This window comes from Kitasatospora sp. NPDC001095, assembly GCF_053598615.1.
On record NZ_JBSFKQ010000013.1, the window covers coordinates 1 to 54,927 of the forward strand.

Here is a 54,927-nt window from a genome sequence, read left to right on the forward strand (position 1 = left end):
CACACCCTCCCGGTCCGTGGTGTGGTCGTCCGCGAAACGACGGTCACCCGTCGCGTCCGGCACGTACTTCACACAGACAACGATCCTCAAGCTCATGAGCGGTTCTCCTGTCACGGGTGCACGGATGCACTGGATCCAATGGCCTCAGGCATGCCGAGGGTACTGAGTGCCAAGCCGGCCCGGGCGCGACCCGCGCACCGCAAGCGCCACCTGGACCGGCAGACCGGGTCGACTCCCGTCGACTGGCGTCAGAGGCTCCACGAAGAGGATACGGCACTCAGTACCCCTCGTAAAGGAACTCAGTACCCTTCCGGGGCCTCCCGGGGGCGGCCGGCGGCACGGCCCCGGCTAGCCTCGCAGGACGACGGCGGCCTCTCCGGTGTGGACGCGGAACGTCATCGATTCCTGGAGGTAGAGGCCGATCGTCTCGGCGTCGTGGGAGAGGTAGCCCACCGAGGCGTCCTGGCCGAGGAAGAGTTCGAAGTCCCCGCCGCGGGCGGAGAGCAGGTAGGCGCCCTCGATGGCCGGGGCCCAGATGATGTCGCCGTCCAGGAGGCGGGCGATGTGGTTGTGGACCGGGTAGCCGTGGTCGCTGGTCTCGTTGACGGCGGTGAAGGCGGCCGCGCCGAGCAGGAGCGAGTAGGGGCCGCCGACCCCGGCGAGGCGCAGGGCGGTCAGGGCGCGGCTGACGGCCTCCGGGTATTCGCGGACGTCGTCGGGGAGTTGGACCGGCGGGTTGGTGGAGGCGGCACGGATGCCGTCGATGCCGGCGGCTCGGTAGCCCTCGAAGACGGCTCGGTCCTCGGCCAGGGCGAGCTTGCGCGCCGCGTCCTTGACCGGCTGCCAGTCGGAGTCCCGGGAGCCGCGTTCGACGTCGTCCACGGCGTCGCGGCGGACGGTGAAGGGGACGCGCAGCTCGACCACCGGCTGGACGGCGCGGGCGCGGGCCTCGATGCCCTCCGTCGGGGGGTCGACGGCGGTCAGGTGGCCGGTGCCGACGGCGGCGAGGGTGGCGCCGTCGGGGCCGCTGAGGTCGACCACCCGGCGGCCGGCGATGTGGAGCTTGAAGGTCTGGCGGGCCTCCTCCTCGATCTCCTCCCACGCGGCGGCGGAGATCGGGGCGAGGTCCCGGTGGAGGTTGTTCATGGGCGCGGTCCTGTTCGGGTGGTCTGCTTGAGGCTGCCGATGCCGAGCGAGCCGTCCCCCGACGAGGGGGCGGGGGCCGGAGCGTCGGGGGCCGGAGCGCCGGCAGGCTCGGCCGGCGGCGCCGGCGGCGGGGAGTCAAGGAAGTCGGCGGTCGGGACGAAGAACAGCCCGCCGGTGACGGCCGTGGAGAAGTCGAGCAGCCGGTCGGTGGTGCCGGGCGGGTTGCCGACGAACATGTTGCGCAGCATCTCCTCGGTCACACCGGGGTCGGCCGCGTAACCGATGAAGTAGGTGCCGAACTCGCCGCCCCGGTCGAACGACCCGAAGGCCATGTTGAAGCGGACGATCTTCCGTTCCTCGCCGTCCGGGCCGGTGATCACGGTGAGCGCCACGTGTGAGTCGGCGGGCTTGACGTCGTCGGCCAGCTCGATGTCGGTGAGCTTGGTGCGGCCGACCGCGCCCTCCTGCTCCTCGACGCTCAGCGCGTTCCACTTGTCCAGGTCGTGCAGGTACTTCTGGACCATGACGTAGCTGCCGCCGGCGAAGTCGCGGTCCTCCTCGCCGACCAGCGCGGCGCTCACCGCGGCCCCGCCCTCCGGATTCTCGGTGCCGTCCACGAAGCCGAGCAGGTCCCGGTCGTCGAAGTAGCGGAAGCCCTGGACGGAGTCGGCCACGGCGGCCGCCCCGGCGAGCCGGTCGACGAGCTGCCCGGCCAGTTCGAAGCAGAGATCCATCCGGGCGGCCCGCAGGTGCAGCAGCAGGTCGCCGGGGGTGGCCGGGGCGCGGTGGCGGGGGCCGGCCACCTCCTGGAAGGGGTGCAGGCAGGCCGGGCGGGGGCCGGCGAAGAGGCGGTCCCAGAGCTCGGAGCCGATGCCGGTGACGCAGGTGAGGCCGCCCTCGGGCACCCGGAAGCCGACCGAACGGCGCAGACCGGCGAGGTCGGGCAGCAGCTCGCGGACGGCCTGCTCACCGCCGGGCGGGACGGTGAGGACCAGGAAGACGGCCGCGTCGGTCAGCGGGGAGAGCACGGACTGCGGGGTGGGCGGGGGTGGTGCGAGCAGCATGGACGGACTCCGGTCTCCGGGCCTGATCGTCCGTACGATTACACCCCGGAGCGGACATTTCGGCGCGGTCTGCGGCCCGGGAGGGTGCTTCCCGCGCGGGCGTGCCGCGCTGCCCGAACGGGCGCGCCGAGGGGCGGGTACGCCGAGGGGCGGGTACGCCGAGGGGCGGGCGCGTTTCCTCCTCGCACGCCCGCCCCTCCTTCGGCCTCGATCGCCCCTCGTTCGACCCTCCGGCCCGGGTTCACACCCGCAGCGCCGCCAGCTGCTCGGCGAACGGCACCACCTGCTCGGGCAGGTCCGGCGCCGCCGGGCCGCGCCCGGCCAGCAGGGCCGCCAGCTCGCCGGCCGCCCGGTCGATCCGCCGCGGCAGGCCGTCGGTGAGCCCGTCCCCCGCCGCGCCCCAGTCGTCGGTGGCCGCGTAGACGGAGGTCGGCAGCACCACCGCGCGCAGGTAGCTGAACAGCGGGCGGACGGCGTGCTCCAGGGCGAGCGAGTGCCGGGGCGTGCCACCGGTGGCGGCGATCAGCACCGGCTTGCCGGTGAGCGCGTCGTTGTCGATCACGTCGAAGAAGGACTTGAACAGGCCGCTGTACGAAGCGGTGAAGATCGGCGTCACCGCGATCAGGGCGTCCGACTCCGTCACCGCCTCGATCGCCGCGCGCAGCCCGGCGCCGGGGAAGCCGGTGACGAAGTTGTTGGCGATCTCCACCGCCAGGTCCCGCAGTTCGACCACGGTGACGTCCACCTCGCGCCCCTCCTGGGCGAGTCGGCGCACGGTCGAGTCGGTGAGCCGGTCGGCCAGCAGCCGCGTCGAGGACGGCTTGCTCAGTCCGGCACTCACCACCACCAGCTTGAACGCGGTCACTTGGCCACCTCCGTCTTCTCGTTCTCCTGCGCGTCCCGGGCCGCGACCAGCGCGGCGTGGGTCGGCCCGTCCGGCACCCCGGCCGGGCGGCCCTTGGCGAACTCCTCCCGCAGCACCGGCACGACCTCCTCGCCGAGCAGGTCCAGCTGCTCGAGCACGGTCTTCAGCGGCAGGCCGGCGTGGTCCATCAGGAACAGCTGGCGCTGGTAGTCGCCGAAGGTCTCGCGGAAGGTCAGGGTCTTCTCGATGACCTCCTGGGGGCTGCCCACGGTCAGCGGGGTCTGCTCGGTGAACTCCTCCAGCGAGGGCCCGTGGCCGTACACCGGCGCGTTGTCGAAGTACGGACGGAACTCGCGCACCGCGTCCTGGGAGTTCTTCCGCATGAACACCTGCCCGCCGAGGCCGACGACCGCCTGCTCGGGCGTGCCGTGACCGTAGTGGGCGTAGCGCTCGCGGTAGAGGTTGATCAGCTTCTGGAAGTGCTCCTTGGGCCAGAAGATGTTGTTCGCGAAGAAGCCGTCACCGTAGTAGGCGGCCTGCTCGGCGATCTCGGGGCTGCGGATCGAGCCGTGCCAGACGAACGGCGCGACGCCGTCCAGCGGGCGCGGGGTGGAGGTGAAGCCCTGCAGCGGGCTGCGGAAGCGGCCCTGCCAGTCCACCACGTCCTCGCGCCACAGCTGGTGCAGCAGCGCGTAGTTCTCGATCGCGAGCGGGATGCCCTGGCGGATGTCCTGGCCGAACCACGGGTAGACCGGGCCGGTGTTGCCGCGGCCCATCATGACGTCCACCCTGCCCTCGGCCAGGTGCTGGAGCATCGCGAAGTCCTCGGCGATCTTCACCGGGTCGTTGGTGGTGATCAGCGTGGTCGAGGTGGAGAGGATGATGCGGTCGGTCTGCGCGGCGATGTAGCCGAGCATGGTGGTCGGGGAGGACGGGACGAACGGCGGGTTGTGGTGCTCGCCGGTCGCGAAGACGTCCAGGCCGACCTCCTCGGCCTTGCGGGCGATGGCCACCATCGCCTTGATCCGCTCGTGCTCCGTCGGGGTGCGGCCGGTGGTGGGGTCGGTCGTCACGTCGCCGACGGAGAAGATTCCGAACTGCATGCTGATCACCACATCCCAGGTAGTAAAACTTTCAACCACCTTAGCACCGGAGGGTGCGCGGCTATTCCCGCCGACTCCCGCCGACAATGGAAGACGGGGATCCCTCCGGAAGGGCGGCGGACGATGGGTCCGTACATCGCGGTGAGCGCGCTGAGCCACGAGGGCCTGGTGCGGGAGCACAACGAGGACAGCCTCACGGTCGGGCCGTGGACGCTCTGCGCCACCGTGACCACCAACCCGCAGACCCTGCTCTTCCCGCTCGGCCCGCCCTGTGTGGTCGCCGTCGCCGACGGCCTGGGCGGGCACCCGGGCGGCGAGGTGGCCAGCGCCCTGGTCGCCCGCCGGCTCGCCGCCGACGGGGGCGCGCTGGACGACGAGGAGGCCGTCCGCGAGGAGCTCCAGGCCTGCAACCGGGCCGTCTACGCGGCCGCCGCCGAGGAGCCGGGGCTCGCCGCGATGGGCACCACCGTCGCCGGGCTGGTGCTGCTGCCCGGGCAGGCGCTGGCCTTCAACGTCGGCGACAGCCGGGTCTACCGGATCTCCGGGGAGGGGCTGCACCGGGTGAGCGTGGACGACAGCCCCCCGCTGCCGCCCGGACGGCGCACCACCTCGGCGGTCACCCAGACGCTGGGCGGCTCGCTCGGCCTCACCTACGTCGAACCGCACGTCCGGGCCGCGCCGCTGGCCGCCGGGGACCGGTACCTGGTGTGCAGCGACGGCCTGACCGACCCGGTGCCCGACGAGGAGCTGGCCGCGCTGCTGGCGCGGTCCTCCGAGGGGGCGGACCGCTCGGACGGCAAGGCGGCGTTCGAGCTGTGGAAGGCGGCCATCGAGGCCGGCGGGCCGGACAACATCACTCTGGCGCTGGTGCGGGTCGGTGCGTAGCCACCGGGTCGGGACACGGACCCGCCCCGGGCGGGGCGCCGTAGCGCTCCGCCCGGGGCGGTCACCTGTCCAGTTGCCGTTGCCGGCTCAGAATTCGCTCGTGACGCTCACCCCGCTGAAGCCCTGCTGGGCGTAGAGGCCGAAGTAGACGTAGCCGGCCGGCGGGTCCGTGACGGTCAGCGTCTCGGAGTTGTCCGGGTTGGTCGACCGCGCGGTGTTCGCGTCGGTGTAGGCCCAGCCGGCCGGGTTGTAGTAGAGGTCGCCGTTGCCGGTGCCCCCGCTGGTGGTGATCTTCACCTGCTTGGTGCCGGCGGGCACCAGCAGGTAGAAGTGCGCGTAGTTGCCGGTGGTCGCCGCGACGTTGCTGCGGGTGCAGTTGGCCGCCAGCTGCCGGGTGTCGGCGCCGGTGCACTCCGGCAGCTGCGGCTGGCCCGGGGTGCCGGTGGCGCAGGCGCCGGCGGCGCACTTGGTGAGCCAGCTGTCGAAGTCGGCGTCGTAGCGGGTGCCGATGGTGGTCTTCAGGATGGTGCGGGCACCGTCCCAGTCACCGGCGCGGTACTTGGCGAGCACCGCGTCCACGTCGGAGCGGTGCTGCTCCAGCATGTAGCGCACGGCCAGGTAGCCCCAGCGGTAGACCCGGTCCTGGTCGCCGTAGGCGGTGTCGAAGAGGTCGCTCAGCTTGTACGTGTGCCGGCCGGCCGCCGCGATGGCGCCGTCATTGGTGACCTTGCGGTAGGAGTAGGAGACGTACTCGGCGAAGCCCTCCACCCACCAGATGGTCGGGGTGGTCATGCCGGCGTTGAAGTCGCCGTACATGTCGAACCGGCCGTCGAGGTAGTGGGTGTACTCGTGGTTGAGGTTCCAGATCTCGAAGGACGGGCGGGCCCACTCGGCCTCGTAGCACAGGAAGCGCGGCTGGTTGCCGGCCTTGGCCGGGTCACCCTCGAGGTACATGCCGCCGTTGTTGGTGTCGATGCCGTAGATCGCGGCGGCGAGCACCTGGTAGTCGAGCGAGGAGTGGAAGACCACGACCTCGATCGTGCCGTTGTTGTCGTCCTTGACCGGGCCGCTGTCCTTGGCCACCGCGTGGAAGAACGCGTCCTGGCCGGTCAGGCTGGTGCAGGCGGTGGCCAGCTGGGTGGCGTCCAGCGCCTGGGCGATCAGCTTGATGCTCGGGCTGCAGGTGGACGTCACGGTGAGCACGCCGGCCTTGAGCTGGTCGGCCTTGTTGCAGGTGCCGTAGTACGAGCAGTTGCCGCTGTCGTAGTAGTCGACGGCCTCGGCGACCGCGGCCCACTGGTACACGGTGCGGCCCCTGGGCTCCGACGCGGCGACCAGCCCCTTGGCGAGCGGGCGGACCTTGGCCTGGAGGGCCGTGTCCTTCAGGAAGCGGGTCAGCTCCTTGGTCGCGTTGTAGACCAGCACGCCGTAGGTGTCGCCGAGCAGGGCGTTGTTGCGGGTCGCGAAGTCGGAGAGCGTGTCGAGCACGCTCGGGTCCGCCTCCACGGCCGCGTCGAAGCCGGGCACCTGGTGGCCGCGGAAGAGCACGGTGAACACCGGGTTGACGGCCCACGCCATGCCGGCCGGGTTCCAGGTGTCGGCCTTGTAGTCGCCCAGCAGCCGCTTGACGACCGGCAGGTAGCGGATGTTCTCCTGCGCGCTGTCGATCAGGGTGACGGCCTCGCCCAGGATGGGCGCGTTGCCCGCCACGACGTCGCGCGAGTGCGCGCTGTTGAAGAAGGCGTCCAGCCCGGACTGGATCGCGGTCTTGAGACCGGCGCCGTACTCGCCGACGTCCTGCTTGTGGTACCACTGCACGAAGTAGCCGGCGCGCAGGTAGAGCACCAGCTGCTCGACGGAAGTGCTGTTGTCGCCGGGGTAGGCGGCCGCCGCGTCGCGCAGCGCGTAGGCCACCGTGCTCATCTGCTCCTCGCGGAACGCGCCGCGCGCGTCGCCGCCGGTGAGCTGGAAGAGGCTGTTGATGCACTGGATGTCGGCGGCCTTGATGTGCTGGACCAGGTCACTGCCGGTCCGGCCGGTGAAGTCGCCGATGGTACAGGCCTGTTGGGCCGCCGCACCGAGGCTGAGGGCCTTGGCGGCCGGCCGGACCTCGGCCGGGCGGGTGTCGACCGGGAGCGGGGCGCGCTGGTCGACCGAGGCCAACTGCTGCCCGCTGTCGGCTCGTTCGGCGGATCCGGTGGCGGGCTGCGGGGCCGGCCCGGCGGGGACGGGCGCGGGCTTTCCGCTCGGGACGGGGGCGGCGGGGGCGGCCTGGGACTGCGGGGCGAACAGGCCGATCGCCATGAACAGGGACAGCAGGAGCGTCATCAGTCGTGCCGGCTGCGGGATTCGCAGCAGCCGTGAAGGACTCACGTGGGGGCCTCCGGGCCGTCGTCGACCGCGAGTTGGGGCGCGGTCGATGGGGTGGTCGAGGACCGTTGGCGACGGTGCCGCGTGGGGGCGGCTCCGTCGGGCGCGGTGGGGGATGTGACATGTACCATGGCACATCTCACATGGCCTTGGGAACCCGGGGCGTTGTGCACGGTTTGCGGGAAATTCAGGAAGGACCGGTGATGACGGTCCGTCAAACGGGCCGCCCCGGCCGGGCGCCGTAGCGCTCCACCCGGGGCGGTCACCTGTCCAGTTGCCGGTTCGGCTCAGAGTTCGCTCGTGACGCTCACCCCGCTGAAGCCCTGCTGGGCGTAGAGGCTGAAGAAGACGTAGCCGGCCTGCGGGTTGTCGACGGTCAGCGTCTCGGAGTTGTCCGGGCCGGCCGAGCGGGTGACGTAGGAGTTGGTGTACGCCCAGCTGCCCGGGTTGTAGTAGAGGTCGCCGTTGCCGGTGCCGCCCTTGCTGGTGATCTTCACCTGCTTGGTGCCGGCGGGGACCAGCAGGTAGAAGTGCGCGTAGTTGCCGGTGGTCGCCGCGACGTTGGTGCGCACGCAGTTGGCGTCCAGCTTCCGCACGTCACCGTCCGCGCACTCCGGCAGCTGCGGCTGGCCCGGGGTGCCGGTGGCGCAGGCGCCGGCGGCGCACTTGGTGAGCCAGCTGTCGAAGTCGGCGTCGTAGCGGGTGCCGATGGTGGTCTTCAGGGTGGTGCGGGCACCGTCCCAATCCCCCGCCCGGTACTTGGCGAGCACCGCGTCCATGTCGGAGCGGTGCTGCTCCAGCATGTAGCGCACGGCCAGGTAGCCCCAGCGGTAGACCCGGTCCTGGTCGCTCTTGGCGTAGACGGTGTCGAACAGCTCGCTCAGCTTGTACGTGTGCCGCGGGGCCACCGCGATGGCGCCGTCGTTGACGACCTTGCGGTAGGAGTAGGAGACGAACTCCGCGAAGCCCTCCACCCACCAGTCGATCGGCTGGACCTGGCCGGCGTCGTAGTCGCCGTACACGTTGAACCGGCCGTCGAGGTAGTGGGTGTACTCGTGGTTGAGGTTCCAGATCTCGAAGGACGGGCGGGCCCACTCTGCCTCGTAGCACAGGAAGCGCGGCTGGTTGCCGACCGTCGCCGGGTCGCCCTCCAGGTACATCCCGCCGTTGTTGGTGTTGATGTCGTAGATGACCGCGGCGAGCACCTGGTAGTCGAGCGAGGAGTGGAAGACCACGACCTCGATCGTGCCGTTGTTGTCGTCCTTGACCGGGCCGCTGTCCTTGGCCACCGCGTGGAAGAACGCGTCCTGGCCGTTCAGGCTGGCGCAGGCGGCGGCCAGCTGGGTCGCGTCCAGTGCCTGGGCCAGGATGTTGATGCTCGGGCTGCAGGTGTGCTTCACCGTCAGGTTGGCGGCCTTGAACTTCGCCGGGTCCTCACAGGTGCCGTAGTACGAGCAGTTGGCCTTGTCCCACCAGTTCACGGCGAGCGCCACCGAGCCGCGCTGGTACATGGTGGGGCCGCTCGGGGCGGACTGCTGGGCCAGGGTCCGCGCGTACGGGCGCAGCCTGGGCAGCAGCTCCGGGTACTGCATGAAGCGGGTGAGCTCGTTGGTCGCCTCGTAGACCGTCCGGCCGTAGGCGCCGCCGTGCAGGCCCTGGTTGCGGGAGATGAAGGTGTACAGGGCGTCCAGCACGGTCGGGTCGGCCTTGACGGCCGGCAGGAAGTCGGCCTGCCAGTGCCCGGCGAAGAGCTGGGTGAGCACCGGGGTCACCGCGTTGACCATGCCGGTCGGGTTCCAGGTGGCGCTGTCGTAGTCGGTCAGCAGGCGCTTGGCGACCGGCAGGTAGCGGGCGCTGTCCTTGATGGCGTCGATCAGCGTGACCGCCCGGGCCAGCGGGCCGGCGTTGTCCGCCGTGATGTCCCGCGTACGGGGGCTGGCGAAGAAGGCGTCCAGCGCGGCGCGGGAGGCGTCCTTCAGGCCGTTGCCGTAGGGGCCCACCACGTCGGGGTTGTAGAAGTGCACGTAGTAGCCGGCCTGCAGGTAGAGCATCAGCTGCGAGATCGACGCGCTGTTGTCGCCCTGGTAGCTGTTCGCGGCGTCGCGCACCGCGTTCGCCACGGTGGTCATCTGCGACTCACGGAAGGCGTTGGCGGCGTCGCCGCGGCCGATCTTGAACAGCGAGTTGACGCACTGGAGGTCGACGGACTTGATCTGCTGGATCAGCGCGCTGCCGGTCCTGCCGGTGAAGTCGCCGACGTTGCAGGGAGTTTCGGCCGCCGCACCGAGGCCGAGGGCCTTGGCCTGCGGCTGCTCGGCCGTGGGCAGGCCGGTGAGCGGAGCCGTCGGCGACTGGGGTACCAGGTCCTCCGGGCTGAGCCGCTTGCGGCCGTCCGGCTTGGCCGGGTCGGTGTCGGTACGGCTGTCGCCGATCGCGGGCGGCGGCGCCAGGTGGGCGGGCGCCGTGCCGGCGGGCACGCCGGTGGGGGTCGCCCCGCCGGGAGCGGGGCTGGTGGGCGCGGCCTGGGACTGCGGGGCGAACAGGCCGATCGCCAGGAACAGGGACAGGACGAACGTCAACAGTCTTGCGAACTGCGGGACTCGCAGTAAGCGTTGGCCATTCACGTGGGGGCCTCCGGGCCGTCGACGGCCGCGATGGGGCGCGGCCTGCGGTGGAGCGAGGACCGTCCTCGGCGGCACCGCGTGGGGCGGTTCCGTCAAGGAAGTGGGGATGTGACATGTACCATTGCACACATCACACAACATTGTGAAGGCCTTTACCCGCGGTCTACTCATCCGAAATGACGGAAAGGGCATGGCGACGGTTCGTCGCCATGCCCTTTCCGCAAGGAGAACGATCGGCTACTTGCGCAGCAGCAGGATCACGCCCGCCGTCACCAGGCCGACCACGACGGCGGCCGCGCCGTACACCAGGCGGTGCGCCCGCAGCACCGGAAGGAAGCGGTCCACCGCGTAGCGGCCGGGGCCGGTCAGGGCGAGCGCGGCCGCGGTGGCCGTCAGCAGCAGCTCGTACTCGCTGCCCTTCGGGGCGAAGAAGCCGCCGCCCCAGGTGACGGCCAGTGCGTTGACCATCGTGCCGACGATCGCGGCACCGGCCAGCGGGGTCAACAGGCCGACGGCGAGGGCGAGTCCGCCCAGCGTCTCGGTGAGGCCGGCCACCACGGCCATGGCGTGGCCGGCCGGGTAGCCGCTCATGGTGAAGAACTGACCGGTGCCGTCGAGGCCACCGCCGCCGAACCAGCCGAACAGCTTCTGGCTGCCGTGCGCGGCCATGGTCAGGCCGAGGGCGAGGCGCAGGAGCAGGAGTCCGGCGTCATAGGCGTGCGGGGAGGTCGTCGCGGGCCCTGCGGTGTCCCGGGCCGGGCTGACGGCAGTGGTGGCGGCGGTCGTGCTCGGGCTGCTGCTCGGCATGCGCGTCTCCATCGGTGTCGATCGGGGTGCGGTCGTCGTCCGGCAGGCCGGACGCGGCTACGGAGTGTGGTGGTGCGGCAGGCGGGGTCGTCACCCGGCGCCATTGTTCAAATTTGAACCGCCGCTCGTTCGACCGTACCCCGAAGTTCGAATTTGAACAACTGACGTTCCGTCGACGACTCGCGGCGCCCGTCCGGGCCAGGGAGGGTGGAGGCATGGCCCAGCACAGGCAGCACCGACGGGGAGCCCGGACCGGCACCCCCTACCCCGAGGCGCTGGACGCCTTCGGCGAACGCGTCCGGCTGACCGCCCCCGACCAGTGGGACTCCCCCACCCCCTGCAGCGACTGGTCCGTCCGCGACCTGGTCAACCACCTCACCTGCGAGCAGCTCTGGGTGCCCGAGCTGCTGATGGGCGCCACCATCGGCGAGGTCGGCGGACGCTTCGACGGCGACGTGCTCGGCGACGACCCGCTCACCTCCTGGACCGAGGCCGCCGAGGCCGCCAAGGAGGCCTGGGCCGTCCCGGGCGCCACCGGGCTGACCGTCCACCTCTCCTTCGGCGACACCTCGGGGCAGTACTACCTGGACCAGCTCACCACCGACCTGGTGATCCACTCCTGGGACCTCGCCGAGGGCATCGGGCGGCTCACCCGGCTCCCGGACGAGCTCGTCGAGTTCGCGCTCGGCGAGTTCGCCGGATACGGGGACCTCTCCGGCAGCGGGCTCTTCGACCCGCCGCTGCCGGTGCCCGAGGACGCCGGCCCGCAGACCCGGCTGCTCGCCCTCACCGGGCGGCGGGACGGAGGGTGACCGGGGTGCCGGCGGGTGAGCGGGCACCTCTCCGGATGGGGACGGGGACGGAGGGTGACCGGGGACGCCTCCGGGCGGGCGGCCCGGCGCCGGATACTGGAAGGCGGCGGGGGAAGTCTTCCGTGCGAGAGGCGGGCGAGCCATGAGCCGCAGGCCTGACATCCTCGGCGAGTTCACCGCCGACCACCGGGCGGTCATCGAGCTGCTCGACCGGATCGAGGCCGCACCGGCCGGCGACCCCGGGCGCGGCGAGCTGCTGGCCCGGCTGACCGACCTGCTGTTCACCCACTGCGCCGCCGAGGAGGAACACCTCTTCCCGGCGGTGCAGCACGACGTGCCCGACGGTGGGGAACTGGTCTTCCGCAGCATCCACGACCACCTGGCGATCGGGCAGTACCTCGCCGACCTCCAGGGCCTCGAACCGGACGACCCGGCCTTCGACACCCTGCTGCGCGGCCTCGCCGAAACCCTGCGGCGCCACCTGCGCGGCGAGGAGAAGCGGCTCTTCCCCGCCGCCCGCAAGGCCCTGCCCGCCGCCGCCCGCACCGCGCTGGGCGACCGACTGCGGGCGGAGCGGGCCGAGCTGGACGCGCCCTGAGCGCTCCGGACCGGCCGGTTCTCCGAACCGGTCGGTTCGCCGGCCCGGTCGGTCCTCGAGGCCGATCAGTCCTTGGGGCCGATCACCGCGAACCGCGCGCCCTCGCGGTCCCGCAGCCGGGCCACCCGCCCGTACGGGGAGTCGAAGGCCGGCCCGATCACCCCTCCGCCCAGCTCCACGGCCCGGGCCAGCGCCCGGTCGGTGTCCGGGACGGCGAAGGACACCTCCCAGTGCGGCGGCATCCCGGCCGGGCCGCCCGCCTGCTCCTTGGCCAGCGCGGCGACGCTGTGGCCCTCGGCCCGCAGCACCACCCGGTCGTGCTCCCAGCGGACGTCGAAGCGCTCCGGGTCGCGACCGTCCCAGCGGAACACCTCGCCGTAGAACAGCGCCGCCGCGAACGGGTCCGGGGTGCGCAGCTCGATCCAGACCGGCGCGCCGAACAGGTCCAGCTTCCGGGCCCGGCCCAGCGGGCCCTCCCAGATACCGAACACCGCACCCGCCGGGTCCGCCGCGAAGGCCACCCGTCCGGCGTCGAAGGCCAGCGGCCCGACCGCCAGCGTCGCGCCGCGTTCACGCACCGCGTCGGCGGCGGCGTCGGCGCTCTCCGTCCCGAAGTAGCTGGTCCACGCGAGCGGGATCGCCCCGGCGCCGCCGACTCCCAGCCCGGCCACCGCCTCCCCGCCGACCACCGCGTGCACGTACGGCCCGAAGCGGTCCGGCCCGGGCTCGAACTCCCAGCCCAGCAACGGCCCGTAGAACTCCTCGGCGTCCTCCAGGCTCCGGGCCGTCAGGCTCACCCAGCACGGCACGGCCACCACACAGCGCACCCTGGCGACCTTCTCACCGCTGCCCATCGCGAACCTCCTCCGCCCACCCGACCGCCGGGCCCCTCCCGGCTCCGACGGCCCACCGGCCGCCCGGGACGCCCACAGCCTAGGCCGCCACCGGCACCGCCCCGGGGAAGCCATGCCCGGGATCAGCGCACCCGGTTCTTCAGGGCTTCGGTCTCCAGGGAGATGCCCACGGGGTCGGGGAGGCGGACGGTCCTGCCGAACGGGAGGGTCTGGACGGTCCCGCTGCCGTCGGGCTCGCTGTGGACGATGACCCCGGCGGAGTCCCGGTCGATCAGGAGGCAGATCGAAATCCCGGCCTCGGCGCAGGGTGGCGCGGTTCAAACGTGATGCAGGTCACAATACCGGAGGAAATTCCGGGGACGAATTCCCCGTTTCGGAGTACGTTGGCAGAAGCGGGGAGAAGTTCCCCGGTACCTTGATCAGGAGCAGTCGTCGTGACCACCACCGCCGAGTCGGCCCGTCCCGCGGGGAGCGCGCGCACGCCCAAGTTGCGTGCGGACGCGAGCCGGAACCGGGAGCGGATCGTGCTGGCGGCCCGGGACGCGTTCGTCGAGCACGGTGCCGATGCGGCACTGGACGAGATCGCGAAGCGGGCGGGGGTCGGCAACGCCACGCTGTACCGGAACTTCCCGGACCGGGTGGCGCTGATCCACGAGGTGGCGGTGCTCGTCAAGAACCGCGTCCTGGCCCTCGCCGAGACGGCGATGGCGGAGGCGGACGCCCCTGACGGCGACGGCCCGTTCGACGCCCTCCAGCGGTTCGCGCACGCGTCCGTCGAGGAGAAGGTCGGCGGCCTCTGCGCCCTGTTCAGCAACCACGTCGACCCGTACGACCCGGAGCTGGCCGACATCCGCAAGCGCCTGCAGGCCGCCGTGGGCGGGCTGATGGAGCGCGCCCGGGTGGCGGGCGAGCTGCGGCCGGACGTCGAGAACGGTGACCTGTTCATCGCGCTGAGCCAGCTGACCCGCCCGCTGCCGAACACCTCCTGCCGTCTCTACGACGAGTTCGTCCACCGGCACCTGCAGATCTTCCTGGACGGCCTGCGCGCGCCGGCCGCCTCGGTCCTGCCCGGCCGGGCCGCGACCTTCGAGGACTTCCAGCCCGAGAACTGACCGACCACCAGTACCGACCACCAGTGCCGACCGCCGGCACCGACCGCCCGGCCGCGCCCTGACGCGCGCCCCGGCGCCCTCTCCCACCGCACCCCTTCCCGTACGGCAACGTGCCGTTCCCGTACGGCGCCCGCACCGTGAAGTGAGTACCCCATGCCTCAAACCGACGCCCGACCGGCGACGCTGCCCGATCCCCGGCGCTGGAAGACGCTGATATTCATCGGCCTCGCCCAGCTGATGGTCGTCCTCGACGCGACCATCGTGAACATCGCCCTGCCGTCCGCGCAGCACGACCTGGGCATCTCCGACGGCAACCGCCAGTGGGTGATCACCGCCTACGCGCTGGCCTTCGGCGGCCTGCTGCTGTTCGGCGGCCGGATCGCGGACCTCTGGGGCCGCAAGCGGACCTTCATCGTCGGCCTGACCGGCTTCGCCCTGGCCTCCGCGCTCGGCGGCGCCGCGGCCAACACGGCGATGCTGCTCGGCGCCCGCGCGCTCCAGGGCGTGTTCGGCGCGCTGCTCGCGCCGGCCGCGCTGTCGCTGCTCGCGGTGACCTTCACCGAGGCCAGGGAGCGTGCCAAGGCCTTCGGCATCTACGGCGCGATCGCCGGTGGCGGCGGCGCCATCGGTCTGATCCTCGGCGGCCTGCTCACCGAGTACATGAACTGGCGCTGGACCTTCTTCGTCAACATCCCGTTCGCCATCGTGGCCGCCGCGGGCGCCGTGCTGGTGATCCGCGAGCCCGCCGAGGGCCGTAACCGCAACAAGCTGGACGTCCCCGGCGTGCTGCTGGTGACCGCGGGCCTGGTCTCGCTGGTCTACGCCTTCACCCGCGCCGAGTCCGACGGCTGGTCGGCCGGCAGCACCGTGGGCCTGTTCGTCGCGGCCGCCGTGCTGCTGACCGCCTTCGTGCTGGTGGAGCGCCGGGTCAAGGCCCCGCTGCTGCCGCTGCGCGTGGTCCTCGACCGCAACCGCGGCGGGGTGTACCTGTCGCTGGGCATGGCCGTGATCGGCATGTTCGGCCTGTTCCTCTTCCTGACCTACTACCTGCAGATCGTGCTCGGTTACAGCCCGGTGCTGACCGGCGTGGCCTTCCTGCCGATGGTGGCGGGCATGATCACCGGCTCGACCCAGATCGGCGCCCGGCTGATGACCAGGGTCCCGGCCCGCTACCTGATGGCGCCCGGCTTCCTGGTCGCCTCGGTCGGCATGTTCCTGCTGGCCCACATCGGCCTGGACACCTCCTACCCGGCGGTGATCCTGCCCGGCCTGGTCCTGATGGGCCTCGGCATGGGCACCGCGTTCATGCCGGCGATGAGCCTGGCCACGCACGGCGTCCAGCCGCGCGACGCGGGTGTGGCCTCGGCCATGGTCAACACCTCGCAGCAGGTCGGCGGTGCCATCGGCACCGCGCTGCTGAACACCATCGCGGCCAGCGCGACCACCACCTGGCTGGCCTCGCACGCCTCCGGCGCGGTCGCCTCGCCGGAGGCCGCCAAGGTGCTGCAGTTCCAGGGCATGGTGCACGGCTTCTCCACCGCGATCTGGGTGTCCTTCGGGATCCTGGTGGCGGCCGCCGCCGTCGCCTTCACCTTCGTCAACGCCGGCCGGCCGGGTGCCGCGGCGGGCTCGGGCGCGGGCGCGGGCTCGGCGAAGGAGAACGAGGTACCGGTGCTGGTGCACTGACGCCGGGAGCCCGTCCCTGACGACGGGCTCCGGGGTCGACTCGGGTGCGTACGCGGCCCGCCGGGTGTCTTCCACGACACCGGGCGGGCCGCTCGCCGTTTCCGGAGGACGTTTCCGGAGGACGTTCCCGAGGGGAGAAAGCTCGCCGTTGCCGGGGCGGGGAGAGGAAGCGGAGGGAGGAAGGGGGCACCCCGGGTAGAAGTGGGGATCCCTCCCCGATTATGGTGACCCCCAGTACGAATCGGGGACCTTTCCCCGTTTCCTTCGGACCGAGGTGCGTACACATGACCCGGAATCAGAGCCCTGGGCGGGGGCAGCGGGCCGCCGACTGGGCGGACGGCCGGCTGGGGATCTACTCCCTGGCCAGGGCGAACCTGCGGAAGATCTTCCCGGACCACTGGTCCTTCATGCTGGGCGAGATCTGCCTCTACACCTTCCTGATCATCATCCTGACCGGCGTCTGGCTGACGCTGTTCTTCAAGCCCAGCATGGGCGAGGTGGTCTACGCCGGCTCCTACGTGCCACTCAAGGGCGTCCCGATGTCGGAGGCCTACGCCTCCACGGTGGACATCAGCTTCGAGGTGCGCGGCGGCCTGCTGATCCGGCAGATCCACCACTGGGCCGCGATCGTCTTCGTCGCCGCCATGTTCGTCCACATGATGCGGGTGTTCTTCACCGGCGCGTTCCGCAAGCCGCGCGAGGTCAACTGGGTCTTCGGCTTCCTGCTGCTCTTCCTCGGCATGCTGGACGGCTTCTTCGGCTACTCGCTGCCCGACGACCTGCTCTCCGGCACCGGCATCCGGTTCATCGAGGGCTCGATCCTCGCCGTCCCACTGGTCGGCACGTACGTCCAGATGTTCCTGTTCGGCGGGGAGTTCCCCGGCCACGACATCGTGCCGCGGTTCTTCACCATCCACGTGCTGCTGATCCCGGGCATCATGCTCGGCCTGCTGGTGGCACACCTGATCCTGGTCTTCTATCACAAGCACACCCAGTGGGCGGGCCCCGGCAGGACCGAGAAGAACGTCGTCGGCATGCCGCTGATGCCGGTCTACACGGCCAAGGCCGGCGGGTTCTTCTTCCTGGTCTTCGGCATCGTCGCGCTGGTGTCGGCGATCGCGACCGTCAACCCGATCTGGGCGTACGGCCCGTACCGTCCGGACCAGGTCTCCACCGACGCCCAACCGGACTGGTACATGGGGTTCGCCGAGGGACTGATCCGGATCATGCCCGGCTGGGAGATCGGGCTGTGGGGGCACACCCTCAATCTCGGGGTGCTCATCCCGTTCGCGCTGTTCCCCCTCGTCCTGGGCGCCATCGCGGTGTACCCCTTCGTGGAGAGCCGGCTGACCGACGACGACCGGGAACACCACCTGCTCGACCGGCCGCGCAACGCACCCGTCCGCACCGCCCTCGGCGCCGCCTGGATCAGCGTCTACCTGGTGGCGCTGATGGCCGGCGGCAACGACCTCATTGCCACCCACCTGCACCTGTCGCTCAACACCATCACGTACGCCGCCCGCGTCGGCTTCTTCGTCGTCCCCGTCGTGGTCTTCGTCGTCACCAAGCGCTGGTGCCTCGGCCTCCAGCGGCGGGACCGTGACAAGGTGCTCCACGGGCGCGAGACCGGCGTCATCAAGCGCCTGCCGCACGGCGAGTTCACCGAGGCGCACGCCCCGCTCCCGCAGCGGGAACTGCACCGGCTCACGGCGCACGAACAGCCCCGCCCCCTCGTCCTGCCCGCCGCGGTGGACGAGAATGGAGTGGCCCGCCCGGCGGGGGTGCTCACCCGCACCCGGACCCGGCTCTCCCGCGGCTTCTACGGCGAGGGCGGCCGGATCCCCAAGCCCACCGCCGAGGAGTACCGCGAGATCAGCGAGGGCCACGGACACTGACCCGCGCCCCCGACGGCACAGGGAGGACAGGTGCACCACCGAACCGACCGGCTCGCCGACAGCAGGTACCTCCTGCTCACCACCTTCGGCGAGGACGGAAGCCGGATGGACTCGCAGCTCTGGGTGGTGCCGGACGGCACGGCCCTCGGGGTCTGGACGCCGGCCCACTCCGGCGAGGCCGAACGGATCCGCCGCCACCCCCGGGTGCTGATCGGCCCCTGCGACGCCCACGGGCGTCCCACCGGCCGCCGGGTCCCGGCCCGGGCACGGCTCTGCGATGCCGACGACACCGCGCGCTACCGCACCTCGCTGATCAACAAGTACGGCCTGTCGGCGCTGATCGCGCTGGCCCGCAGCCGGCTCCGGGTGGGATTGGCCGGGACGGTCGGCATCCGGATCACGCTGAACGAACTGGAACAGCGACTGGTCGGTCCGGAGTGGCAGCCGCCGGCCACCTACTGCGTCAACTGACGGACTGGCGAACGCTGTTGAGTGCCGGGGCCCCGGGAAGGCGGCCCCGGCACTCGGCGCTTCCGGGGCCGTTGCGCCCGGGGCCACCGCTTCCGGGGCCGTTCACGGCGGCGGGCGTTCGCGACAGCGGCCGGGAGGCCGCGGGAGAGGTCAGGACAGCGGGTGGGTCGGGACCGGGCTGACCTCCTGGATCTCGCTGTGGGCCTTGGTGAGCAGTTGCGAGGCGAGTTCGTTGAGCGCGCGGGCCCCCGCGATCTCCTCCCCGACTCTCAGCTGTTCCGGATCGGAGGGGTGGCGGCTGCTGTAGCCGTGGGCGCGCAGTTCGCTCCCGTCGCTGAGCCGCAGCATCGCGGCCGCGCTGGTCCGCGGCCCCTCTTCGCGGAACTCCATCTCGATGTGCCAACCGACCAGAGTCTTCATGGCGGATCACCTCCATCGGTTACTCCTCCAGGGTGCGCCGCACCCATCGTGAACACCAGGCCAGCCGGTCGGGCGACACCTCAGGGGCGAGTTGAACGCGTTCAAGTCCGCCGCGTAGAGTCGGTGGCGAAAGCTATTTGAACGCGTTCAAGGGGGTGTGCCCACGATGGGGAAGGGCACCACGGAACTGGTCGACCTGCTGATCCTGCTCGGCATGGGCGCCGTCGTCCCGCTCGGCCTCGCCCTGGTCGACGAGCCCGGCCTCGCCCGGGTCCGCCGGCTGTGGCCGCTCGCCGCGGTACCCGGCGCGCTCTCGCTCTGGCTGCCCCGCGGCGGCCTCGCCACCGGCTTCGCCGCGCTCTACGCGCTCGGCACCCTGGCCATCGCCCTGCACGCGCCGCTGCGGCTGGCCCGCACCCGGTCGCTCGCGCCCGCCGAGGTCGCGGTGCTCACCGCGCTCGCCGCGCCCTCGGTCGCCGGGACCGCCCTGCTCGCCGAACGCTCCGGCTACCCGTTGTTCGGCTTCGAACCGCACATCCTGGCGCTCACCGTCCCGCACTTCCACTACGCCGGGTTCACCGCCGCCCTGGTCGCCGGACTGGTCTGCCGCGCCGCCCGTCCGGGATCGGCCGCGGCCCGCTGCGCGGCGCTCAGCGTCCCGGCGGGCACCCTGCTGGTGCTGGCCGGGTACTTCCTCGGCGACTGGTGGCAGTTCGCCGGGGCCGCCGTCCTGACCACCGGCATGTGGCTGGTCGGCCTGGTCACCTGGCGCGAGCTCCGGCCCCACGGCGGCGATCCGGTCACCGCCCGGCTGCTCGCCGCCTCCTCGGCCGTCCTCGCGCTCACCATGCTGCTCGCCCTGTGGTGGGCACTCGGCCGGGCCGCCGGACTCCCCCACCCCACCCTGACCTGGATGGCCGCCACCCACGGCGTCGGCAACGCACTCGGCTTCGCGCTCTGCGCCCTGCTCGCCTGGCGCCGGATCGCCGCCCGACGGACCACCGCCGGACCATTGACCGCCTCGACGGAGACCGCCCGATGAACGACTACAGCTACCCCGAACAGGGCGCCAGCCGTACCGGCGAACTGCCCGCCGGCTACAACCACCTGCGGCACAGCGCGCTCGTCGGCCACGGCCGCCCCGCCCTGGAAGCCGCCGGCGCCGCCCTGCTCGACTGGCGGATGCACCGGCTCGCGGGCGTCCTGATCGACGCGGCGGCCGACCGGGCCGCCCCCGGCGTCGCCGTACGCTGCGGCCTCGGCCTCGGCCCGCTGCGGGCCAGTGCCCCCAACCGCGTCCTGGCCACCGTCGACGGCCCGGACCGGTACGGCTTCACCTACGGCACCAGGGCCGGACACCTGGCCCGGGGCGAGGAGACCTTCCTGGTCGAACTGGCCCCGGACGGCGCGGTCAGGTTCTCCGTCACCGCCTTCAGCCGACCCGTCGCCTGGTACGCGCGCCTCGCAGGCCCGCTGCTGCCGCTCACCCAGCGCGCCTTCGCCCGACACTGCGGCCGCGTCCTGACCCGGATCGCGGCACAGGCCACCGGTTGAGCGACGGTGGCGGCTGGTCGGACGGAACCGCTGCAGCGGGCGGCCGCCGGGCGCCCGGGGGCGGTGGGTGAGCGGATGGGTGGAGTGGGGCGGGGCGTAAAAGTGCTGGTCGGGGTGGGGTTCCGTTCGGGATGATCGGCGGATGATGTCGATGCGACCGGTGCTGACGTTCTTCTCCCCCGAGGGCTTCACGCTGTGGCCGACGGGCGCGCCCGGGCGGCACGGGGACCTCACGTTGAGCGGGCGGATGACGTCGGCGGAGGTGGGTGCGGCGGTGTGGCTACTGGCCGACCGCAACGACGTCGCGCCCGATCCCGAGCAGGCCGGGGAGCGCGTCGCCCTGCCCGCGGATCCGCTGGGCGCCTTCCTGCACGGGCTGCTGACCGAGCCGCACCCGTACGCTCCCGGTGGCCTGGTGGTGACGGACTCCGCGACCGGCGCCGTGTTCGAGCCGGGCTGCTGCAACGGGCTGGAGGACTGGCGCGAGTGGCTGGACGTCACGGACGGCCCCGGCACCGCGTGGTTCGGCCACGACCCCGACGCCCGGGCCGAGTGTGTCGGCCGGGTCGTCCGGCTGATCCAGGACGCCGAGGGCGGCGGGGGCCCGGTGATCGAGCTGCCGGTGGACGAGCTGCGCCGGCTGCTCGCCGGGGCCGAGCGGGACCTGCGCGCGTTCCTCGCGCTCGCGGCGGACTGGGCCGAGCGGCAGGTGCCCGGGTACGCCGCCGCCGTCACCGGCGCGCTCGCCCGCGCCCTGGACCTGGACCTCGACCTCGACCTCGACCTGGAGCCACCGTCATGACCAGCTTCCACACCCGCCGGGCCCTGGTGCACGACGCCTCGCTCCCGCCGTACCGGCGGCACAGCGCGCTGCGCACCTGCCTGATCCTCTTCGCCCCGTACGGCCTGCGGGCGACGTACCACCACCTCACCGTCAGCGCCCGGATGCCGCGATTCCTGGAGGCCGACCCGGAGTCGCTGGTCCGCGCCGTGGACGAGCTGCACGAGGCACGCGAGCTGTGGCGGGCCCGGGCCGAGGAGTACGCGGAGCGGCGCCGGGCGGAGAAGCGGGCCGGGCGGCGGCAGCCGGCGGACACGCCCTGGTGGAACCGGCCCTGGCGGAACTCGCCGGACGCGGCCTGGCAGCACGACCCGTTCCTGCATCCGCCGTTGCGGCTGCCCGACTACGTCCGGCGGCAGAACGCGCTGCTGGACGGCGTCGTGCTGCCGGGCTGCCCGGCCTGTGGCGAGGAGGGCCCGGCGGTGTCCGTGTCGACCGGCCACGGCCACGCCGGGCTGTGCCGTTGCTGCGCCTGGTTGCTGACGCCCTGCGGCTGCGGGCGGTGGCACAGCTTCGAGCCGGCGCTGCGGGTCGGCTGGAGCCGGACCTGGCAGCGGGAGCACATGACCGGCACCGGCGAGCCGAACCCGCACTGGCCCGGTGTCCGGGGGACGGCCCGGGTGGAGCGGCTGGAGTCGTACACGGTCGACTGGGAGGCAGGCGTGGTGCGCCGGGATGGCGACCGGTAGCGCACCGCCGTCCTGGGCCGGGACCTCGAAGTGGTCGATGCCCCCGGGCTGGAGCGCCGCGCCGCCGGTGGGGCGGACGGTGCCGTCCCCGGCCCCGTAGCCGCCCGCCGGGACGGCCGGCGCCGGGACGGCCGCCTCCTGGACGGCCCGGATTCGCCTCCCGGAATACCCCGCGGACCGGGACCGTTGTGGCGGGCACATGGCCTGAACGGGCCTGGATCGCCACCCTCCGGAAGGGAAGGAATCGCGAGATGAGCAGCACGGTCGAGCTGACCAAGGAGAACTTCGACGACATCGTCCCGGGCGCGGAGGGCAAGGACTTCGTCTTCATCGACTTCTGGGCCGGGTGGTGCGGGCCGTGCCGCCAGTTCGCCCCGGTGTACGAGAAGGCGGCCGAGCGCCACCCGGACCTCGTCTTCGCCAAGGTGGACACCGAGGCGCAGCAGGAGCTGGCCGCCGCGTTCGAGATCCAGTCGATCCCGACGCTGGCGATCATCCGCGAGGGCGTGCTCGTCTTCTCGCAGCCCGGAGCGCTGCCGGAGGCGGTGTTCGAGGACCTGATCGGTCAGGCCCGCAACCTGGACATGGCCGAGGTGAAGCGCAAGGTCGCCCAGGAGCAGGCGGCCGGCGGCCAGGCCTGATCCGGACGTCCGAGGGCCCGGGGAGCGTCGTCTCCCCGGGCCCTCGCCGTGTCCTCACCCTGCATTCGCCGTGCCCGGCCGCGGCTTCCGGGCCGGCGGCGGCTTCCGCGCCGGCCGCGGCGGCTCAGGTCGGCTCGGCGCCCCAGGCGGTGAGCCGGGCCGCGAGCGCCCGCACCTCGGCGCGCAGCGCGGCCGGCTCCCGGACGGTGAACGGCCACCCCAGGCCGGCCAGCAGCACCGCGACGCCGTCCAGGTTCTGGGCCCGGGCCCGCAGCAGCACCCGGTCCCCGGCGAGTTCGGTGAGCGTGCCGACGGCGGGCGGCAGCCGGCGGCGGGCCTCGGCGAGGGTGGTCTCCAGCTCCACCTCCACCCGGTGCCGCCAGGGCGCCCCGGCCAGTGACTCCACGACCCGCTGGACCGGGTCGAAGTCCTCCGGCGGCTCGAACCCGGCCTCGCCCTGCTCGACCCGGGTGATCCGGTCCAGCCGGAAGGTGCGCGGCTCGCCGCTGCGGTGGTCGAGCCCGGTGGTGTACCAGCGCCCGGAGTGGAAGACCAGTCCGTACGGGTCGAACTCGCGCTCGCTGGGGCGGTCCTCGCGGTCCCGGTAGGCGAGCCGCACCCGGCGTCGGCGGCGGGCCGCCTCGGCCAGGGTGAAGAGCGCGGCGGCGGCCGGGCCGGGGCCGGTCGCGGGGACGGCGGTGAGGCCGAGGGTCTCCTCGACGGCGGCGACGCGTTCGCGCAGCGGCGGCGGCAGCACCCGCTGGATCTTGGCGAGGGCGGTCTCGGCGGCCCCCTCCCCCACCGACAGTCCCGAGCTGCGGCCGGCCAGCAGGCCGAGGACGACGGAGGCGGCCTCGTCCGGGTCGAGCATCAGCGGCGGCAGCCGGTAGCCGGGGCGCAGCCGGTAGCCGCCGTAGCGGCCGCGGTCGGCCTGGACGGGGATGCCCAGTTCGGCCAGCCGGGCGGCGTAGCGGCGGACGGTCCGCTCGTCCACGTCGAGCCGGGCGGCCAGTTCGGCCCCGGTCAGACCGGGGCGGTCCTGGAGCAGTTCCAGCAGGGCGAGGACGCGGCTGACCGGGTGCTCCACCGTGTGCTCCTTCCTGTTCCACGCCGTCTTCGGGCCGCCTCCGGGCCGCGTCCGGGCCACCTTCGGGCCGTCCGGGCTCGGCACCCGGCCCGACCCGGAGGAAATCCGGGCGACTTCTGTCCTGATCCGATCCTAGAGTCGGCGGTGGAGGAGGCCCACCGCGGCGACGCCCTCCCGCGCCCCGCCGCGCCCAGCGGGCCCTCCCGCGGCCCGTCGACGCCTCCCCCGGACGTCCCACCGACGAAGGAGTGATCCACCATGAGCACGTTCGTACTGGTCCCCGGATTCTGGATCGGCGCCTGGGCCTGGGACGAGGTGGCCGCGCCGCTGCGTGCGGCCGGGCACCGCGTGTACGCCGTCAGCCTGCCCGGAGTGGGCGAACGCGCCACCGAGGAAGGCGAGTTCGGACTGGAGGACCACATCGCCGACCTTGCCGCGCTGGTGGTCCGGGAGGACCTGTCGGACGTCGTGCTGGTCGCGCACAGCGGCGCCGCCGCCCCGGTGGGCGGGGTCGCGGACCGGATGCCTGAGCGGATCCGCCGGGTGGTCTACCTGGACAGCGGCCCGCTGGCCGACGGCACTTCGGTGTACGACCTCTGGCAGCCCGACTACCAGCGGACGGCCGAGGCCTCGGTGGTCGACGGCCGACTCCCGATGCCCTCCTGGGAGTACCTGTCCGAGCAGGGCACGAGCGTGGTCGGACTGGACGAGGCCGCCCTGGCACGCATCCGCGCCCGCTCCACCCCGCACCCGGTCGGGGCCTTCCGGGGCCGGTTGCGGCTGACCGGCGCCGGGGCCGCGCTGCCGCAGGCGCTGGTCTCCTGCTCCTTCCCGCTCGCCCAGGTGCACGAGCTGATCGCCGCCGGGCACCCGTTCTTCGCCGGGATGTCCGGGCCGAACTGGGAGCTGCGCGAACTGCCCACCGGGCACTGGCCGATGTTCTCCCGCCCGGCCGACACGGCGGCGGTGCTGGCGGAGCTCGCCGCGCTCTGAGCCCGCCTGCCCCGCGCCGGCCCGTACCGGTCCGTCGTGGTCCGTAGTGGTCCGTGCCGGCCCGTGGTGATCCGTGGCGGCCCGTCCCCGCCGGTTCGTCCGCCCCGGGGCTCCGGACTGTCCCGTCCGCGCCCAACGGCGTGCCCCACGGCGCCCTCGGCGTGTCCGTCCGTCGCGCAACCGCGCGCGGACGGGCAGGATGGGGCCCACGCCGTACCCGAGCGAAGAGCGAGCACCCGTGCGCGAGCAGCCCAGCCGTACCGAACCGCCGGACGCCGTGCCGGAGTTCCGGCCGGGTGGCGGCCCGGGGCCGGCCGCTCCGCTCACCCCGACGGCGCGCGACGGGCACGACGAGTGGCCGCGGCGCGCGGCCCGGGTCAGGCTCGGGTACGGAACCGTAGGCGGCCGCGGCACGCTCCCCGGTGCGGTCGCCCCGACCGGCGACCGGCACGGCGGCCGGCGCGCCCGGTCGCTCGACACCTGTGAGCACACGGCCGTCACCCCCGCGCGACGGGCCGGGGTGGCCATCGAGACGACGGAGGACAGGGCATGACCAGCACCGCCGAGGAGTACGACGTCATCGTCCTGGGGGCCGGCCCCACCGGCGAGAACGTGGCCGACCGGACCGTCGCCGCCGGGCTGCGCACCGTGATCGTGGAGGCCGAGCTGGTCGGCGGCGAGTGCTCGTACTGGGCGTGCATGCCCAGCAAGGCGCTGCTGCGGCCGGTGGCCGCGCTGGCCGACGCCCGCGCGGTGGCCGGCTCCCGGGAGGCGGTCGGCGACCGGCGGCTGGATCCGGCCGCGGTGCTGGCCCGGCGCAACTCCTTCGCCTCCGACTGGAAGGACGACGGCCAGGTGAGCTGGCTGCGGGACACCGGCATCGAGCTGGTCCGCGGCCACGGCCGACTGGCCGGGCCGCGGACGGTGACGGTGGAGGCCGAGGACGGCGGCGAGCGGGTGCTCACCGCCCGGCACGCCGTCGTGGTGTGCACCGGCAGCCGCCCGGTGCTGCCCGCGCACGTGCCGGGGCTCGCCGAGGCCCACCCGTGGACCAACCGGGAGGCCACCGGCTCGCAGACCGTCCCCGGGCGTCTGGCCGTGGTCGGCGGCGGGGTGGTCGGGGTGGAGATGGCCGCCGCCTGGCGGGCGCTCGGCTCCGAGGTGGTGCTGCTGGTGCGCGGTGACGCGCTGCTGCCGCGGATGGAGCCGTTCGCGGGCGAGCTGGTCGCGGACGGCCTGCGGGCCGCCGGGGTGGACGTGCGTTTCGGCACCGAGGTCACCGCGCTGGAGCGGGCGGACGGCTCCGGGCCGGTGACCCTCACCCTCGGCGGGGGCGGGACGCTGACCGCCGACGAGGTGCTGTACGCGACCGGTCGGGCCCCGCGCACCGCCGACATCGGGCTGGAGCAGGTCGGTCTGAAGCCGGGCGACTGGCTGGAGGTGGACGACAGCTGCACGGTGCTCGGGGTGGACGGCGAGTGGCTCTACGCCGCCGGGGACGTCAACCACCGGGCGCTGCTCACCCACCAGGGCAAGTACCAGGCCCGGATCACCGGCGCGGCGATCGGCGCCCGTGCCCAGGGGCGCCCGCTGGACACCTCGCGTTGGGGCGCGCACGCGGCGTCCGCGGACCTCGCGGGCGCTCCCCAGGTGGTGTTCACCCAGCCCGAGGTCGCCGCCGTCGGCCTGACCGCGGCCGCCGCCGAGGCGGCGGGGCTGCGGGTGAAGACCGTCGACCACGAGATCGGCTCCGTCGCCGGGGCCTCGCTCTACGGCGACGGCTACCGCGGCCGGGCCCGGGTGGTCTTCGACCTGGACCGCGAGGTGATCGTCGGCGCCTGCCTGGTCGGCGCCGGGGTGGCAGAGCTGCTGCACTCGGCGACCGTCGCGGTGGTCGGTGAGGTGCCGATCCACCGGCTCTGGCACGCGGTGCCCTCGTACCCGACGATCAGCGAGGTCTGGCTGCGGCTGCTGGAGGACTGCCGGGGGTAGCGGCGCGCGGCCCCCGAACGAGCGCCCCGAACGAGCCCCTGGACGAACGCCCGAGGGAGCCCGCGCGGGAGCCTCCCGAACGAGCCCCGGACGAGCCCTGGACGAGCCTCTCGGACGGCCGGTGTTTCCCGTCGGCCTCCCGGGTGACCGGCGCGGCGAGGTGTGGGCACCGGTGGACGGCGGGACACTGGCACTTGGGGGCCGTCCGGGGGGCGTACTCGTGACCAGGTGGTGTGAGGCATGACCGAGGTGCTGTTGGCCGTCGGAACCGAGAAGGGCCTCTTTCTCGGCCGCAGCCGCGACCGGCTTACGTGGGAGTTCAGCGGGCCGCACTTCCCGATGAACGCGATCTACTCCGTTTCCATCGACCGGCGCGACGGCCGGACCAGACTGCTGGTCGGGGCCGACAGCAGTCACTGGGGCCCGTCGGTCTGGCGCTCTGACGACCTCGGCGCCAGCTGGTCCGAGCCGCCGCAGCCGGCCATCCGCTTCCCGGAGTCCACCGGCGCCTCGCTCACCCGGGTCTGGCAGCTCCAGCCCGCCGGAACGGAGGCCCCCGGCGTCGTCTACGCGGGCACCGAGCCGGCCGCGCTGTTCCGCTCCACCGACGGCGGCGAGACCTTCGCACTGGTCGAACAGCTCTGGAACCACCCGCAGCGGCCGCAGTGGGGCGCCGGGTACGGCGGCCAGGGCCTGCACACCATCCTGACCGACCCGCGCGACCCGCAGCGGCTGCTGGTCGCCGTCTCCAGCGGCGGCGTCTACCGCAGCAAGGACGGCGGCGACAGCTGGCAGCCCTCCAACACCGGCCTGCGCGCCGAGTTCTTCCCGGAGGAGCGCCAGTACCCCGAGTTCGGCCAGTGCGTGCACAAGATCGCCCCGGACCCCGTCCACCCGGACCGGCTCTACCTCCAGAACCACGGCGGCGTCTACCGCAGCGACGACTGGGGCGACAGCTGGCACTCGATCGTGGACGGGCTGCCCGCCGAGTTCGGCTTCGCCGTGGCCGCCCACCCGCGCCGGGCCGACACCGCCTACCTCTTCCCGCTCGGCGGCTCGGACGACCGCATCCCGCCCGGCCGCCGCTGCCGGGTCTTCCGCACCACCGACGGCGGCACCAGCTGGGAACAGCTCGCCCAGGGCCTGCCCGGCGAGGACCACTACGGCATCGTGCTGCGCGACGCCCTGCGCACCGACGACGCCGACCCGGCGGGCATCTACTTCGGCAACCGGACCGGCGACGTGTACGGCAGCCGGGACGAGGGCGAGAGCTGGTCGCTGCTGCTCTCCCACCTGCCGGACGTGCTCTGCCTCCGGGCCGCGGTGGTGGCCTGAGTGATCTGAGGGGTCCGAGTGGCCCGAGGCCGTCCGCGGCGGCGGCCCGAGGCGGCGGCCCGAGGCGGCGGCCCGAGGCGGCGGCCCGAGGCGGCGGCCCGAGGCGGCGGCCCGAGGCGGCGGCCCGAGGCGGCGGCCGGAGGCGGCGGCCGGAGGCGGCGGCCGGAGGCGGCGGCCCGAAGCGGCAGTTCGAGGCGGCGGCCGGAAATAACCGGTTGCCGGACGGCGAGGCCTCGGTGAGCATGGGCCGCCGACGAACGACCGTGCGAATGTGGGGTGGGCCATGGCCGAGGACTGGGTGGTCAGGCGGGGTGCCGACGGCGAGCCGGTGCTGCGGTACCAGCTGGACGAGCGGGAGGGACGGCCCTGGGCCGACCTGCTGGAGGTCCTGGACGAGTCGGCGGACGCCGCCGGGTTCATCCGGGCCGAGCTGCCCGGCTGGGTGGTCTCCGGCCCTCCCGGGCTCGGCCGGGAGCTGGCGGCGCAGGGCGCGCGGGTGCTGCGGCACGCCCACACCCTCCGCCGCGACCTGCGCGCCGATCCCCCACCCGCCGACTGGGCGGAGACGCCGCTGCGCGAGGGCCTGCGGCCGGTGCCCTGCGACCGCGCACCCGAGGAGCTGTACGAGGCCTGGCGGGCCGCCTTCCCCGCCGGGCACGTCGACCACTACCCGGGCGAGCGGGCCCAGGTGCTCGCCGAGCGGCTCGGCCCGCTGCTGGCCGGGAAGACCATCGGCCCGGTGCTGCCCTCCAGCGTGCTCGCGGTGGACGCCGAGGACCGCGTCGTCGCCGGGCTGACCCTCACCGACCGCGACGGCCGGCCCTGGGTCGCCGATGTCTTCCGCCACCCGGAGCGCGGCTACCGCGGCCTCGGTGCCGACCTGCTGCGCCGCGCCATCGGGGACGCCGCCGCGCGCGGGCTCGCCGACGTGACCCTGGTGGTGTCCGAGGGCAATCCGGCCCGCCGGCTCTACGAGTCGCTGGGCTTCCTGCTGCAGGAGACCTCCCTGACGGTCGTCGTACCGGACGCCGACACCGCCCGGTAACGGCCCCCGGACTCCGCCCACCACCCGGAGCCCACCACCCGGGACTCGCCACCCGGGGCTCGCCGCCCGGAGCTCGCCCACACCCCCGCGTCTCAGGGCCGGGCGAGTTCCAGGACGGCTATCCCGCCCAGCACGGTGAACGCCGCCGCCAGCCGCAGCCGGCCGAGGCGCTCGCGGAACACCACGGTGGCGATCAGCGCGGCGATCACGATGCTGGTCTCGCGCAGCGCCGCGATCGTCGCGAGGTCTCCCCGGGACTGCGCCCACACCACCAGGCACCCGTCGGGGTGGCCGGGGAGCCCGGCCGGGCACCCGCACGGGGATCCGACCCGAGGCTCGGCAAAACGGGCTGGTCGGAGGGGCTGTGTAGGCTCAACGGTCATGGCGAGGGTGACGCGGGACGATGTGGCGCGGGTGGCGGGGACGTCCACGGCGGTCGTGAGCTATGTGATCAACGACGGGCCGCGGCCGGTGGCGCCGGCGACCCGGGCGCGGGTGCTCGCCGCCGTCGAGGAACTCGGCTACCGGCCGAACCGGGTCGCCCAGGCGATGGCCCGGCGACGGACCGACCTGCTCGGGATGGTCGTCCCGGACGCCCGCCAGCCGTTCTTCGCCGGGCTCGCGCACGCCGTCGAGCAGGCCGCCGCCGAGCACGGCCGGCTGCTGCTGATCGGCAACTCCGACTACGCCGACGAGCGCGAGGCGCACTACATCCGCGCCTTCCTCGGGATGCAGGTCGACGGCCTGATCCTGGTCACCCAGGACCCGGCCACCTCCGGGCTGACCGGCTTCGACGTGGCCGACGGCACCCCCGTGGTGCTGCTGCACCACCGGGCGGAGAGCCCCGACGGCGTCGCCGTGGTCGCGGACGACGAGGGCGGCGCCCGCGAGGTGGTCCGCCATCTGCTCGGGCACGGGCACGCCGGGGTGCACTGCTTCGGCGGCACCCTCGCGCTCAGCCCGCACGACCCGGTCACCGGGCGGACGGCCGGCTGGGTCGCCGCGCTGCGGGAGGCCGGGCTGCCCACCGAGGGGCGGCTCACCCCGGCGCCGTTCGACCGGGTCCGGGCGCACGCCGAGGCGCTCACCCTGCTCGCCCGGCCCGACCGGCCGTCCGCCGTGTTCTGCGCGACGGACGACCAGGCGATCGGCCTGCTGCGGGCCGCCGACGACCTCGGCATCCGGGTGCCGGAGGACCTCGCGGTGGCCGGCTTCGACGACATCGCCGAGGCGGTGATCGCCGGGCCGGCGCTGACCACCGTCACCACGGCGCAGGACGAGATGGCCCGCGCCGCGCTGGAACTCGTCCTCGGCGGGCCGGAGCGCCGCGCCCTGGGCGCCCGCACCTTCCCGGCCCGGCTGGTGGTCCGGCGCTCCTGCGGCTGCCCGCCGGCCGAGGCGCGGGACTGACGCCCGGGTCGGCATGGGGCTGGCGCCGGCGTCGGCATGGGGCTGGCGCCCGGGTCGGTATGGGGCTGGCGCCGGCGTCGGCATGGGGCTGGCGCCCGGGTCGGTATGGGGCTGACGCCCGGGCCCGATGGGGCGGCTCAGCCTTCGATCAGCTCGTCCGCGAGCAGGTCCATCAGCAGGTTGTCGTGCCAGGTGCCGTCCGGGCCGCGCTCGTACTGGCGCATGGTGCCGACGGTGCGGAAGCCGACCTTGGCGTAGCAGTGGATCGCGGCGAGGTTGTCCGCGGCCGGGTCGATCACCAGCCGGTGGTAGTGGTGGTCGTGCACCAGGTGCCGGGCCATCGCCCGCACGGCGTCGGTGCCCAGGCCCAGGCCGTGCACCGTCGGGTCGAGGTAGAGGTCCATCCCGGCGTGCCGGTACTCGTCGTCGTTGTTGGCGTACCACTGGATGGCGCCGACCACCTTGCCGCCGAGGTCGATCGCGAAGGTCTCGGTGCCGGGCGACTCCAGGTCGTTGGCGACCTCGCCGAGCAGGTCGTCGCCGCCCCGCCAGCGGGCGAACACCTCGGGCGTGCCGCGGATGGCCGCCAGTGCCGGGATGTCGTCGCCGGTGGCAGGGCGGAGCGTGACCAAGGCGCCGTGCAGAATCGTCCCCATATGGGGCATGTTGGCATGGAAACCCGGCTCCGGCGAGTGGTTTCGGACCCCCGTCCGGCCCCTTCCGGCGGGCGGCCGCGGAGCGGGGAGGCAGGCCGCTGGGCGGGCGTCAGACGGAGGGGCGGGCGTCAGACTGAAGGGTGCGGGTCGCCGAGGGGGCCGAGCCAGACGGCGGTGACGGCATTGACGTAGCGGGCGCCGCAGTGGTCGTCGGGGACGACGAGCTGCGGGCCGGTGGCGTCCAGCGGGGCGCCGTCCATGCTGGTGGCGAGCAGGATCTCCTGGTCGCCGAAGTCCGGGTCGATCTCGGCCCAGGAGACCACCGCCCGGTGACCGTCGGCGCCGGCCACGGAGAGCAGGAAGCGCAGCCGCTGCTTGCGGCCGGAGAAGTCGATCCGGGGCCGGGCGGCACGCAGCACGTCCAGCAGACGCGGGCCCTCGTAGCCGTGGCGCCGCTCGCCCGCGGTCAGGCAGTCGAAGCCGACCTCGACCCGACGGGCGGGGAGGGCGCGCAGCTGCGCGACCGTGAGTTCGGCGGGGCGGTCGAGGTGGCCGTGGAGTCGGACGGTGGGTCTCGCCGGGGTCATGGGTGCTCCCTCCTCGCGGACCACGGCACTGTGGCCCGCGAGGAGGACTACCCGAGGCGACAGGTAGGCATTCGCAGCTGCCAGGACAAAAGAACTATGTCTCCGCAGTTGCGATGACAGACACCCTGCTCGGCTGGATTCTGCGGTCAGACGCCCTCGAACCGCAGTGCCCGGCGGACGTAGCCCGCGTTGCCCGAGGCGCAGCCGATCAGGACCACGTCCTGCCCGTCCAGGCACTCGAACACGGTCCAGTTCTTCTCGATGGTCTTCGGGTCGCCGTCGCGCCGCTTCCGGACCTCGACCAGCACGAGGTCGCTCGGCAGGTAGCGGGCCCGCACGGTGGCCGCGCGGAGCGGCGAGATCGCGAGCGCGCCGACCGAGGCCTGCAGGAACTCCGCCGTCGGGCGGCAGTAGGGCCGGGCACCGGTGACGCAGCCCTCGAAGAACACCACCCGCCCCTCGGCGAAGGCGTCGCGCTCCTTGCGCTCCTCCACCTTCGACTCGCCGACCGTCGCCCCCAGGATCTCGACGACCGCACCCAGAATGTCCACAAGCATCCGTGTCTCCCCTCCACCGCTCGCACGTGCAGGCCATTCGACCACGGACCGCCCGGACGGCACAGCGGTGCACCCCTTCCCGGCCCGCCTCCCAGCCCGTCGCGCGGCCCGTCCCGCGGCCCGTCTCCCGAGCGCGGACGGGGAGGAGCCGGAAGGATTTCCCCCACGGCGGTGTCGATCCGGCGCCGGCCCGTTCGACGCAGGGGTGAGAGGCGGGGAGAGGCCCCGCCCGCTCGACCGAGGAGTCACCATGCCGCGCTTCATGGCGCTGATCCGCATCGACGAGAACGCCCGCGGCGGCTGGGAGCCGGACCCGGGCTTCGAGCAGCGAATGAGAGCACTGTTCGAAGAGATCACCAGGGCCGGTGTGATGCTGGAGACCGCCGGCCTCACCCCGACCTCCCAGGGCACCCGGCTGACCTGGAGCGACGGGAAGGTCAGCTGCACCGACGGGCCGTTCACCGAGACCAAGGAGGTCGTCGGCGGCTACGCCATCCTCCAGTGCAAGGACCACGCCGAGGCCCTGGAGTGGACCCGACGGTTCCTCCAGAGCCACCCCGCGCACTGGCCGGTGGAAGCCGAGGTCCGGCAGATCGACGAGATGCCGGAGCCGCCGAAGTAGCACCTGCGTCGACGCTTGCCTCCCTCCACACCGGCTGCTCTGATGGGTGGCCGTGACGGAGAGGGCAGTTACCCCCAGGACCACGACGGCGGCTGTCGAGACGGTGTTCCGGATCGAGTCCGCGCGGATCATCGCCAGGGTCGCCCGGATCGTCCGGGACGTCGGCATCGCCGAGGAGCTGGCGCAGGACGCGCTGGTGGCCGCGCTGGAGCGGTGGCCCCGGGAGGGCGTACCGGACAACCCGGGCGCCTGGCTGACGGCCACCGCCAAGCACCGGGCGATCGACCTGGTGCGCCGCCGGGAGGTCTACGCCCGCAAGCTCGCCGAGGTGGGGCGGTCCGCGGGGGACGTGCCGCCCCCGGAGCCGGCCGCCCCGGACGACATCGACGACGACCTGCTGCGGCTGATCTTCACCGCCTGCCACCCGGTGCTGTCCGCGGACGCGCGGATCGCGCTCACCCTCCGGCTGCTCGGCGGGCTGGCCACCCCGGAGATCGCCCGCGCCTTCCTGGTGCCCGAGCCGACGGTGGCGCAGCGGATCGTCCGGGCGAAGCGGGCGCTGGCGAAGGCGGGCGTGCCGTTCGAGGTGCCGTACGGGGAGGACCGGACGCGGCGGCTCTCCTCGGTGCTGGAGGTCATCTACCTGATCTTCAACGAGGGCTACTCGGCGACCGCGGGGGACGACCTGCTCCGCCCCCGGCTGTGCGAGGACGCGCTGCGGCTGGCCCGGGTGCTGGCCGTGCTGATGCCGGCCGAGCCGGAGGTGCACGGGCTGGCCGCACTGCTGGAGTTCCAGGCCTCGCGCACGATCGCCCGGACCGGGCCGGACGGGCGGCCGGTGCTGCTCGCCGAGCAGAACCGGGCCCGCTGGGACGGGCTGCTGATCCGGCGCGGCTTCGACGCCCTGGAACAGGCGGGCACCGGGCCGTACTCGGTGCAGGCCGCGATCGCCGCCTGCCACGCCCGGGCGCGACGCTACGCGGACACCGACTGGGGGACGATCGCCGCACTGTACGAACGACTGCTGGCGCTGTCGCCGTCCCCGGTGGTGGCGCTGAACCGGGCGGTGGCGGTCTCGATGGCGCGGGGCCCGGCTGCGGCGCTGGAGCTGGTGGACGGGCTGGCGGCGGAGCCGGCGCTGCGCGGCTACCACCTGCTGCCGAGCGTGCGGGGCGACCTGCTGGCCCGGCTGGGGCGGGCGGCGGAGGCCCGGGAGGAGTTCGAGCGGGCGGCGGGGCTGACCCGCAACGAGCGGGAGCGGGAGCTGCTGCTGGAGCGGGCGGCGGCGCTCGGCGGGGGGCAGGGTGGCGAGGGGCGGGGTGGCGAGGGCAAGGGGGCCTCCGCCGGCTCCGGCCGGGAGGACTCCCCCGACTCCGGCTCCGACTCCGGCTAGGAGTCCTCCTCCAGCCGCAGTCGTGCGCTGACCGCGCCGAGGCCCTCGGCGAGCACCGCGAGCTGCTCGCGAGTGAGCACGTCGATCAGCAGCTCGCGCACCAGGGCGACGTGCCCGGGTGCGGCCTGGCGCAGCATCTCCCGGCCCTGGTCGGTGAGTTCGGCGATGACGCCGCGCACGTCGCTGGGGCAGGAGCGGCGGGCGACCAGGCCCGCCCGCTCCAGCTGGGTGACCTGGTAGGTCAGCCCGCTCTTGGAGGTGACCAGCTTGTCGGCGAGTTCGGTCATCCGCAGCGAGTCGCCGGGGGCGGCGGACAGGTGCACCAGGATCTCGTACTGCTGGTGGGAGAGGCCGGAGTCCTCCTTGAGCTGGCGTTCCAGCCGCCGGTTCAGCAGGTTGCTCGCAGTGACGAAGCCCCGCCAGGCGGCCGCCTCGTCCCGGTCCAGCCAGCGGGGTTCGTTCAGTGAGGACATGGGGTGAAGCCTACTCCTGTTGTTCAAATTCGAACGAAGGTGTACCGTCGATCGGAGTAAACGTTCAAATTTGAACTACCTGACCCGAACTGCCAGACCCGCCCACCGGTCGAAACGGTCCCGAGGAGGACGCCATGAGCACCGCGGCCCCCGAGCGCATGCCCGCCCTGTACCTGTCGCACGGCGCCCCGCCGCTGGCCGACGACCCGGTCTGGCCGGGCGAGCTGGCCGCCTGGTCCGCCGACCTGCCCCGGCCCAAGGCCGTCCTGATGGTCTCCGCCCACTGGGAGGAGGCCCCGCTCGCCCTCGGCGCCGTCACCACCGTCCCGCTGGTCTACGACTTCTGGGGCTTCCCCGAGCACTACTACCGGGTCCAGTACGCCGCCCCCGGCGCACCGGAGCTCGCCGAGCGCGTGCGCAAGCTGTTGCGCGCCCCCGGCACGCTCGTCCAGGACATCCCCGACCGCGGACTCGACCACGGCGCGTACGTCCCGCTGGTGGAGATGTACCCGGACGCCGACGTCCCGGTGCTCCAGGTCTCGCTGCCCACCCTCGACCCGCAGCGGCTGATGGAGATCGGCCGCAAGCTCGCCCCGCTGCGCGACGAGGGCGTACTGATCGTCGGCAGCGGCTTCTTCACCCACAACCTGCGGGCGCTCAGCAGGGACGGACGGGTCACCTCGGTGATGGCCGAGTTCGACGACTGGGGCCGGCGCGCCCTGGCGGCCCAGGACCTGGACGCGCTGCTCGACTTCGAGCACAAGGCCCCGGCCGGACGCCTGGCCCACCCGCGCACCGAGCACTTCGCCCCGCTGTTCGTCACCCTCGGCGCCGGCGAGGCCGACCTGGACAGCCAGCGCAGCGTCATCGACGGGTTCTGGATGGGCCTGGCCAAGCGCTCGATCCAGCTGGGCTGAGCCGCCCGGCCGGGCGGTCAGGCGTCGCCGGTGGCGACCCGCTCGGCCTGGCTGCGCTCGACGCACAATTCGTTGCCCTCCGGGTCGGACAGGGTGACCCACCCCTTGCCGTCCGGCCGGCGGTGGTCCTCCAGGACGGTGGCGCCCAGGGCCACCAGGCGCTCCACCTCCTCGTCCCGGCCGCGGTCCTGCGGCTGGAGGTCGAGGTGGACCCGGTTCTTCACCGACTTGCCCTCGGGCACCCGGATGAAGAGCAGCGAGGCGCCGGCGGACTCCACCACGGCCATCTCGTCACCGGGCTTGTCGTCCGCGCCCAGGGTGCCTTCCAGCGCCTCGACCCAGAAGCCGGCCAGGGCGTACGGGTCGGCGCAGTCGATCGTCACATGTCGTACCAAAGAAGCCATGCGCCTACTCTGAAGTGCGCCGAGCGGATCCGTCCAGCCAATTCCGGGAGTGCCGGTGGCCGTCCAGCGGGTACGGCGGGAAGGCCGGGACGATCTCCGTGAAGGCGTAGCCGCTCTTCTCCGCGACCCGGCAGGAGGCGTGGTTGTCGCCCTCGTGCAGCAGGTCGATCCGGCGCAGACCGTCGGCGGCGAAGGTGGCGAAGGCCCAGGCGGTGAGGGCCTCCACCGCGCGCGGCGCCACCCCCCGGCCGCGGGCCGGGCCGGCCGTCCAGTACCCCACCTCGGCCCTCTCCCCGCCCGGGGTGCCGCGCTTGAGCACGACGTTGCCGACCAGCTCGCCGGCGTCCAGGACGGCGAAGGAGTACCGGGTCCCGGCCGCCCGGCCCTCGTGCTGGAGCCGCAGCCAGTGCGCGGCCTGCTCGGCGTCGTTCACCGGGGTGCGGGTGAAGCGGCGCAGGGTCTCGTCGCGGTAGGCCTCGACCAGGGCGGGCGCGTCGGCGTCCTCGAAGGGCCGCAGCACCAGGCCGTCGGCCGAAATGGCCGCGGTGGCGGTCACTTGAGGCCCTCCCAGCCCCAGCGAGGCGTCGGGCCGGTGGTCGTTCATGATGTGCTCCCCGTGGGTGGACCGTGCGTTGCGGCCTTCCTAGCAGTCGGCGGGCGCGGACGCAGGCACTGCGGCCCGCTGTCCGCGCCGGGCGCAGCAAGCGGAGGGTCGGGCTCCAGCTGACTGGCCCGGCGGCGGGCCGCGGCCGCTGCTGGACTGCCGGGGCGGGGACGTGCCGGCGAACCGGCCGTCCGGGCGGGTGCTGGGGATCGCCCGGGAGCGGCTGGCGGCGGCACTGGCGGCGGCCGCGGCACCCCGGGCGAGGCGGGGCGGGTGGGGGTGGGGGTGGGGGCGGGTGCGGGCGGGGATACGGGCACGGGCACAACCGTGGGCACGGGTGCGGTACCCACGGACGGGTGACACCCCCGATCGGGGGTGTGCAGGGCGCGGGCCGGGGAGGACAGTGGGCCCCATGCAGATTCCACTCTCCGTGATGGACTTCCTCGACCGGGCCGAGCTGGTCTACGGCGACCGGGTCGGCATCGTCGACGAGCCGGTGCAGCCGGCCGAATCCTGGGGCGAGCTGAGCTACCGCAGGGTCGCCGAGCTGGCCCGGGCCCAGGCCGCCGGACTGGACCGGCTCGGCGTCGGGCCGGGCGAGCGGGTCGCGATCGTCTCGCACAACTCGGCCCGGCTGCTGACCTCCTTCTTCGGGGTGAGCGGGTACGGCCGGGTGCTGGTGCCGGTGAACTTCCGGCTGAAGGCCGAGGAGGTGTCGTACATCGTCGAGCAGAGCGGCGCCTCCGTGCTGCTGGTCGACCCCGAGGTCGCGGACTCGCTGGGCGGGGTGGTGGCCAAGCACAAGTTCGTGCTCGGCGCGGACAGCGACGCCGTGCTGTACGACTTCGACGGCACCCCGCGGCGCTACGCGGGGGACGAGAACGACACCGCCACCATCAACTACACCAGCGGAACCACCGCCCGCCCCAAGGGCGTTCAGCTCACCCACCGCAACATCTGGTTGAACGCGACGGTGATGGCCCTGCACTACGGCGCCGGCGACCGGGACGTCTACCTGCACACCCTGCCGATGTTCCACGCCAACGGCTGGGGCCTGCCGTTCTCGCTCACCGGCCTGGGCGCGCAGCACATCGTGCTGCGCAAGGTGGACGGCGCGGAGATCCTGCGCCGGGTCGAGCGGCACGGGGTGACCTTCCTGTCCGGCGCACCCGCCGTGGTCCAGATGGTGCTGGACGCCGCCGCCGACTGGGACGGCCCGGTGCCCGGCCGGGACCGGGTGCGGATGATCGTGGCCGGCGCCCCGCCGCCGACCTCGGTGATCCAGCAGGTCGAGGAGCAGCTGGGCTGGGAGTTCATGCAGCTCTACGGCCTGACCGAGACCTCCCCCGTGGTCACGGTCAACCGCTCGCGGGCCGAGTGGGACGCGCTCCCGGCCGCCGAGCGGGCCGAGAAGCTGGTGCGGGCGGGCGCCCCGGCGCTCGGCACCCGGCTGCGGGTGGATCCCTCCGGAGAGGTGCTGGTGCGCTCCAACACCGTGCTGGACGGCTACTGGCAGCAGCCCGAGGCGAGCGCCGAGGCGCTGCGCGACGGCTGGTTCCACACCGGCGACGGCGGCACCCTCACGGACGGCCTGCTGACCATCTCGGACCGCAAGAAGGACGTCATCATCAGCGGCGGGGAGAACGTCTCCTCGATCGAGGTGGAGGACTGCCTGTACGACCACCCGGCGGTCGCCGAGACGGCGGTGATCGGGGTGCCGCACGAGAAGTGGGGCGAGACGGTGAAGGCGCTGGTGGTGCTCCGGGAGGGCCACGAGGCGGTCACCGAGGCCGAGTTGATCGCGCACTGCAAGCAGCGGCTGGCGGGCTACAAGTCGCCCACCACGGTGGAGTTCCGGGACTCCCTGCCGCGCACCGCCACCGGGAAGCTGCAGAAGTTCCGGCTGCGCGAGCCGTATTGGTCCGGGCGGGACCGCCAGGTCAACTGACGAGCCCCGACTCCCGCGCCGCGAGGGCGAGTTCGGTCCGATTGCGGACCCCGAGCTTGTGCATCGCGGACTTGAGGTAGCCCGTCACCGTGTTGCAGGTCAGGCCCAGCCGGGCGGCGATCTCCGGGTTGGTCCGGCCGGTCGCCGCCCAGCGCAGCACCTCGTGCTCGCGCGGGGTCAACGGCGGTACGGTGGAGGGATTCCGGGGCCGCTCGCGGTTCCACGCGGCGGCTCCGGCGAGCGCCCGGGCCGCCGCTTTCGCCAGCGTGCCGACCGCGGAGATCCGCACGTCCCCGAACGGGACGACGGTGCGCAGCGAGGCGTACACCACGCCGTGCACGGTGCCGCCGTCCATCAGCGGGACGGTGAGCATCGCGTACAGGTCGTCGGCGGCCACGGCCGCGTCGTAGTGGTGCGAAATGTTCGTCGCCGCACGGTAGTCGGGCACCCAGGTGGGTGCGCGCTCGGCGAGCGCCCGGCCGCCGAGGCCGAGTCCGGCCGGGACGGGTATGTCGTGCAGCAGGTCGGCCCGGGTGCCGGCCCAGTGCCGCAGCACCATGCCCTCGGCGTCGGGACGACTGCCGGGCAGCGGCTCGGGCACGCCGACCAGGCCGACGTCGACGCCGCACTCCGCCACCACCCGGCGGGCGAGGTCGCCGAGCACGGCCTCGCGCACCAGCTCGGCGGCGCGCGCGGCGAGTTGGGGATCGTCGGGTTGCGCAGCGTCGTCGAGGGGTTGCGCAAGGCGGGGGTCCGCAGCCCTGGTCATCGCGGAATTGTCACACGCGGTGGGGCCGGTGGCGAGAGTCCTGACATGCGTGTTTCGTGGAGTCGCGGACGCCGGCGGCTGCCCGGGCGTAGGGTGCGCGCGGACGCTACCGGCGGGTGGTGAGCACCGGCGGAAGCGGGTGCTGGCCACCGGCGGCAACCGCCTTGACCGGAAGGGGAACCGATGACCGAGCCGAAGGCCCCGGACGACGTCCTGGGCGGTCTGCTGGCGGACCTGCGAACCGAGAGCGCGGTGCTGGACGACCTGGTCGCCGGACTGCCGGCCGAGGACTGGGCCCGCCCGACGCCCGCCGAGGGCTGGACGGTGGCCCACCAGATCGCCCACCTGGCCTGGACGGACGACTGGACGGCGCTGGCCGCGCGCGATCCGGAGGGCTTCGGCGCCTCGCTCGGCGGGCGGTTCGCCGAGTTGTCGGCGGCCGGCGCCGACCCGGTCGAGGAGGGCGCCCGCGCCGGAGCGGCCGCCGAGCCCGCGGCGCTGCTCGCCCGCTGGCGGGCCGGGCGGGCGGAGGTGCTGGCCACGCTCGGCGCGGCCCCGGCCGACGTCCGGCTGCCCTGGTTCGGCCCGCCGATGAAACCCGCCTCGATGGCGACCGCGCGGCTGATGGAGACCTGGGCGCACGGCCAGGACGTCGCGGACGCGCTCGGCGCCACCCGCGAGCCCACCGACCGGCTGCGGCACATCGCCCACCTGGGGCTGCGCACCCTGGGCTTCGCCTTCACCCTGCACGGGCTGCCCGCGCCCGAGCGCCCGGTCCGGCTCGAACTGGCCGCGCCCGACGGCGGCACCTGGTCCATCGGCCCGGCCGGGGCGCAGGACGTGGTGGCCGGGCCGGCCCTGGACTTCTGCCTGCTGGTGACCCAGCGCCGCCACCGGGACGACCTCGCCCTCACCGCCACCGGGCCGGTCGCGACCGCTTGGCTCCCGATCGCCCAGGCCTTCGCCGGGGCGCCGGGCAAGGGTCGACCGCCCGGGGCGTAGGGCGGGCGCCTGGACGCAGGGTGTACGGCGCGCACCGGGGGGCGCGGGCCGCGAGGGGACACGCACCGGGCCCCGGGGATCCGTTGTCGGCCCCCGGGATTGAATGGTGGGCATGAACGACCTGCTCAGCCGCCTGCCCGCCATCCCCGACCTGCGCGACCGCTGCCGCGCGCTGGCCATGCTCGACGCGATCATCTGCCCGGACGACTGGGCGGCGCGGTACTACTCCTTCGACTCCGCCTGGGGCGAGGGCGAGGAGATGGCCTCGATGCGCGACGGCGAGGGGTCCGACTGGTTCATGGTGTTCTCCCCCGCCGGCGTCTACGGGCGGGGCTTCGGCCACGGGGCCGGGAACAGTCCGGAGCTGCTCGCGGCCGTCCCCGAGGAGTTCCGCCGCTTCGCCGAGGAGCCCGCCTTCCAGGACGAGGACGGGCCGGTCGTGACGGTCTGCTTCTGGCGCGCGCCGCAGGACGCCGCCTGGCGCGGCGCGGCCGCCGAGCGGGGCGCGGAGGGCCTCTTCGAGCTGCTGCTGGACGGTTCCGCGGAGGCCTACCTGGCGTGGGCCGAGGAGTACTTTGAGCCGGAGCACGAGCTGGACCCGGCCGCGATCGGGCACGTCCTGGCGCTGCGCCCGCTCACCCCGGCCGTGGTGGCGGCGCTCAACCCGGACACCGACCTGGAGGAGCTCGCCGAGGACCTCGCGGAGATCGGCTACCCGGTCTGACGCTCTGACGCACCGCACGGACAACGCCCGCCCGCCGCACGGACGGCGCCTTCCCGCCGCCCGGCCTCGCCGAGCGGCCCGTCCTCCGGAACGGGGGGCCGCTCACAGGCCGATCCGCAGCGGGGTGAGCCGGGTGGCGATCAGGTTGGTGGCGCCCCGGTCGCGCTCGATGTGCCCGTGGACCAGCAGCCCGGCCCGGTCCAGGGCGGTGCGGCGCTGGGACTCCCAGACCGGACGGTTGCAGATCACGTTGATCAGCCCGGTCTCGTCCTCCAGGCTGAGGAAGAGCACCCCGCCGGCCGTCGGCGGCCGCTGCCGGTGGGTGACCAGGCCGCCGACCACCACGGCCGTCCCCGGCGGCACGTCCGGGAGCCGGTCGGCGGAGAGGGCTCCGCCGCGCTCCAGCTGGGCGCGCAGGTGCTGGAGCGGATGGCTGGTGGCGGAGGTGCCGGTGGCCCACAGGTCGGCGATGGTCTCTTCGACCGGGCTCATGCCGGGCAGCTCCGGCGCCTCGGTGCCGGGGGTGGCGCCGGGGATCAGCTCGGCCGAGATTCCGGCGAACGCCCCTGCCGCCCACAGCGCCTGACGTCGCGTCAGTCCGAAGCAGTCGAAGGCCCCGGCCGTCGCCAGCGCCTCCAGGACGGGCCCCGGCAGTCCGGTGCGGCGGGCGAAGTCCTCCAGGTCGGCGTACGGCTGCCCGGCCACGATCGCCTCGGCCTGCGGGGTGCCGATGCCGCGCACCGTCTCCAGGCCGAGCCGGATCGCCGGCTGCGGGCGCCCTGCGGTCAGCGGCGGCTTGGGGGTCGGCCCCCGGTACGGCTCCAGGGAGGGCCGCGCCCCGCTGGCGTTGACGTCCACCCCGCGCACCCGCACGCCGTGCCGCCGGACGTCCGCGACCAGGCTGAGCGGCGAGTAGAAGCCCATCGGCTGGTTGGCCAGCAGGGCGCAGGTGAAGGCCGCAGGGAAGTGGTACTTGAGCCAGGCGCTGGCGTACACCAGGTAGGCGAAGCTGATCGCGTGGCTCTCCGGGAAGCCGTAGTTGGAGAAGGCCTCGATCTTGCCGTAGACGTCCTCGGCCACCTCGGGCGGGATGCCGCGCTCGGCCATCCCGCCCAGCAGCCGCTCGCGCAGCCGGGCGACCCGCTCGTGCGAGCGCTTGGCGCCCATCGCCTGGCGCAGCCGGTCGGCCTCCGCGGGGGTGAACCCGGCGCAGTCGATGGCGAGTTGCATCATCTGCTCCTGGAACAGCGGCACCCCCAGGGTCTTGCCGAGCGCGTTCTCCATCAGCGGGTGCGGGCAGCCGGGCGGCTCGGCCCCGGCGCGGCGGCGCAGGTACGGGTGGACGGATCCGCCCTGGATCGGGCCGGGTCGGATCAGCGCGACCTCGACCACCAGGTCGTAGAAGTGGTCCGGCTTGAGCCGGGGCAGGGTCGCCATCTGCGCCCTGGACTCGACCTGGAACACCCCGACGGTGTCGGCCCGGCGCAGCATCGCGTACACGCCCTTGTCGTCGTCCGGGATGGTGGCCAGGTCGTAGCGCAGGCCGTGGTGCTCCGCGACCAGGTCGCAGGCGTCGTGCAGGGCCGCGAGCATGCCGAGGCCGAGCAGGTCGATCTTCACCAGCCCGGCGCCGGCGGTGGACTCCTTGTCCCACTGGAGCACGGAGCGCCCGGGCATCCGGGCCCACTCGGTGGGACAGATCTCGCCGATCGGCTCCCGGGTGAGCACCATGCCGCCCGAGTGGATGCCCAGGTGGCGGGGCAGGCCGTGGAGCTGGGTGGCGAGCTGGAGCACGTCGGCGGGGATGACGGCGTCCGCGCCGGGGGCGGAGCGGAAGTCGGTCTGCCGGCTGAACGCGTCCACCTGCCCCTGCGGGTAGCCGAGCACCCGGGCGGCGTCGCGGATCGCCAGCCGGGGCCGGTAGGTGATCACGTTGGCGACCTGGGCGGCGTGCTCGCGCCCGTAGCGGCCGTAGACGTACTGGATGACCTCCTCGCGGCGGCGGTTCTCGATGTCCAGGTCGATGTCGGGCGGCCCGTCCCGGGCGGTGGAGAGGAAGCGTTCGAACAGCAGCTTGTAGTGGATCGGGTCGACGGCGGTGATCCCGAGGGCGTAGCAGACCGCCGAGTTGGCGGCCGAGCCGCGGCCCTGGCACCAGATGTCCCGGCTCCGGCAGAAGTCCACGATGTCGTGCACGATCAGGAAGTAGCCGGCCAGGTCGAGGTCCTCGATCACGTCCAGTTCCTTGGCGAGCTGGCGGCGGGCGGCGGCGTTGCCGGGGCCGAACCGGGCCGGGCCGCCGGCCGCGACCAGGGCCCGCAGGTGGCTGATCTCGGTCTCGCCCGCGGGGACGGGGAAGCCGGGCAGCTCCGGGTCCAGCCGGGCGAAGTCGAAGGCGCAGGCCCGGCCGAGTTCGACGGTGGCCCGCTGCACTCCGGGGAAACGGGCCAGCCGGCCGGCCATCTCGCGGCCCGAGCGCAGGTGCGCGGTGCCGGCCGCCCGGGTCCAGCCGACCGCGTCCTGGAGGGTGCGGCGCCCGTGCAGCGCGGCGAGGCTCTGCGCGAGTCGGCCCTGGGCGGGGCCGGCGTGGTGGGCGTTGGTGGAGGCGACGACGGGGAGACCCGCCTTCGCCGCGAGGGCGGCGAGGGCGTCGTTGCGCCGGTCGTCGCCGGGCAGCCACTGGTCGATCAGCTCGACGTGGACGTTCTCGCGGCCGAACGCCTCGGTGAGGGTGCGGAGTCGGTGCTCGGCCTCGCTCCGGGTGGCGGGTGGGGTGGCGTTCCGGTGGGCGCTCGGGCGGGTGCCCGGGTCGGCGGGCGGGTCGGCCAGCGCGGCGGGGACCCGGCCGAGGCGGCAGCCGGTGAGCACCGCCCAGTGACCGTCGTGCGCCCCGGCGAGCGCCTCGAGGTCGTACACCGGGTTGCCCTTGGCGCCGCCGGCCAGCTGGGCGGCGGCGATCGCGGCGGAGAGGCGGCGGTAGCCGGCCGGGTCACGGGCGAGGACCAACAGGTGTTCCGTCGAACTTTCGTGACGGATCGTCAGTTCGGCGCCGAACGCGGTGGCCAGGCCCGTGCCCCGGGCCGCCCCGGCGAGCCGGACGGCGCCGTACAGGCCGTCGTGGTCGGTGATCGCGAGGGTCTCCACGCCCAGCCGGACCGCCTCCGCGACCAGGTCCTCCGGATCGCTGGCGCCGTCCAGGAAGCTGAAGGCGGAGTGGACGTGCAGCTCGGCCCAGGGTTCGGGGCCGGGTTCGGGGCCGGGGCCCGGGGTCGGGGGCTCCTCGGGAACGGGACGGGTGCGGCGCAGCGGGACGACCGTACGGTCCGGCGCGGCACCGGTCAGTCTGCGGTGCAGCTCGCTCCAGGGAACGGTGGGGTGGCTGGTGAAGCCCATCGGGGTCGCCTTCGTCGTTCTCGTACTCGTCCTGCTCCCCCCTCCCACTGGGTTCCGGAGCCGCTAGTCGTAGCCGGCTTCCAGGTACCAGGCACCCCCCTCCACGGTGAGCAGCAGCGCCCGGCCGCCGCCCACCACGACCTGGAACCGCGCCCGGCGCCGGGCCAGCGACTGGTCCCACCAGTACTCGACCGCCGGCCATGGCCCGGTCCAGCCGTCCACCCGCTCCTCCCGGCCCCGGACCACGACCAGGGCCGGCCGGGCCGACACCCCCGCCCGGCCGTCCACCGTGACCGGCCGCCCGGCCCCGTCCAGCACCCGCACCGACGCCGGCTCCCGCAGCACCACGGCGGGCCACACCTCCGGCAGCCGCCCCGGCCAGGGCGCGTCGGCCGGCACCGCCGCCTCGTACGGCTCGCCCCACGGCACCTTGACCACCTGCTCGCCCGGGCCCCGCCCGCCGGCCGGCTCGATCCGGCGCAGCCCGGCGTGCCCGAGCACCGCCTGCACCCTGGCGACCGCGCGCTCCACCCGGTCGTCCGCGACGGCTTGGCCCCACAGCGCGAGCTGGCGGCCCTGGTCCGGGGAGAGGCCGTCGGGGGCCAGCCGGAGCAGGGTGAAGCCGACCTGGCCGTCCGGGGCGCTGCTCGGATCGCTGCCCCGGGCGCTGCTCGGGTCGCTGCTCGGGTCACTGCTCTGGTCGTTGCGCGCGGAGGCGCCCTCGGAGGTGCCCGCGAAGGTGCCCGCGCCCTGCCAGGCCTGGAGCTGCCAGCGGACCCGCTCGGCCAGCGCCGTCGCGGACAGCCGGCCCTCGTGCCCCCACAGCCGGGAGGCCGTCCGGCCGTCCGCGCAGGCCACCTCGACGGCCACCCGGCGGCAGGTCAGCCCGGCCCCGGCGAGCCGCTGGTGCAGCTGCTCGGCCAGCGTGCGGGCGACGAACACCAGCGGCTCGGCCAGCAGCTCCGGCGGGTCGAAGCGCTGCTCGACGGCGAGGTCCGGCTCCTCCTCGCGCGGCACCAGCGGGCGCGGCTGCAAGCCTCGGGCCAGCCGGTGCGCGACCGTCCCGGAGGGGCCGAAGCGGTCCGCGACCGACTCGGCCGGCAGCGCGGCGAAGGCCCCGACGGTGGGCAGGCCGAGCCGCCCGAGCAACTCGGCCAGCGCCTCGTCACCCAGCGCGCTCACCGGGTACGGGGCGAGGAACTCCGCCGTCCGGCCGGCCGGGACCAGCACCCCGGCCCGGGCGGCGAGCACGGCGGCGAACAGGCCGTCGGCGACGCCGACCTGGGCCTGCGGAGCGGTTGCCGACCGGGCCTCGACGGATCGGGCTTCGACGGGCCGGGCTTCGACGGGCGCCGCAACCGGGACGGCCACCGCACCCGGGACGGCGTCCGGGACGAGCGGCTGCCCGAGGGCGTCCGCCACCGCTCTGCCGACCTTGGCGGCCAGCGCCTCCTCACCGCCGAAGTAGCGGCCCGGGCCCTTCACCGGGATCGCACACAGGCCCGGGCGGATCACCTCCACCCGGGGCGTGAACGCCTCCACCGCCGCGACCACCGGCTCGAAGCGGCGGGTCTCCGCCTCCGGGTCGCGGTCGCGCAGTTCCAGCGACGGGCAGAGCCGCTGAGCCAGCTTGAGCCGCTGCCCCTGCCGCACCCCGGCCTCCCGGGCGCCCGCCGAGCAGGCGAGGATCCGCCCGCCCTCGGTCACCGCGACCGGGTCGTCGCCGGTGAGGGCCACCACCGGCCAGTCCGGGCACCAGACCACCAGCACCCGGGGGGTTCTGTCGTCCGCCATCTCAGACCACCGCCGCCACGCGGGGGGCCAACGGCTCCGCCGCCGGTATCACCGGGATCGCCGGGATTGCCGCCGGTTGTGGCTGTTCCCGGAGCGGCTGCTCCTGGAGCGGGCGCACCGCGCCGTGCTCGTCCGGCAGCCAGAGCCGGGCCGTCCGGCCGTGCACCGCCGAGCCGCGGCCCTCGGCCACCACCTCCACCTGTCGGCCGACGAGCTGCCCGTGGCCGTCGCCCAGCCCGAACCAGCGCCCCGAGCGCACCCCCAGCCGCAGTGCCGCGCCCGGCCATGGGCCGGCGACCAGCAGCACGCAGCCGCTGCGCCGCAGCACCGCCGCCAGCCGGGCGGCCAGCTTCGGCGGCACCGGCCCGTCCGGGCGCAGCATGATCAGCTCGACCGCGCCGGCCAGCACCGAGACCACCTCGGCCCAGTGCGCCCCCGGGTCGTCCACGACCAACAGCCGTCGCAGGTCCAGCCCGTACCCCTCGGCGGCGGCCAACCCCAGGTCCGGCAGTCCGACCGCCGCGGCCCAGCCGCCCTCGGTCTCCTTCACCCCGGCGGCCAGCGCCAGCAGCAGCCCGGTGTCCCCGCCCGCCACCGACACCGCCGTCCCCCGGCGCAGCCCGGCGTCGGGCAGCACCTCCCGCAGCGCGGAAGGCACCGGCACCAGCCCCCGGGCCCCCACCGCCGTCTGCCAGGTACCCGGCGTCCCCCGCTCCTCTCGCTCCCCCTGCTCCCCCGGCTTCCCCGGCACGGCAGCCGGGGACGCCACCGGGCGGAGCACGGGGCGGGCGGGCTGCTCAGCGGTGGATTCGAAAACAGATTCGAAAACGGGCACAACCCCAGGATCGAACATTCGTTCGCAAAGATTCAAGTCCGCCCAGGTCACCCCACCTGTCACTCTCCGCAACCGGCCCCACTGTGGCCTGGCCGTAGGTCGGTGGGCTTGGCCCCAGGCCGCTGCCGGGCACGGCCGACGGCGATCCACCGGGAACGCGGGCGACTTTTCCGCCGCACGGCCGAATCCTTCGAGGGGGCGCGCACCTCTTATAGACCGTGCCGACGAACGTCCGGCACGGGATCCGGAGGTAGTGATGATCATCGGAATCGGCATCGCCGTCGCCCTGGTGCTGCTCTGCACCTGCATGGTGGTCGTGAAGCGCAGGCGAGCCGGACGTGGCTGAATCGACCTGGCCCGGCGCACGGCTGATCGCGGCCGCGCAGGGTGGCGACGTCGACTCGATCACCGCACTGGTGTCGGGCTCGCACCCCAACGTGCAGCGATTCGCCCGCTCCCTCTGCGCCACCCCGGAGGACGCGGAGGACGCGGCACAGGAGGCCCTGATCATCCTGTACCGCAAGATCGGGATGCTGCGGGCCTCCGGCGCCCTGGCGTCGTGGATGTTCCGCATCGTCCGCAACGAGTGCCTCCGACGCGCACGCGCCCACCTGCGGGACCGCAGCGTGCCGTTGCGGCAGGACACCCCCGCGCCCTCGGCCGAGGACCAGGTTCTGCAGAGCCTGGAGGCGGGCACGGTGGCGGCCGCTATCGCCGCCCTGCCCCCGGACCAGCGCCGCGTGCTGATCATGCGGGACATCCAGGGCCACAGCGGCCGCGCGGTCGCCGACGCACTGGGCCTCAGCACGGCGGCGATGAAGTCGCGCCTGCACCGGGCCCGTACGGCGGTCCAACAGGCCCTGCGGGCCACCACCTGAATCCGGATGGAGGCAACGATGACTGGAACGACGGGCAAGACGAAGGATGGGACGAAGCACGGGTCCGATGCCGGACCCGACGGCCCCGACTTCGCGAGCAGGTCCCTGCTCGAGCACGTCGTGCGCGGCGTGGTGGGTTTCGGTGCGCTGGTCGGCTCGGTCGCCGTCATCCCGGTGGTCGGGCCGGTCGCCCTGACCCTCCTGCCGGTCGGCCTGTTCGCCCTGCGCGGCTGCCCGACCTGCTGGACGATCGGCCTGATGCAGACGATCTCGCGGGGCCGCCTCCAGCGCTCCTGCGGGGACGGCCAGTGCAGGCTGACCGTCGCCGGCCAAGGCGAGGGCGAGCACCGGGAGGACGGGTCCGGAGGTACGTCGGCGCCGTTGCGCCGTCGGGTGACGGCGCCGGGCGGGTGACGGCGCTCGCCCGACCGGACTACCGACAAGTGTTTTTTCCTTGACAAATTTTTGTCGGATGGAAGCTGGAACGGTGCTGGAAGTCGCCGTGATCGAAGAACCCGCCGCGGCCGAGGCCTCGCTGGACCCGATGCGGTCACGCCTCCTCGCCGCCCTGACCGAGCCCGCCTCGGCCGCCATGCTGGCCGCCCGACTGGGACTGCCCCGGCAGAAGGTCAACTACCACCTGAAGGAACTGGAGCGGCACGGCCTCGTCGAACTCGCAGGTCTGGGCGGACTACGAACGCGTCGAGGTCCGCACCGCCGACGGGCTCTACACCTTCCACCACGGCTCCGGCCTGGTGCTGCTGTTCCACCACCTCTTCGGCCCGCTTCCTGACGGGGCCGAGGCCGAGGCCGCCTGGCAGCAGTGGCTGGCCGAGGCCCTCGCCTGACCTGCCCCTTCGGGCCTTCGGGCCTTCGGGCCTTCGGGCCTTCGGGCCGACAGACCCGATCCCTACCCAGACTCAGACTCAGACCCAGACCCGCAAAAGAACCGAGGAACCACTCATGCGCACCCTGATCAGCACCGCCTTCATCTCGCTCGACGGCGTGGTCGAGGGCCCCGGCGGCGAACCCGGCTACCGGAACTCCGGCTGGACCTTCAAGGACATCGAGTTCCTCCCCGAGGCGTTCGAGATCAAGGGGCGGGAACAGGAGGAGGCCACCGCGATGCTGCTCGGCCGGGTCAGCTACCAGGCGTTCAGCCCGGTGTGGCCGGACATGGCGGAGTTCGCCCGCTACAAGACGCTGCCGAAGTACGTCGTCTCCACCACCCTCACCGAGGACGACCTGGTGTCGAACTGGGGCGAGACCACCATCCTGCGCTCGCTCGACGAGGTCGCCGCGCTGAAGGAGACCGAGGGCGGCCCGATCATCCTCCACGGCAGCGCCGCCCTGAACCGCGCCCTCTCCGACGCCGGCCTGATCGACCGCTACCACCTGCTCGTCTTCCCGCTGCTGCTCGGCGCCGGCAAGCGCATGTTCAGCACGACGGACAAGGACGCCCAGAAGCTGAAGCTGGTCGAGCACCAGGTGTACGGGAACGGCCTCCAGAAGCAGGTCTTCGACGTGGTCCGCTGACCGGCAGGGCCCGTCCGCGCCTCCCTGATGGTCAACGCCCGTCCGCTGTGCGCCAGACGAACACCTCGCTGCTCGGCTGCCGCTCCGAGAAGAGCCCCGACGGCGAGGTCAGGGCGAGGAGTCGACGGAGGTCCGACTCGAAGTCCGGACGGCGCTCGGCGAACAGGTGCGGGGCCGAGTAGGAGAGCGCGAGGACGCCCGCGACCGCGTCGTCGGCCGTGCGCTCCAGCGGCCGCCCGCCCGGGACGACGATCCGCCGCGGACCGGTGAAGCCCGCCCGGGCGAGGACGGCGGCCTCGTCGCCCGGCGTGCCGTGCGGCAGCAGCCCCTGCCCGGCGCGGCGGACCGGGCCGAGGTAGTGCCGGACCAGCTCCCCGATCGCGGCGTACGGGACCGGCGGGTGCGGCAGCCCCTCGGTGGGACGCGGTTCGCCCTTCAGGTCCGAGATGTGCGCCAGGGCGCCGCCGGGCCGCAGCATGCGCCGTACGGTCGCCGCCACCAGGTCGCGATCCATCCAGTGGAAGGACTGGCCGAAGACCGCCAGTGTGAAGGTGCCGAGCCCCGACGGAAGTTCCTCGGCCCGGGCCCGCACCCAGGTGGCCTTGGGCTCCGCGGCGCCCACCCGGCGCGCCTCGGCGATCATCCCGGCGTCCGGGTCCACCCCGACGACCTCACCGAACAGGTGCGCCAGGCCCAACGCCAGCGTGCCCGGCCCGCACCCCACGTCGAGCAGCCGTCCCCGCCCGTCGAGCCCCAGTTCCTCGCCCAACGCCTCCGCCAGTCCGGGGGCGTACGGGAGCCTGCCGCGGGTGTAGTGGGCGGCCGTTCCGGCGAACAGCGTCTCGTCCCAGGACCAGGCCTCGTCGGTCATCGCCGCTCCTTCGAAGGGGCCTGACTTTCGGTGAACAGCCTTGATCATGACACGTGTTGACGCTCGGTCCCAGCCGGCCGGAACCAGCGGGACGGCCATGGCCGGCCGGGACCGGGCGGAACGGCCGCGGCCGGCCGGGACGGGAAACCCGATGGACAGGCATCCTGCGGCCAACAGACTGGTCCCATGACTTCGACCGACGACAAGAACGATCTCCGGATCTACATCCAGGATGCCCGCGACGCCCTGCTCTGGAAGCTCGAAGGCCTCTCCGAGTACGACCTGCGCCGCCCGCTCACCCCCACCGGGACCAACCTGCTGGGCCTGGTCAAGCACGTCACCGGCGCCGAGGCGCTGTACTTCGGCGACACCTTCGGCCGCCCCTTCCCCGAACCGGCCCCCGTGTGGATCACCGGACAGACCGAACCCAACGGCGACATGTGGGCGCGGGCGGACGAGAGCACCGAGGAGGTCGTCGGACGCTACCGACGGGTCTGGGCCCACTCCGACGCCACCATCGAGGCCCTGCCGCTGGACGCCGTCGGCAAGGTGCCGTTCGGTGCCCGCCACGAGCAGACCCTCCACCGGGTGCTCGTCCACATGATCGCCGAGACCCACCGTCACGTCGGCCACGCCGACCTGGTCCGCGAACTCGTGGACGGCGCCACCGGCCAGCGCTCCGACGGCGCCAACACCGCCCCCGGCGACGCCGACTGGTGGCGGGCCCACCACGACCGCGTGGAGCAGGCCGCCCGGGAGGCCGGCGGCCTCGGCTGAGGAGGAAGGGGGGGTGAGGCGGGGTTCGGCGAGGTTCGGACGAGGGTGCGGCGAGGAGGGTCTGAGCCGCCGCAAAGGGCCCGGCGCCGCAGCAACCGGTCGGCTCCCACCGGCTGCCCCGCTCGGCGAGTGCCCGAGTGCTGTCGGGGCGGGCCGCTAGGGTCTGGGGGTCACGGGGTGGGCCGGGAGAGGTGGGGCACGTGGGGTGTCAGCGGGTGGTGGAGCTTCCAGCTGGGGTTGTGCACGCGGGGAGTCGGGAGTTCCTGGCGCGGGAGGGGCTGCCGGAGACCGGGGCGTTCCTGGACTTCGAGGTACTCGGGGACGGGGAGCCGACGGCGGTCCCCGCGGAGACGGAGCGGCTGTTCGTCCTCGGGGAGACGGCGTACTCCACACCGTTCGCCGCCGGCGGCAGCCTGGTGCTGCTGGACGGGGTGACCGGTGAGGTGTTCCTGGACAACGGCGGCCCACGGCGGGACCTGTTGGCCTCCGGCGTCGCCGCGCTGGCGGGCCTGGTGCGCGAGGTGGACGCGGTGGCCGAGGCGGCCCGGCGCCCGGAGGCACTGGACGGGCGGCGCGGCCCGACCGTGATGGCCGAGGTGCTGACGGAAGCCGAGCGACGGATGCGGGAGATCGACCCCGGGCTGTTCGGCGACGGCTCCGCCCCACCCCCGCACTGGGGCACCGCGCTGCTGGTGCGGGCGTTGGGCTGGGGTGCGCTGCCGGGCGGCCCGGGCGGCCCCGCGTACGAGGTGGCCCTGGAGCTGGTGGCGGAGCTGGCGGCGCTGACTGACCAGGACGGCGGCCCCGGCCGGGTACACCTCTTCCGGCCCGAGGAACTGCCCGCCGCCCTGGTGCACGGGCCGACCCGACGGCTGCTGACCGAGGTCGGCCTGCCGCTGGGCGGAGCCATGTTCGGGGTGTGCGAGGAGCCGCTGGTCACCATGGGCGAGGCGTATCCCGAGTACTTCGACGGCGAGGAGGAGCGCCCGTACCAGCGGGAGTTCCTCGCCCTCGGGGACTGGCCGACCGATCTGACGATCGCCCTGGACGGCGCCACCGGCCGACTGGAGCTGCCGGATTGGTACGACGACGGCCACCCCGAGGCCTACTTGAACCGTGACCTCACCGCCCTGCTCTACTCCCTCTGGACGTACGAGCGGCTGCGCGCCGAGTGGGACCGCTGGGAGTACGGCCGGGCCCGGCAGACCTGGGCGGTGTTCGATCCGCAGGCGCTGCTGAGCGCGGTGGTGGACGGGCTGGTGGAGGCCGTCGACCCCGAGGCGTTCGCCTCGCCCGGATGCTCGTGGCGGCTGCTCGCCGAGGACGGGCACATGGGCGGTCTGCTCGGCTGAGCGGGTCGGTCGGCGCGGCCTTCCGTCGGCGCGGCCTTGAGCCGGTTCCGGGTCGGTTCTGGGTCGGTTCCGGGCGGAGGGTGGCGCGTCGGCCCGGGCGTAGTCTGGGCCGATTCGATCACTCGAGAAGACGTCGGAAGGACGTGTGGGGGATGCGCAGCGGTACGGGGGACCTCTACCGGGAATTCGCGGAGCGGGAGGCGCGCGGCAACTCGCCGGTCTACCAGGAGCTGGCCGAACGCGTCGCCGGAGACGGGCAGTTGTGTGCGCTGCTCGACGGGCTTCCGGCCGCGAAGCGGCAGCCGAACCTGCTGTTCGGCGCGGTACGGCACCTGGGTGGGCCGGTGACGGACGGCTGGCCGGCCTTCCGCCGCTGGGTGGCGGAGCACTGGGCCGAGGTCTCGGCGACGATGCTGGAGCGGCGGACGCAGACCAACGAGGCGGGCCGTTGCGCCACCCTGCTGCCGCTGCTGGCCGCGCTGCCGCAACCGCTCGCCCTGATCGAGGTGGGCGCCTCGGCGGGGCTCTGCCTGTACCCGGACCGGTATCGGTACCGGTACCGCTTCCTGGCCGGGGCGGGGAAGGGAGTCAGGCTTGGCGCCGGCGCCACCGTCGCCGAGTTCGACGCCGAGTTCGGCGCCGAGTTCGGCGAGGCGGCGAGCCCGGTGACGCTGGACTGCGCGGTGACGCTGGACTGCGCGGTGACCGGGCTGGTGCCGTTCCCCGGCTCCCCGCGGGAGCGGCTGCCCGAGGTGGTCTGGCGGGCCGGGATCGACCTCAATCCGCTGGACGTGCGGGCCGAGGAGGACATGCGCTGGCTGGAATCACTGGTCTGGCCCGAGCAGACCCACCGGTTGGACCGGCTCCGCGGCGCCGTCCGGGTCGCCCGGTCCGAACCGCCGTTGCTGGTGCGCGGCGATCTCAACGCGACGGTACGGGAGTTGGTGGCGCAGGCCCCGGCAGGGGCGACTCCGGTGGTGTTCCACAGCGCGGTGCTCTCGTACCTGCCGCCGGAGGGGCGGGAGGAGTTCGCGGCGACGATGCGCGGGCTTTCCGGGCACTGGATCTCCAATGAGGCGGTCTCGGTACTGCCGACCGTCGCCCGACGCCTCCCCCGTCCGGCACCGGCCGGCTCCGGTCTGTTCGTGCTCGCCCTGGACGAACGGCCGGTCGCCTTCACCGGGCCGCACGGACAGTCCCTGGACTGGTTCGGCGAGGCGTAGCCGGCGCGCTGGCGGCGGGGCGCCCTCGGGCTTGAAGCTGCCGCAGCGGCAGCTTCTACTGTCGTGACCAGGGCCGGAGAACCGGCCCCGGTCCACGCGAACGTGGGACGTGGAGACGAGGGAGGCGGACCATGGCCTGGCCCATCGCCGAAGTGGCCCGGATGTCCGGAGTGACTGCCCGAACACTGCGGCACTACGACGAGATCGGGCTGCTGCCCCCGGCCTGGATCGGCTCCAACGGCCACCGCTATTACGAGGAGCGGCAGTTGCTCCAGCTGCAACAGATCCTGGTACTGCGGGCGCTGGGCGTGGGGCTGACCGAGATCGCCCGGATCCTGGGCGATCAGGTGGACGAGTTGGAGGCCCTGCGGGGCCACCGTCGGCGGCTGGTCGCCGAACGCGACCGGCTCGACGCCCTGGCCGCCACCGTTTCCCGCACGATCGCCGACCTGGAACGCGCCCGGAAGGACGGCACCCCCATGACCATCAACCGCCCCGAGAACCTCTTCGAGGGCATCCAGCCCGACGACGTCGACGCGAGCCTGCGGGACTTCCCCGAGCACGCCGAGGCGGCCCGGCGCGCGACGGCCGCGATGACCCCGGCCGAGATCGAGGCCGGACAGCGCGAGCGGACCGCCCGCATGATCCACCTGGCGGAGCTGATGGCGGCCGGCCACCCGGCCGACGCCGAGCCCGTGCAGAGCACGATCGACGAGGAGTACCAGATGCTGCACGCCATCCGGTCCGTCCCGACCGAGGAGTACCTGGCGATCGCCCGTTCCTGCACCGAGAACGAGCAGTGGAGTGCCGCGTACGAGGCCATCGCCCCGGGCCTGGCCGCGTACCAGCGCGCCGCCATGGAGGCGTACGCGGCGACTCGGCTGTCCTGAACCAGGCCTGGTCGGGCGGCCGGGCCTGGTCGGGCGGCCGGGCCTGGCGGGCGGCCGGGCCGACGCGCGACCCTTGGCCATGCTGGGCTGCCCGTCCGGCTCGGGCGGGAACGGCTCTGTCCGATCCCGCTTGGCTCGGCCCGGCCTGACTCGGTCCGGCTTGGCCCGGTCCGGCTTGGCTCGGTCCAGTCCAGCTCGGTCCGGTCCGGCTCTGCCGGGGAACCTTACGGGGGGCTCCCCCGGGCTCCCCGGCAGACGCCGGGCGCAGGGCGTGTCCTCTCCTCTCTCCCCCGCCGTCACTCCGTCCGCAGCGCCGTGACCGTCCTGGTGCGGGCCGCCCAGGTGGCCGGGAGGACGGCTCCGAGCAGGGCCAGCACCAGGCCGCCGAGTATCAGCGGCCCCGCCACCGAGGGGTCGAACACG

The 54,927-nt window shown here is 73.8% G+C and carries 54 protein-coding genes and 2 pseudogenes (1 of these 56 only partly in view); 32 read left to right on the top strand and 24 right to left on the bottom strand.

From position 1 onward, the window contains the following. The 5 genes and pseudogenes from ACWDBB_RS14340 to ACWDBB_RS14360 all read right to left on the bottom strand — a co-directional run. Positions 1–96: pseudogene (locus ACWDBB_RS14340) on the bottom strand (electron transfer flavoprotein subunit beta); the annotation flags it as partial. 252 nt (positions 97–348) lie between these two features. Then, positions 349–1,146 (bottom strand): family 1 encapsulin nanocompartment shell protein, encoded by a 798-nt coding sequence (locus tag ACWDBB_RS14345; RefSeq protein WP_449789860.1) that lies wholly within the window; start codon positions 1,144–1,146, stop codon positions 349–351. Continuing rightward, entirely contained in the window at positions 1,143–2,210 is a 1,068-nt protein-coding gene (locus ACWDBB_RS14350) for a Dyp-type peroxidase (RefSeq protein WP_449789861.1), read from the bottom strand. The genes ACWDBB_RS14345 and ACWDBB_RS14350 overlap by 4 nt, the downstream gene beginning before the upstream one ends. Positions 2,211–2,451: 241 nt before the next feature. Then, positions 2,452–3,075, bottom strand: a complete 624-nt coding sequence (locus ACWDBB_RS14355; RefSeq protein WP_392920120.1) for an FMN reductase — start codon at positions 3,073–3,075, stop codon at positions 2,452–2,454. Continuing rightward, positions 3,072–4,178, bottom strand: a complete 1,107-nt coding sequence (locus ACWDBB_RS14360; protein WP_449789862.1) for an LLM class flavin-dependent oxidoreductase — start codon at positions 4,176–4,178, stop codon at positions 3,072–3,074. The genes ACWDBB_RS14355 and ACWDBB_RS14360 overlap by 4 nt, the downstream gene beginning before the upstream one ends. Positions 4,179–4,301: 123 nt before the next feature. On the opposite strand from ACWDBB_RS14360, the gene ACWDBB_RS14365 reads away from it, so the two are divergent. Further along, on the top strand, positions 4,302–5,063 hold the full coding sequence (locus ACWDBB_RS14365) for a PP2C family protein-serine/threonine phosphatase (protein WP_449789863.1): 762 nt from the start codon (positions 4,302–4,304) through the stop codon (positions 5,061–5,063). An 87-nt stretch (positions 5,064–5,150) separates the two neighbouring features. Here the strand turns inward: ACWDBB_RS14365 and ACWDBB_RS14370 are convergent, their stop codons facing one another. From ACWDBB_RS14370 to ACWDBB_RS14380, 3 genes are all read right to left on the bottom strand, one after another. Beyond that, the gene (locus ACWDBB_RS14370) at positions 5,151–7,391 is read right to left on the bottom strand and encodes a M9 family metallopeptidase (RefSeq protein ID WP_449789864.1); all 2,241 of its coding nucleotides are present in this window, start codon (positions 7,389–7,391) and stop codon (positions 5,151–5,153) included. Positions 7,392–7,720: 329 nt separating this feature from the next. Then, on the bottom strand, positions 7,721–10,012 hold the full coding sequence (locus ACWDBB_RS14375) for a M9 family metallopeptidase (protein WP_449789865.1): 2,292 nt from the start codon (positions 10,010–10,012) through the stop codon (positions 7,721–7,723). 282 nt (positions 10,013–10,294) lie between these two features. Then, positions 10,295–10,864, bottom strand: a complete 570-nt coding sequence (locus ACWDBB_RS14380; protein WP_449789866.1) for a DoxX family protein — start codon at positions 10,862–10,864, stop codon at positions 10,295–10,297. 215 nt (positions 10,865–11,079) lie between these two features. Between ACWDBB_RS14380 and ACWDBB_RS14385 the strand changes: the two genes are divergently transcribed. Further along, entirely contained in the window at positions 11,080–11,676 is a 597-nt protein-coding gene (locus ACWDBB_RS14385; RefSeq protein ID WP_449789867.1) for a TIGR03086 family metal-binding protein, read from the top strand. A 142-nt stretch (positions 11,677–11,818) separates the two neighbouring features. Further along, positions 11,819–12,274, top strand: coding sequence for a hemerythrin domain-containing protein (locus tag ACWDBB_RS14390; RefSeq protein WP_449789868.1), 456 nt, complete (start codon positions 11,819–11,821; stop codon positions 12,272–12,274). A 65-nt stretch (positions 12,275–12,339) separates the two neighbouring features. On the opposite strand, the gene ACWDBB_RS14395 is transcribed toward ACWDBB_RS14390, so the two are convergent. Further along, positions 12,340–13,128: a VOC family protein gene (locus ACWDBB_RS14395; protein ID WP_449789869.1), complete on the bottom strand. Its 789-nt coding sequence runs from the start codon at positions 13,126–13,128 to the stop codon at positions 12,340–12,342. Between the two features lie 434 nt (positions 13,129–13,562). Between ACWDBB_RS14395 and ACWDBB_RS14400 the strand changes: the two genes are divergently transcribed. From ACWDBB_RS14400 to ACWDBB_RS14415, 4 genes are all read left to right on the top strand, one after another. Further along, the gene (locus ACWDBB_RS14400) at positions 13,563–14,240 is read left to right on the top strand and encodes a TetR/AcrR family transcriptional regulator (protein ID WP_449789870.1); all 678 of its coding nucleotides are present in this window, start codon (positions 13,563–13,565) and stop codon (positions 14,238–14,240) included. Positions 14,241–14,393: 153 nt separating this feature from the next. Further along, complete coding sequence (locus tag ACWDBB_RS14405) at positions 14,394–15,926, top strand: MFS transporter (protein WP_449789871.1); 1,533 nt, start codon at positions 14,394–14,396, stop codon at positions 15,924–15,926. Positions 15,927–16,147: 221 nt separating this feature from the next. Continuing rightward, entirely contained in the window at positions 16,148–17,821 is a 1,674-nt protein-coding gene (qcrB, locus tag ACWDBB_RS14410) for a cytochrome bc1 complex cytochrome b subunit (RefSeq protein ID WP_449789872.1), read from the top strand. Between the two features lie 30 nt (positions 17,822–17,851). Then, positions 17,852–18,292, top strand: coding sequence for a PPOX class F420-dependent oxidoreductase (locus ACWDBB_RS14415; protein WP_402413604.1), 441 nt, complete (start codon positions 17,852–17,854; stop codon positions 18,290–18,292). Positions 18,293–18,442: 150 nt separating this feature from the next. Here ACWDBB_RS14415 and ACWDBB_RS14420 read toward each other — a convergent pair whose 3' ends face one another. After that, positions 18,443–18,712, bottom strand: a complete 270-nt coding sequence (locus ACWDBB_RS14420; protein ID WP_449789873.1) for a DUF1876 domain-containing protein — start codon at positions 18,710–18,712, stop codon at positions 18,443–18,445. Positions 18,713–18,878: 166 nt separating this feature from the next. Here ACWDBB_RS14420 and ACWDBB_RS14425 point away from each other — a divergent pair, with 166 nt between their 5' ends. The 5 genes from ACWDBB_RS14425 to ACWDBB_RS14445 all read left to right on the top strand — a co-directional run bounded on the left by ACWDBB_RS14425 (position 18,879) and on the right by ACWDBB_RS14445 (position 22,437). Continuing rightward, the gene (locus ACWDBB_RS14425) at positions 18,879–19,754 is read left to right on the top strand and encodes a YndJ family protein (RefSeq protein WP_449789988.1); all 876 of its coding nucleotides are present in this window, start codon (positions 18,879–18,881) and stop codon (positions 19,752–19,754) included. Continuing rightward, positions 19,751–20,266, top strand: a complete 516-nt coding sequence (locus tag ACWDBB_RS14430; protein WP_449789874.1) for a DUF1990 family protein — start codon at positions 19,751–19,753, stop codon at positions 20,264–20,266. The genes ACWDBB_RS14425 and ACWDBB_RS14430 overlap by 4 nt, the downstream gene beginning before the upstream one ends. A 142-nt stretch (positions 20,267–20,408) precedes the next feature. Next, the gene (locus ACWDBB_RS14435) at positions 20,409–21,068 is read left to right on the top strand and encodes a hypothetical protein (protein WP_449789875.1); all 660 of its coding nucleotides are present in this window, start codon (positions 20,409–20,411) and stop codon (positions 21,066–21,068) included. After that, a complete protein-coding gene (locus ACWDBB_RS14440; RefSeq protein ID WP_449789876.1) occupies positions 21,065–21,796 on the top strand; it encodes a hypothetical protein in 732 nt (243 codons plus the stop codon). The genes ACWDBB_RS14435 and ACWDBB_RS14440 overlap by 4 nt, the downstream gene beginning before the upstream one ends. A 251-nt stretch (positions 21,797–22,047) precedes the next feature. Continuing rightward, a complete protein-coding gene (locus ACWDBB_RS14445; protein WP_449789877.1) occupies positions 22,048–22,437 on the top strand; it encodes a thioredoxin family protein in 390 nt (129 codons plus the stop codon). A gap of 124 nt (positions 22,438–22,561) precedes the next feature. On the opposite strand, the gene ACWDBB_RS14450 is transcribed toward ACWDBB_RS14445, so the two are convergent. Continuing rightward, complete coding sequence (locus ACWDBB_RS14450) at positions 22,562–23,524, bottom strand: helix-turn-helix transcriptional regulator (RefSeq protein WP_449789878.1); 963 nt, start codon at positions 23,522–23,524, stop codon at positions 22,562–22,564. 258 nt (positions 23,525–23,782) lie between these two features. Between ACWDBB_RS14450 and ACWDBB_RS14455 the strand changes: the two genes are divergently transcribed. From ACWDBB_RS14455 to ACWDBB_RS14475, 5 genes are all read left to right on the top strand, one after another. After that, a complete protein-coding gene (locus tag ACWDBB_RS14455) occupies positions 23,783–24,517 on the top strand; it encodes an alpha/beta fold hydrolase (RefSeq protein WP_449789879.1) in 735 nt (244 codons plus the stop codon). A gap of 238 nt (positions 24,518–24,755) precedes the next feature. After that, positions 24,756–25,070, top strand: coding sequence for a hypothetical protein (locus tag ACWDBB_RS14460; RefSeq protein WP_449789880.1), 315 nt, complete (start codon positions 24,756–24,758; stop codon positions 25,068–25,070). Continuing rightward, positions 25,067–26,509, top strand: a complete 1,443-nt coding sequence (locus ACWDBB_RS14465) for a dihydrolipoyl dehydrogenase family protein (protein ID WP_449789881.1) — start codon at positions 25,067–25,069, stop codon at positions 26,507–26,509. The genes ACWDBB_RS14460 and ACWDBB_RS14465 overlap by 4 nt, the downstream gene beginning before the upstream one ends. Before the next feature lie 240 nt (positions 26,510–26,749). Beyond that, on the top strand, positions 26,750–27,844 hold the full coding sequence (locus ACWDBB_RS14470) for a WD40/YVTN/BNR-like repeat-containing protein (RefSeq protein WP_449789882.1): 1,095 nt from the start codon (positions 26,750–26,752) through the stop codon (positions 27,842–27,844). 283 nt (positions 27,845–28,127) lie between these two features. Further along, positions 28,128–28,889 carry a GNAT family N-acetyltransferase gene (locus tag ACWDBB_RS14475; RefSeq protein ID WP_449789883.1) on the top strand — a complete coding sequence of 254 codons (762 nt, stop codon included), beginning with the start codon at positions 28,128–28,130 and terminating at the stop codon, positions 28,887–28,889. 92 nt (positions 28,890–28,981) lie between these two features. Here the strand turns inward: ACWDBB_RS14475 and ACWDBB_RS14480 are convergent, their stop codons facing one another. Continuing rightward, entirely contained in the window at positions 28,982–29,158 is a 177-nt protein-coding gene (locus tag ACWDBB_RS14480) for a hypothetical protein (protein ID WP_449789884.1), read from the bottom strand. Positions 29,159–29,270: 112 nt separating this feature from the next. Here ACWDBB_RS14480 and ACWDBB_RS14485 point away from each other — a divergent pair, with 112 nt between their 5' ends. Further along, positions 29,271–30,299 (top strand): LacI family DNA-binding transcriptional regulator, encoded by a 1,029-nt coding sequence (locus ACWDBB_RS14485; RefSeq protein ID WP_449789885.1) that lies wholly within the window; start codon positions 29,271–29,273, stop codon positions 30,297–30,299. Between the two features lie 137 nt (positions 30,300–30,436). On the opposite strand, the gene ACWDBB_RS14490 is transcribed toward ACWDBB_RS14485, so the two are convergent. The 3 genes from ACWDBB_RS14490 to ACWDBB_RS14500 form a co-directional block, all read right to left on the bottom strand. Next, on the bottom strand, positions 30,437–30,955 hold the full coding sequence (locus tag ACWDBB_RS14490) for a GNAT family N-acetyltransferase (protein WP_449789886.1): 519 nt from the start codon (positions 30,953–30,955) through the stop codon (positions 30,437–30,439). A 128-nt stretch (positions 30,956–31,083) separates the two neighbouring features. Next, positions 31,084–31,542: a molybdopterin-dependent oxidoreductase gene (locus tag ACWDBB_RS14495; protein ID WP_392868819.1), complete on the bottom strand. Its 459-nt coding sequence runs from the start codon at positions 31,540–31,542 to the stop codon at positions 31,084–31,086. Positions 31,543–31,688: 146 nt separating this feature from the next. Then, complete coding sequence (locus ACWDBB_RS14500) at positions 31,689–32,099, bottom strand: hypothetical protein (protein ID WP_449789887.1); 411 nt, start codon at positions 32,097–32,099, stop codon at positions 31,689–31,691. Between the two features lie 250 nt (positions 32,100–32,349). Between ACWDBB_RS14500 and ACWDBB_RS14505 the strand changes: the two genes are divergently transcribed. Continuing rightward, positions 32,350–32,721 (top strand): YciI family protein, encoded by a 372-nt coding sequence (locus tag ACWDBB_RS14505; protein ID WP_449789888.1) that lies wholly within the window; start codon positions 32,350–32,352, stop codon positions 32,719–32,721. A 52-nt stretch (positions 32,722–32,773) separates the two neighbouring features. Beyond that, positions 32,774–34,114 (top strand): RNA polymerase sigma factor, encoded by a 1,341-nt coding sequence (locus ACWDBB_RS14510; RefSeq protein ID WP_449789889.1) that lies wholly within the window; start codon positions 32,774–32,776, stop codon positions 34,112–34,114. On the opposite strand, the gene ACWDBB_RS14515 is transcribed toward ACWDBB_RS14510, so the two are convergent. Then, complete coding sequence (locus ACWDBB_RS14515) at positions 34,111–34,578, bottom strand: MarR family winged helix-turn-helix transcriptional regulator (protein WP_392870016.1); 468 nt, start codon at positions 34,576–34,578, stop codon at positions 34,111–34,113. The two genes, ACWDBB_RS14510 and ACWDBB_RS14515, sit on opposite strands and share 4 nt — an antisense overlap. A gap of 143 nt (positions 34,579–34,721) precedes the next feature. Here ACWDBB_RS14515 and ACWDBB_RS14520 point away from each other — a divergent pair, with 143 nt between their 5' ends. Further along, positions 34,722–35,504 (top strand): dioxygenase family protein, encoded by a 783-nt coding sequence (locus ACWDBB_RS14520; RefSeq protein WP_449789890.1) that lies wholly within the window; start codon positions 34,722–34,724, stop codon positions 35,502–35,504. A gap of 17 nt (positions 35,505–35,521) precedes the next feature. Here the strand turns inward: ACWDBB_RS14520 and ACWDBB_RS14525 are convergent, their stop codons facing one another. Together ACWDBB_RS14525 and ACWDBB_RS14530 are read right to left on the bottom strand one after the other, a co-directional pair. Continuing rightward, on the bottom strand, positions 35,522–35,908 hold the full coding sequence (locus ACWDBB_RS14525; RefSeq protein WP_449789891.1) for a VOC family protein: 387 nt from the start codon (positions 35,906–35,908) through the stop codon (positions 35,522–35,524). A 4-nt stretch (positions 35,909–35,912) separates the two neighbouring features. Beyond that, a complete protein-coding gene (locus tag ACWDBB_RS14530; protein WP_449789892.1) occupies positions 35,913–36,512 on the bottom strand; it encodes a GNAT family N-acetyltransferase in 600 nt (199 codons plus the stop codon). 412 nt (positions 36,513–36,924) lie between these two features. Between ACWDBB_RS14530 and ACWDBB_RS14535 the strand changes: the two genes are divergently transcribed. Continuing rightward, positions 36,925–38,460 carry an AMP-binding protein gene (locus ACWDBB_RS14535; protein WP_449789893.1) on the top strand — a complete coding sequence of 512 codons (1,536 nt, stop codon included), beginning with the start codon at positions 36,925–36,927 and terminating at the stop codon, positions 38,458–38,460. On the opposite strand, the gene ACWDBB_RS14540 is transcribed toward ACWDBB_RS14535, so the two are convergent. Continuing rightward, complete coding sequence (locus ACWDBB_RS14540; protein ID WP_449789894.1) at positions 38,453–39,229, bottom strand: helix-turn-helix transcriptional regulator; 777 nt, start codon at positions 39,227–39,229, stop codon at positions 38,453–38,455. The two genes, ACWDBB_RS14535 and ACWDBB_RS14540, sit on opposite strands and share 8 nt — an antisense overlap. A gap of 183 nt (positions 39,230–39,412) precedes the next feature. On the opposite strand from ACWDBB_RS14540, the gene ACWDBB_RS14545 reads away from it, so the two are divergent. Both ACWDBB_RS14545 and ACWDBB_RS14550 read left to right on the top strand, forming a co-directional pair. Continuing rightward, positions 39,413–40,231, top strand: a complete 819-nt coding sequence (locus tag ACWDBB_RS14545) for a TIGR03084 family metal-binding protein (RefSeq protein ID WP_449789895.1) — start codon at positions 39,413–39,415, stop codon at positions 40,229–40,231. Between the two features lie 112 nt (positions 40,232–40,343). After that, positions 40,344–40,955, top strand: a complete 612-nt coding sequence (locus ACWDBB_RS14550; protein ID WP_449789896.1) for a hypothetical protein — start codon at positions 40,344–40,346, stop codon at positions 40,953–40,955. 102 nt (positions 40,956–41,057) lie between these two features. On the opposite strand, the gene ACWDBB_RS14555 is transcribed toward ACWDBB_RS14550, so the two are convergent. The 3 genes from ACWDBB_RS14555 to ACWDBB_RS14565 form a co-directional block, all read right to left on the bottom strand. Beyond that, positions 41,058–44,348, bottom strand: coding sequence for an error-prone DNA polymerase (locus tag ACWDBB_RS14555; RefSeq protein WP_449789897.1), 3,291 nt, complete (start codon positions 44,346–44,348; stop codon positions 41,058–41,060). A gap of 63 nt (positions 44,349–44,411) precedes the next feature. Then, positions 44,412–46,142, bottom strand: a complete 1,731-nt coding sequence (locus ACWDBB_RS14560; protein WP_449789898.1) for a DNA polymerase Y family protein — start codon at positions 46,140–46,142, stop codon at positions 44,412–44,414. 1 nt (position 46,143) lies between these two features. Continuing rightward, positions 46,144–46,806, bottom strand: coding sequence for a hypothetical protein (locus ACWDBB_RS14565; protein WP_449789899.1), 663 nt, complete (start codon positions 46,804–46,806; stop codon positions 46,144–46,146). Positions 46,807–47,315: 509 nt separating this feature from the next. Between ACWDBB_RS14565 and ACWDBB_RS14570 the strand changes: the two genes are divergently transcribed. From ACWDBB_RS14570 to ACWDBB_RS14585, 4 genes and pseudogenes are all read left to right on the top strand, one after another. Next, positions 47,316–47,855: an RNA polymerase sigma factor gene (locus ACWDBB_RS14570; RefSeq protein WP_449789900.1), complete on the top strand. Its 540-nt coding sequence runs from the start codon at positions 47,316–47,318 to the stop codon at positions 47,853–47,855. A gap of 18 nt (positions 47,856–47,873) precedes the next feature. Beyond that, on the top strand, positions 47,874–48,269 hold the full coding sequence (locus tag ACWDBB_RS14575; RefSeq protein WP_449789901.1) for a hypothetical protein: 396 nt from the start codon (positions 47,874–47,876) through the stop codon (positions 48,267–48,269). 73 nt (positions 48,270–48,342) lie between these two features. Then, positions 48,343–48,537: pseudogene (locus tag ACWDBB_RS14580) on the top strand (ArsR/SmtB family transcription factor); the annotation flags it as partial. Between the two features lie 281 nt (positions 48,538–48,818). Beyond that, positions 48,819–49,391 (top strand): dihydrofolate reductase family protein, encoded by a 573-nt coding sequence (locus ACWDBB_RS14585; protein ID WP_449789902.1) that lies wholly within the window; start codon positions 48,819–48,821, stop codon positions 49,389–49,391. 31 nt (positions 49,392–49,422) lie between these two features. Here the strand turns inward: ACWDBB_RS14585 and ACWDBB_RS14590 are convergent, their stop codons facing one another. After that, complete coding sequence (locus ACWDBB_RS14590) at positions 49,423–50,262, bottom strand: class I SAM-dependent methyltransferase (protein ID WP_449789903.1); 840 nt, start codon at positions 50,260–50,262, stop codon at positions 49,423–49,425. A gap of 186 nt (positions 50,263–50,448) precedes the next feature. Here ACWDBB_RS14590 and ACWDBB_RS14595 point away from each other — a divergent pair, with 186 nt between their 5' ends. The 4 genes from ACWDBB_RS14595 to ACWDBB_RS14610 all read left to right on the top strand — a co-directional run bounded on the left by ACWDBB_RS14595 (position 50,449) and on the right by ACWDBB_RS14610 (position 54,504). Beyond that, entirely contained in the window at positions 50,449–51,039 is a 591-nt protein-coding gene (locus ACWDBB_RS14595) for a DinB family protein (protein WP_449789904.1), read from the top strand. Positions 51,040–51,257: 218 nt separating this feature from the next. Next, positions 51,258–52,391, top strand: coding sequence for an SUKH-4 family immunity protein (locus ACWDBB_RS14600; protein WP_449789989.1), 1,134 nt, complete (start codon positions 51,258–51,260; stop codon positions 52,389–52,391). A 152-nt stretch (positions 52,392–52,543) separates the two neighbouring features. Next, positions 52,544–53,614: a DUF2332 domain-containing protein gene (locus ACWDBB_RS14605; RefSeq protein WP_449789905.1), complete on the top strand. Its 1,071-nt coding sequence runs from the start codon at positions 52,544–52,546 to the stop codon at positions 53,612–53,614. A 131-nt stretch (positions 53,615–53,745) separates the two neighbouring features. Beyond that, positions 53,746–54,504 carry a MerR family transcriptional regulator gene (locus ACWDBB_RS14610; RefSeq protein WP_449789906.1) on the top strand — a complete coding sequence of 253 codons (759 nt, stop codon included), beginning with the start codon at positions 53,746–53,748 and terminating at the stop codon, positions 54,502–54,504. Between the two features lie 296 nt (positions 54,505–54,800). Here ACWDBB_RS14610 and ACWDBB_RS14615 read toward each other — a convergent pair whose 3' ends face one another. Continuing rightward, on the bottom strand, positions 54,801–54,927 hold the final stretch of the coding sequence (locus ACWDBB_RS14615; RefSeq protein WP_449789907.1) for an FtsX-like permease family protein. It continues 2,267 nt past the right edge of the window; 127 of the gene's 2,394 nt are visible here — the last part of the coding sequence; its start codon lies beyond the right edge, outside the window — the gene reads right to left on this strand; its stop codon occupies positions 54,801–54,803.

Coding starts and splice junctions, on each gene's coding strand:
- ACWDBB_RS14505 (WP_449789888.1), top strand. CDS start 32,350: ATGCCGCGCTTCATGGCGCTGATCCGCATCGACGAGAACGCCCGCGGC.
- ACWDBB_RS14380 (WP_449789866.1), bottom strand. CDS start 10,864: ATGCCGAGCAGCAGCCCGAGCACGACCGCCGCCACCACTGCCGTCAGC.
- ACWDBB_RS14585 (WP_449789902.1), top strand. CDS start 48,819: ATGCGCACCCTGATCAGCACCGCCTTCATCTCGCTCGACGGCGTGGTC.
- ACWDBB_RS14525 (WP_449789891.1), bottom strand. CDS start 35,908: ATGGCTTCTTTGGTACGACATGTGACGATCGACTGCGCCGACCCGTAC.
- ACWDBB_RS14430 (WP_449789874.1), top strand. CDS start 19,751: ATGAACGACTACAGCTACCCCGAACAGGGCGCCAGCCGTACCGGCGAA.
- ACWDBB_RS14495 (WP_392868819.1), bottom strand. CDS start 31,542: ATGACCCCGGCGAGACCCACCGTCCGACTCCACGGCCACCTCGACCGC.
- ACWDBB_RS14540 (WP_449789894.1), bottom strand. CDS start 39,229: ATGACCAGGGCTGCGGACCCCCGCCTTGCGCAACCCCTCGACGACGCT.
- ACWDBB_RS14470 (WP_449789882.1), top strand. CDS start 26,750: ATGACCGAGGTGCTGTTGGCCGTCGGAACCGAGAAGGGCCTCTTTCTC.
- ACWDBB_RS14370 (WP_449789864.1), bottom strand. CDS start 7,391: ATGACGCTCCTGCTGTCCCTGTTCATGGCGATCGGCCTGTTCGCCCCG.
- ACWDBB_RS14350 (WP_449789861.1), bottom strand. CDS start 2,210: ATGCTGCTCGCACCACCCCCGCCCACCCCGCAGTCCGTGCTCTCCCCG.
- ACWDBB_RS14545 (WP_449789895.1), top strand. CDS start 39,413: ATGACCGAGCCGAAGGCCCCGGACGACGTCCTGGGCGGTCTGCTGGCG.
- ACWDBB_RS14605 (WP_449789905.1), top strand. CDS start 52,544: ATGCGCAGCGGTACGGGGGACCTCTACCGGGAATTCGCGGAGCGGGAG.
- ACWDBB_RS14530 (WP_449789892.1), bottom strand. CDS start 36,512: ATGAACGACCACCGGCCCGACGCCTCGCTGGGGCTGGGAGGGCCTCAA.
- ACWDBB_RS14360 (WP_449789862.1), bottom strand. CDS start 4,178: ATGCAGTTCGGAATCTTCTCCGTCGGCGACGTGACGACCGACCCCACC.
- ACWDBB_RS14485 (WP_449789885.1), top strand. CDS start 29,271: ATGGCGAGGGTGACGCGGGACGATGTGGCGCGGGTGGCGGGGACGTCC.
- ACWDBB_RS14555 (WP_449789897.1), bottom strand. CDS start 44,348: ATGGGCTTCACCAGCCACCCCACCGTTCCCTGGAGCGAGCTGCACCGC.
- qcrB (WP_449789872.1), top strand. CDS start 16,148: ATGGTGACCCCCAGTACGAATCGGGGACCTTTCCCCGTTTCCTTCGGA.
- ACWDBB_RS14535 (WP_449789893.1), top strand. CDS start 36,925: ATGCAGATTCCACTCTCCGTGATGGACTTCCTCGACCGGGCCGAGCTG.
- ACWDBB_RS14520 (WP_449789890.1), top strand. CDS start 34,722: ATGAGCACCGCGGCCCCCGAGCGCATGCCCGCCCTGTACCTGTCGCAC.
- ACWDBB_RS14395 (WP_449789869.1), bottom strand. CDS start 13,128: ATGGGCAGCGGTGAGAAGGTCGCCAGGGTGCGCTGTGTGGTGGCCGTG.
- ACWDBB_RS14445 (WP_449789877.1), top strand. CDS start 22,048: ATGAGCAGCACGGTCGAGCTGACCAAGGAGAACTTCGACGACATCGTC.
- ACWDBB_RS14590 (WP_449789903.1), bottom strand. CDS start 50,262: ATGACCGACGAGGCCTGGTCCTGGGACGAGACGCTGTTCGCCGGAACG.
- ACWDBB_RS14455 (WP_449789879.1), top strand. CDS start 23,783: ATGAGCACGTTCGTACTGGTCCCCGGATTCTGGATCGGCGCCTGGGCC.
- ACWDBB_RS14420 (WP_449789873.1), bottom strand. CDS start 18,712: ATGAAGACTCTGGTCGGTTGGCACATCGAGATGGAGTTCCGCGAAGAG.
- ACWDBB_RS14405 (WP_449789871.1), top strand. CDS start 14,394: ATGCCTCAAACCGACGCCCGACCGGCGACGCTGCCCGATCCCCGGCGC.
- ACWDBB_RS14475 (WP_449789883.1), top strand. CDS start 28,128: ATGGCCGAGGACTGGGTGGTCAGGCGGGGTGCCGACGGCGAGCCGGTG.
- ACWDBB_RS14435 (WP_449789875.1), top strand. CDS start 20,409: ATGATGTCGATGCGACCGGTGCTGACGTTCTTCTCCCCCGAGGGCTTC.
- ACWDBB_RS14500 (WP_449789887.1), bottom strand. CDS start 32,099: ATGCTTGTGGACATTCTGGGTGCGGTCGTCGAGATCCTGGGGGCGACG.
- ACWDBB_RS14385 (WP_449789867.1), top strand. CDS start 11,080: ATGGCCCAGCACAGGCAGCACCGACGGGGAGCCCGGACCGGCACCCCC.
- ACWDBB_RS14560 (WP_449789898.1), bottom strand. CDS start 46,142: ATGGCGGACGACAGAACCCCCCGGGTGCTGGTGGTCTGGTGCCCGGAC.
- ACWDBB_RS14365 (WP_449789863.1), top strand. CDS start 4,302: ATGGGTCCGTACATCGCGGTGAGCGCGCTGAGCCACGAGGGCCTGGTG.
- ACWDBB_RS14345 (WP_449789860.1), bottom strand. CDS start 1,146: ATGAACAACCTCCACCGGGACCTCGCCCCGATCTCCGCCGCCGCGTGG.
- ACWDBB_RS14465 (WP_449789881.1), top strand. CDS start 25,067: ATGACCAGCACCGCCGAGGAGTACGACGTCATCGTCCTGGGGGCCGGC.
- ACWDBB_RS14440 (WP_449789876.1), top strand. CDS start 21,065: ATGACCAGCTTCCACACCCGCCGGGCCCTGGTGCACGACGCCTCGCTC.
- ACWDBB_RS14610 (WP_449789906.1), top strand. CDS start 53,746: ATGGCCTGGCCCATCGCCGAAGTGGCCCGGATGTCCGGAGTGACTGCC.
- ACWDBB_RS14425 (WP_449789988.1), top strand. CDS start 18,879: ATGGGGAAGGGCACCACGGAACTGGTCGACCTGCTGATCCTGCTCGGC.
- ACWDBB_RS14550 (WP_449789896.1), top strand. CDS start 40,344: ATGAACGACCTGCTCAGCCGCCTGCCCGCCATCCCCGACCTGCGCGAC.
- ACWDBB_RS14390 (WP_449789868.1), top strand. CDS start 11,819: ATGAGCCGCAGGCCTGACATCCTCGGCGAGTTCACCGCCGACCACCGG.
- ACWDBB_RS14490 (WP_449789886.1), bottom strand. CDS start 30,955: ATGGGGACGATTCTGCACGGCGCCTTGGTCACGCTCCGCCCTGCCACC.
- ACWDBB_RS14595 (WP_449789904.1), top strand. CDS start 50,449: ATGACTTCGACCGACGACAAGAACGATCTCCGGATCTACATCCAGGAT.
- ACWDBB_RS14575 (WP_449789901.1), top strand. CDS start 47,874: ATGACTGGAACGACGGGCAAGACGAAGGATGGGACGAAGCACGGGTCC.